The organism is Exiguobacterium sp. s102 (assembly GCF_018618635.1).
Taxonomy (GTDB): domain Bacteria; phylum Bacillota; class Bacilli; order Exiguobacteriales; family Exiguobacteriaceae; genus Exiguobacterium_A; species Exiguobacterium_A oxidotolerans.
The window spans coordinates 1-56,992 of the sequence record NZ_JACSML010000005.1 but is presented as its reverse complement, the minus strand read 5'-3'; the positions used below and the strand labels follow the sequence as shown (position 1 = coordinate 56,992).

Annotated in this window: 60 protein-coding genes and 2 pseudogenes (1 of these 62 cut by a window edge); 18 read left to right on the top strand and 44 right to left on the bottom strand. The window is 46.8% G+C overall.

The genetic code is table 11. The annotated features are described in order from the left end of the window. Positions 1-155, bottom strand: partial view of a peptide-methionine (R)-S-oxide reductase MsrB gene (msrB, locus tag KNQ02_RS12450; RefSeq protein ID WP_214770416.1) — the 5' end (the start) only. Its footprint begins 946 nt before the window's first position; the window shows 155 of its 1,101 coding nt (coding positions 1-155); its start codon is at positions 153-155; the stop codon falls past the left edge of the window. A 184-nt stretch (positions 156-339) separates the two neighbouring features. On the opposite strand from msrB, the gene KNQ02_RS12445 reads away from it, so the two are divergent. Then, a complete protein-coding gene (locus KNQ02_RS12445; RefSeq protein WP_088836183.1) occupies positions 340-723 on the top strand; it encodes a DUF302 domain-containing protein in 384 nt (127 codons plus the stop codon). Positions 724-782: 59 nt separating this feature from the next. On the opposite strand, the gene KNQ02_RS12440 is transcribed toward KNQ02_RS12445, so the two are convergent. The 9 genes from KNQ02_RS12440 to KNQ02_RS12400 form a co-directional block, all read right to left on the bottom strand. Then, complete coding sequence (locus KNQ02_RS12440) at positions 783-1,559, bottom strand: sulfite exporter TauE/SafE family protein (protein ID WP_029332504.1); 777 nt, start codon at positions 1,557-1,559, stop codon at positions 783-785. A 53-nt stretch (positions 1,560-1,612) separates the two neighbouring features. Beyond that, positions 1,613-1,840, bottom strand: a complete 228-nt coding sequence (locus KNQ02_RS12435; protein WP_029332503.1) for a sulfurtransferase TusA family protein — start codon at positions 1,838-1,840, stop codon at positions 1,613-1,615. A 50-nt stretch (positions 1,841-1,890) separates the two neighbouring features. Further along, positions 1,891-3,027, bottom strand: coding sequence for an MBL fold metallo-hydrolase (locus KNQ02_RS12430; protein WP_214767259.1), 1,137 nt, complete (start codon positions 3,025-3,027; stop codon positions 1,891-1,893). A 31-nt stretch (positions 3,028-3,058) separates the two neighbouring features. Then, entirely contained in the window at positions 3,059-3,625 is a 567-nt protein-coding gene (locus KNQ02_RS12425; protein WP_088836181.1) for a sulfurtransferase TusA family protein, read from the bottom strand. 48 nt (positions 3,626-3,673) lie between these two features. Further along, complete coding sequence (locus tag KNQ02_RS12420; RefSeq protein ID WP_088836180.1) at positions 3,674-3,970, bottom strand: rhodanese-like domain-containing protein; 297 nt, start codon at positions 3,968-3,970, stop codon at positions 3,674-3,676. Positions 3,971-3,996: 26 nt separating this feature from the next. Further along, positions 3,997-4,302: a rhodanese-like domain-containing protein gene (locus KNQ02_RS12415; RefSeq protein ID WP_214770531.1), complete on the bottom strand. Its 306-nt coding sequence runs from the start codon at positions 4,300-4,302 to the stop codon at positions 3,997-3,999. A gap of 78 nt (positions 4,303-4,380) precedes the next feature. Next, entirely contained in the window at positions 4,381-4,860 is a 480-nt protein-coding gene (locus KNQ02_RS12410) for a DsrE/DsrF/DrsH-like family protein (protein ID WP_088836179.1), read from the bottom strand. A gap of 57 nt (positions 4,861-4,917) precedes the next feature. Further along, entirely contained in the window at positions 4,918-5,181 is a 264-nt protein-coding gene (locus KNQ02_RS12405) for a metal-sensitive transcriptional regulator (protein ID WP_029332497.1), read from the bottom strand. 105 nt (positions 5,182-5,286) lie between these two features. After that, complete coding sequence (locus tag KNQ02_RS12400; RefSeq protein WP_214808726.1) at positions 5,287-6,144, bottom strand: LysR family transcriptional regulator; 858 nt, start codon at positions 6,142-6,144, stop codon at positions 5,287-5,289. A gap of 119 nt (positions 6,145-6,263) precedes the next feature. Here KNQ02_RS12400 and KNQ02_RS12395 point away from each other — a divergent pair, with 119 nt between their 5' ends. After that, positions 6,264-7,118 carry a sulfite exporter TauE/SafE family protein gene (locus tag KNQ02_RS12395; protein WP_214808724.1) on the top strand — a complete coding sequence of 285 codons (855 nt, stop codon included), beginning with the start codon at positions 6,264-6,266 and terminating at the stop codon, positions 7,116-7,118. Positions 7,119-7,196: 78 nt separating this feature from the next. Here the strand turns inward: KNQ02_RS12395 and KNQ02_RS12390 are convergent, their stop codons facing one another. After that, complete coding sequence (locus KNQ02_RS12390) at positions 7,197-8,054, bottom strand: YihY/virulence factor BrkB family protein (RefSeq protein ID WP_088836176.1); 858 nt, start codon at positions 8,052-8,054, stop codon at positions 7,197-7,199. 184 nt (positions 8,055-8,238) lie between these two features. On the opposite strand from KNQ02_RS12390, the gene KNQ02_RS12385 reads away from it, so the two are divergent. Both KNQ02_RS12385 and KNQ02_RS12380 read left to right on the top strand, forming a co-directional pair. After that, on the top strand, positions 8,239-9,321 hold the full coding sequence (locus KNQ02_RS12385; RefSeq protein WP_214808722.1) for a nitric oxide synthase oxygenase: 1,083 nt from the start codon (positions 8,239-8,241) through the stop codon (positions 9,319-9,321). Beyond that, complete coding sequence (locus KNQ02_RS12380) at positions 9,318-9,770, top strand: NUDIX hydrolase (RefSeq protein WP_353048421.1); 453 nt, start codon at positions 9,318-9,320, stop codon at positions 9,768-9,770. Before KNQ02_RS12385 ends, KNQ02_RS12380 begins: the two co-directional genes overlap by 4 nt. Positions 9,771-9,952: 182 nt before the next feature. On the opposite strand, the gene KNQ02_RS12375 is transcribed toward KNQ02_RS12380, so the two are convergent. The 9 genes and pseudogenes from KNQ02_RS12375 to KNQ02_RS12335 all read right to left on the bottom strand — a co-directional run bounded on the left by KNQ02_RS12375 (position 9,953) and on the right by KNQ02_RS12335 (position 20,992). Continuing rightward, positions 9,953-10,735, bottom strand: a complete 783-nt coding sequence (locus KNQ02_RS12375) for a GNAT family N-acetyltransferase (protein ID WP_214767269.1) — start codon at positions 10,733-10,735, stop codon at positions 9,953-9,955. Between the two features lie 110 nt (positions 10,736-10,845). Then, positions 10,846-11,912, bottom strand: a pseudogene (locus KNQ02_RS12370) (amino acid permease); the annotation flags it as partial. A gap of 39 nt (positions 11,913-11,951) precedes the next feature. Then, positions 11,952-13,757: a mechanosensitive ion channel gene (locus tag KNQ02_RS12365; RefSeq protein WP_214767271.1), complete on the bottom strand. Its 1,806-nt coding sequence runs from the start codon at positions 13,755-13,757 to the stop codon at positions 11,952-11,954. A 173-nt stretch (positions 13,758-13,930) separates the two neighbouring features. Then, the gene (locus tag KNQ02_RS12360; RefSeq protein ID WP_214808718.1) at positions 13,931-15,349 is read right to left on the bottom strand and encodes an MBL fold metallo-hydrolase; all 1,419 of its coding nucleotides are present in this window, start codon (positions 15,347-15,349) and stop codon (positions 13,931-13,933) included. 46 nt (positions 15,350-15,395) lie between these two features. Then, entirely contained in the window at positions 15,396-15,695 is a 300-nt protein-coding gene (locus tag KNQ02_RS12355) for a rhodanese-like domain-containing protein (protein ID WP_088836170.1), read from the bottom strand. Positions 15,696-15,843: 148 nt separating this feature from the next. Then, a complete protein-coding gene (locus KNQ02_RS12350) occupies positions 15,844-17,712 on the bottom strand; it encodes an ABC transporter ATP-binding protein (RefSeq protein ID WP_088836169.1) in 1,869 nt (622 codons plus the stop codon). Continuing rightward, on the bottom strand, positions 17,709-19,433 hold the full coding sequence (locus KNQ02_RS12345) for an ABC transporter ATP-binding protein (RefSeq protein WP_214808716.1): 1,725 nt from the start codon (positions 19,431-19,433) through the stop codon (positions 17,709-17,711). Before KNQ02_RS12345 ends, KNQ02_RS12350 begins: the two co-directional genes overlap by 4 nt. Continuing rightward, on the bottom strand, positions 19,426-19,914 hold the full coding sequence (locus KNQ02_RS12340) for a MarR family winged helix-turn-helix transcriptional regulator (protein WP_088836167.1): 489 nt from the start codon (positions 19,912-19,914) through the stop codon (positions 19,426-19,428). Before KNQ02_RS12340 ends, KNQ02_RS12345 begins: the two co-directional genes overlap by 8 nt. 208 nt (positions 19,915-20,122) lie before the next feature. Then, positions 20,123-20,992, bottom strand: a complete 870-nt coding sequence (locus KNQ02_RS12335) for a cation diffusion facilitator family transporter (protein ID WP_214808775.1) — start codon at positions 20,990-20,992, stop codon at positions 20,123-20,125. 306 nt (positions 20,993-21,298) lie between these two features. Here KNQ02_RS12335 and KNQ02_RS12330 point away from each other — a divergent pair, with 306 nt between their 5' ends. Beyond that, positions 21,299-21,622 carry a thioredoxin family protein gene (locus KNQ02_RS12330; protein ID WP_088836166.1) on the top strand — a complete coding sequence of 108 codons (324 nt, stop codon included), beginning with the start codon at positions 21,299-21,301 and terminating at the stop codon, positions 21,620-21,622. Between the two features lie 43 nt (positions 21,623-21,665). On the opposite strand, the gene KNQ02_RS12325 is transcribed toward KNQ02_RS12330, so the two are convergent. From KNQ02_RS12325 to KNQ02_RS12290, 8 genes are all read right to left on the bottom strand, one after another. Then, positions 21,666-21,965, bottom strand: a complete 300-nt coding sequence (locus KNQ02_RS12325) for an excalibur calcium-binding domain-containing protein (RefSeq protein ID WP_214808713.1) — start codon at positions 21,963-21,965, stop codon at positions 21,666-21,668. Positions 21,966-22,451: 486 nt separating this feature from the next. Further along, positions 22,452-22,925 (bottom strand): hypothetical protein, encoded by a 474-nt coding sequence (locus KNQ02_RS12320; RefSeq protein ID WP_088836164.1) that lies wholly within the window; start codon positions 22,923-22,925, stop codon positions 22,452-22,454. 127 nt (positions 22,926-23,052) lie between these two features. Next, positions 23,053-25,440, bottom strand: coding sequence for a carbohydrate binding domain-containing protein (locus KNQ02_RS12315; protein WP_214808710.1), 2,388 nt, complete (start codon positions 25,438-25,440; stop codon positions 23,053-23,055). Positions 25,441-25,504: 64 nt separating this feature from the next. Continuing rightward, positions 25,505-26,851: a GH1 family beta-glucosidase gene (locus KNQ02_RS12310; protein ID WP_088836162.1), complete on the bottom strand. Its 1,347-nt coding sequence runs from the start codon at positions 26,849-26,851 to the stop codon at positions 25,505-25,507. A gap of 26 nt (positions 26,852-26,877) precedes the next feature. Then, positions 26,878-27,798 (bottom strand): carbohydrate ABC transporter permease, encoded by a 921-nt coding sequence (locus KNQ02_RS12305; protein ID WP_214808707.1) that lies wholly within the window; start codon positions 27,796-27,798, stop codon positions 26,878-26,880. 3 nt (positions 27,799-27,801) lie between these two features. Further along, entirely contained in the window at positions 27,802-28,698 is an 897-nt protein-coding gene (locus KNQ02_RS12300) for a carbohydrate ABC transporter permease (RefSeq protein WP_088836160.1), read from the bottom strand. A gap of 60 nt (positions 28,699-28,758) precedes the next feature. Continuing rightward, the gene (locus KNQ02_RS12295; protein ID WP_214808704.1) at positions 28,759-30,066 is read right to left on the bottom strand and encodes an ABC transporter substrate-binding protein; all 1,308 of its coding nucleotides are present in this window, start codon (positions 30,064-30,066) and stop codon (positions 28,759-28,761) included. A gap of 204 nt (positions 30,067-30,270) precedes the next feature. Continuing rightward, positions 30,271-31,284 (bottom strand): LacI family DNA-binding transcriptional regulator, encoded by a 1,014-nt coding sequence (locus tag KNQ02_RS12290; protein ID WP_214808702.1) that lies wholly within the window; start codon positions 31,282-31,284, stop codon positions 30,271-30,273. A 221-nt stretch (positions 31,285-31,505) separates the two neighbouring features. Between KNQ02_RS12290 and KNQ02_RS12285 the strand changes: the two genes are divergently transcribed. After that, positions 31,506-31,934: a VOC family protein gene (locus KNQ02_RS12285; RefSeq protein WP_214808699.1), complete on the top strand. Its 429-nt coding sequence runs from the start codon at positions 31,506-31,508 to the stop codon at positions 31,932-31,934. Positions 31,935-31,989: 55 nt separating this feature from the next. Here the strand turns inward: KNQ02_RS12285 and KNQ02_RS12280 are convergent, their stop codons facing one another. Together KNQ02_RS12280 and KNQ02_RS12275 are read right to left on the bottom strand one after the other, a co-directional pair. Next, the gene (locus tag KNQ02_RS12280) at positions 31,990-32,490 is read right to left on the bottom strand and encodes a P-loop NTPase family protein (protein WP_214808696.1); all 501 of its coding nucleotides are present in this window, start codon (positions 32,488-32,490) and stop codon (positions 31,990-31,992) included. An 85-nt stretch (positions 32,491-32,575) separates the two neighbouring features. Continuing rightward, the gene (locus tag KNQ02_RS12275; protein WP_214808694.1) at positions 32,576-33,319 is read right to left on the bottom strand and encodes a hypothetical protein; all 744 of its coding nucleotides are present in this window, start codon (positions 33,317-33,319) and stop codon (positions 32,576-32,578) included. Between the two features lie 525 nt (positions 33,320-33,844). On the opposite strand from KNQ02_RS12275, the gene KNQ02_RS12270 reads away from it, so the two are divergent. The 4 genes from KNQ02_RS12270 (at position 33,845) to KNQ02_RS12255 (ending at position 39,443) form a co-directional block, all read left to right on the top strand. Then, entirely contained in the window at positions 33,845-34,000 is a 156-nt protein-coding gene (locus tag KNQ02_RS12270; protein ID WP_214808691.1) for a type II toxin-antitoxin system RelE family toxin, read from the top strand. Positions 34,001-34,125: 125 nt separating this feature from the next. Then, positions 34,126-36,480, top strand: a complete 2,355-nt coding sequence (gene hsdR, locus KNQ02_RS12265; protein WP_251135079.1) for an EcoAI/FtnUII family type I restriction enzme subunit R — start codon at positions 34,126-34,128, stop codon at positions 36,478-36,480. A gap of 12 nt (positions 36,481-36,492) precedes the next feature. After that, positions 36,493-37,962, top strand: coding sequence for a class I SAM-dependent DNA methyltransferase (locus KNQ02_RS12260; RefSeq protein WP_214808688.1), 1,470 nt, complete (start codon positions 36,493-36,495; stop codon positions 37,960-37,962). Continuing rightward, positions 37,959-39,443 carry a restriction endonuclease subunit S gene (locus tag KNQ02_RS12255; protein WP_214808685.1) on the top strand — a complete coding sequence of 495 codons (1,485 nt, stop codon included), beginning with the start codon at positions 37,959-37,961 and terminating at the stop codon, positions 39,441-39,443. Before KNQ02_RS12260 ends, KNQ02_RS12255 begins: the two co-directional genes overlap by 4 nt. A 679-nt stretch (positions 39,444-40,122) precedes the next feature. On the opposite strand, the gene KNQ02_RS12250 is transcribed toward KNQ02_RS12255, so the two are convergent. Together KNQ02_RS12250 and KNQ02_RS12245 are read right to left on the bottom strand one after the other, a co-directional pair. Beyond that, a complete protein-coding gene (locus tag KNQ02_RS12250; protein ID WP_214808682.1) occupies positions 40,123-42,450 on the bottom strand; it encodes a DEAD/DEAH box helicase family protein in 2,328 nt (775 codons plus the stop codon). Beyond that, positions 42,447-42,770, bottom strand: coding sequence for a nucleoside triphosphate pyrophosphohydrolase (locus KNQ02_RS12245; RefSeq protein WP_214808679.1), 324 nt, complete (start codon positions 42,768-42,770; stop codon positions 42,447-42,449). Before KNQ02_RS12245 ends, KNQ02_RS12250 begins: the two co-directional genes overlap by 4 nt. Before the next feature lie 112 nt (positions 42,771-42,882). Here KNQ02_RS12245 and KNQ02_RS12240 point away from each other — a divergent pair, with 112 nt between their 5' ends. Continuing rightward, positions 42,883-43,272 (top strand): RidA family protein, encoded by a 390-nt coding sequence (locus KNQ02_RS12240; RefSeq protein WP_214770368.1) that lies wholly within the window; start codon positions 42,883-42,885, stop codon positions 43,270-43,272. Between the two features lie 34 nt (positions 43,273-43,306). Here the strand turns inward: KNQ02_RS12240 and KNQ02_RS12235 are convergent, their stop codons facing one another. From KNQ02_RS12235 to KNQ02_RS15650, 3 genes are read right to left on the bottom strand one after another with little or no spacing between them, the layout of a single operon-like run. Continuing rightward, positions 43,307-43,573, bottom strand: a complete 267-nt coding sequence (locus tag KNQ02_RS12235) for a hypothetical protein (protein ID WP_214808678.1) — start codon at positions 43,571-43,573, stop codon at positions 43,307-43,309. 15 nt (positions 43,574-43,588) lie between these two features. Then, positions 43,589-43,972: a hypothetical protein gene (locus KNQ02_RS12230; protein WP_214767321.1), complete on the bottom strand. Its 384-nt coding sequence runs from the start codon at positions 43,970-43,972 to the stop codon at positions 43,589-43,591. Beyond that, positions 43,969-44,187: a hypothetical protein gene (locus KNQ02_RS15650; protein ID WP_251135078.1), complete on the bottom strand. Its 219-nt coding sequence runs from the start codon at positions 44,185-44,187 to the stop codon at positions 43,969-43,971. Before KNQ02_RS15650 ends, KNQ02_RS12230 begins: the two co-directional genes overlap by 4 nt. 302 nt (positions 44,188-44,489) lie before the next feature. Here KNQ02_RS15650 and KNQ02_RS12220 point away from each other — a divergent pair, with 302 nt between their 5' ends. The 3 genes from KNQ02_RS12220 to KNQ02_RS12210 all read left to right on the top strand — a co-directional run bounded on the left by KNQ02_RS12220 (position 44,490) and on the right by KNQ02_RS12210 (position 46,912). Further along, positions 44,490-45,203 (top strand): Type 1 glutamine amidotransferase-like domain-containing protein, encoded by a 714-nt coding sequence (locus tag KNQ02_RS12220; protein WP_214808675.1) that lies wholly within the window; start codon positions 44,490-44,492, stop codon positions 45,201-45,203. Continuing rightward, positions 45,146-45,556: an NUDIX hydrolase gene (locus tag KNQ02_RS12215; protein WP_214808672.1), complete on the top strand. Its 411-nt coding sequence runs from the start codon at positions 45,146-45,148 to the stop codon at positions 45,554-45,556. Before KNQ02_RS12220 ends, KNQ02_RS12215 begins: the two co-directional genes overlap by 58 nt. 252 nt (positions 45,557-45,808) lie before the next feature. Then, the gene (locus tag KNQ02_RS12210) at positions 45,809-46,912 is read left to right on the top strand and encodes a DNA/RNA non-specific endonuclease (RefSeq protein WP_214808669.1); all 1,104 of its coding nucleotides are present in this window, start codon (positions 45,809-45,811) and stop codon (positions 46,910-46,912) included. A gap of 37 nt (positions 46,913-46,949) precedes the next feature. Here KNQ02_RS12210 and KNQ02_RS12205 read toward each other — a convergent pair whose 3' ends face one another. Further along, positions 46,950-48,041: a GGDEF domain-containing protein gene (locus tag KNQ02_RS12205; protein ID WP_214808666.1), complete on the bottom strand. Its 1,092-nt coding sequence runs from the start codon at positions 48,039-48,041 to the stop codon at positions 46,950-46,952. Positions 48,042-48,207: 166 nt separating this feature from the next. Here KNQ02_RS12205 and KNQ02_RS12200 point away from each other — a divergent pair, with 166 nt between their 5' ends. Beyond that, on the top strand, positions 48,208-48,387 hold the full coding sequence (locus KNQ02_RS12200) for a hypothetical protein (protein ID WP_251135081.1): 180 nt from the start codon (positions 48,208-48,210) through the stop codon (positions 48,385-48,387). A 66-nt stretch (positions 48,388-48,453) separates the two neighbouring features. On the opposite strand, the gene KNQ02_RS12195 is transcribed toward KNQ02_RS12200, so the two are convergent. Next, complete coding sequence (locus KNQ02_RS12195; protein WP_214808660.1) at positions 48,454-48,981, bottom strand: NUMOD4 domain-containing protein; 528 nt, start codon at positions 48,979-48,981, stop codon at positions 48,454-48,456. 137 nt (positions 48,982-49,118) lie between these two features. On the opposite strand from KNQ02_RS12195, the gene KNQ02_RS12190 reads away from it, so the two are divergent. Then, positions 49,119-49,700, top strand: coding sequence for a DEAD/DEAH box helicase family protein (locus KNQ02_RS12190; RefSeq protein ID WP_214808656.1), 582 nt, complete (start codon positions 49,119-49,121; stop codon positions 49,698-49,700). 22 nt (positions 49,701-49,722) lie between these two features. Further along, positions 49,723-50,019 carry a hypothetical protein gene (locus tag KNQ02_RS12185; protein WP_251132069.1) on the top strand — a complete coding sequence of 99 codons (297 nt, stop codon included), beginning with the start codon at positions 49,723-49,725 and terminating at the stop codon, positions 50,017-50,019. Between the two features lie 53 nt (positions 50,020-50,072). Here KNQ02_RS12185 and KNQ02_RS12180 read toward each other — a convergent pair whose 3' ends face one another. The 7 genes from KNQ02_RS12180 to KNQ02_RS12150 all read right to left on the bottom strand — a co-directional run bounded on the left by KNQ02_RS12180 (position 50,073) and on the right by KNQ02_RS12150 (position 56,489). Then, positions 50,073-50,402: a hypothetical protein gene (locus tag KNQ02_RS12180; protein WP_088836140.1), complete on the bottom strand. Its 330-nt coding sequence runs from the start codon at positions 50,400-50,402 to the stop codon at positions 50,073-50,075. A 2-nt stretch (positions 50,403-50,404) separates the two neighbouring features. Further along, complete coding sequence (locus KNQ02_RS12175; protein ID WP_088838399.1) at positions 50,405-51,448, bottom strand: DNA alkylation repair protein; 1,044 nt, start codon at positions 51,446-51,448, stop codon at positions 50,405-50,407. Next, positions 51,435-52,493, bottom strand: a complete 1,059-nt coding sequence (locus KNQ02_RS12170; protein ID WP_214767331.1) for a bifunctional transcriptional activator/DNA repair enzyme AdaA — start codon at positions 52,491-52,493, stop codon at positions 51,435-51,437. Before KNQ02_RS12170 ends, KNQ02_RS12175 begins: the two co-directional genes overlap by 14 nt. Positions 52,494-52,665: 172 nt before the next feature. After that, positions 52,666-52,917, bottom strand: a complete 252-nt coding sequence (locus KNQ02_RS12165; protein ID WP_214808653.1) for a hypothetical protein — start codon at positions 52,915-52,917, stop codon at positions 52,666-52,668. A gap of 253 nt (positions 52,918-53,170) precedes the next feature. Continuing rightward, entirely contained in the window at positions 53,171-54,541 is a 1,371-nt protein-coding gene (locus KNQ02_RS12160) for a copper amine oxidase (RefSeq protein WP_088836137.1), read from the bottom strand. A 125-nt stretch (positions 54,542-54,666) separates the two neighbouring features. After that, positions 54,667-55,119, bottom strand: coding sequence for a hypothetical protein (locus KNQ02_RS12155; protein WP_088836136.1), 453 nt, complete (start codon positions 55,117-55,119; stop codon positions 54,667-54,669). After that, complete coding sequence (locus tag KNQ02_RS12150; protein ID WP_239456801.1) at positions 55,116-56,489, bottom strand: PepSY-associated TM helix domain-containing protein; 1,374 nt, start codon at positions 56,487-56,489, stop codon at positions 55,116-55,118. The genes KNQ02_RS12155 and KNQ02_RS12150 overlap by 4 nt, the downstream gene beginning before the upstream one ends. Positions 56,490-56,810: 321 nt before the next feature. On the opposite strand from KNQ02_RS12150, the pseudogene KNQ02_RS12145 reads away from it, so the two are divergent. Further along, a pseudogene (locus tag KNQ02_RS12145) lies at positions 56,811-56,992 on the top strand (copper amine oxidase); the annotation flags it as partial.

Sequence of the window (56,992 nt, the reverse complement as noted above, 5' to 3'; positions counted from 1 at the left end):
CAGCCCCCTGCTAAAATCGCCGTCTCCTCTTTCGCATAGGTCAGTTCTTTACTTCCGCTCGACTTCGCCTGTTGCTGCTGGAAAACAAAATACCCGCCAATCATGATGGCAAGTAATGCAACGACGGATAGAATCGTCAACATTCGCTTCTTCATCTCCCTTCGCCTCCTTTTTAAAGCATACGTTCCGGGTGAATGGTTAGATGTCTTTTTTCTAATGTACCTTGATTTCACATAGTTTGTCGTTGACCGTGCCTCAAAATTGCACATCTGATGCTGAATGATTATTTAATGAAAAAGTAGGGAATAGCTTTAAGACTAAACACCAGGAGGGGTATCGATGTTTGATTATACAGTTACGACTGAACACTCAACAGAAAAAACCATCACACGTTTGAAAGAGGAGCTCCAAAAAGTTTCATTTGGTGTCCTTTGGGAATTCGATTTAGCAGGAAAATTAGATGAAAAGGGACTCGACTTTGAAGGCGAGTATCATATTCTCGAAGTCTGTAACCCGAAAGAAGCACACCGCGTCCTGTCAGCTGAACGACGTGCGGGTTACTTCCTACCTTGTAAACTGGCTGTCTTTACGGAGAATGGACAAACGAAAATCGGCATGCCACGTCCGACAGCACTGATTGCGCTCGTTGAAGATGAACAATTAAAACAGGTCGCAAAAGAAGTCGAAGATCAATTGCTTCACGTCATCGACGCAAGCAAATAAGTACGTAAAAAAACGAGTCGGTTTCGTCTTTTGACGATACCGGCTCGTTTTTTGTCTGCTTATAAAATATCAAGCCAAATCTTGATTGCTGTCGCGAGAATCAAGACGGCAAGGGTCACTTGCAGGATTTTAGTATTCATCTTTTTCCCGGCGATTGCTCCGAGTGGCGCCGCAATCAGACTGGCAACAACCATGATCGCTGCAGGACCCCAATCGACTTGCCCCGTCGTGATTTTACCGACGGTCGCGCCAATCGAAGAAATGAACGTAATCGCGAGGGACGAAGCGATCGTCATCCGTGTTGGAATTTTTAAGATGACAAGCATGATTGGAACAAGTAAGAAAGCTCCGGCAGCACCGACGATTCCAGCACCAATCCCGACGATGAAGGCAGCACTTGCTGCGATACCTTTATTGAACTTCACTTGATCGAGCGGAATGTCATCGAGCCCTTTTTTCGGAACGAACATCATGACAGCAGCTGTTAACGCTAATATGCCGTAGACGAGATTGATTGTATCTTCCGCTAAGACGTTCGAGCCATATGCGCCGATGAAGCTCCCAATCAAAATCGCTCCACCCATGTTGATGATTAACGATTTGTTCAGGTAACCACCTTTACGATACGCCCAGACCCCGCCAATCGTCGCAAAAAATACTTGAATGGCACTGATTCCTGCGACCTCATGAGCAGAGAACGCCGCAAATCCGAGCAACGGTGGAATATAAAGTAACATCGGATACTTGATGATCGATCCGCCAATTCCTAACATCCCGGAGATGTACGAACCGACGAAACCGATTAAGAAGATGGTAATAATAAAACCGATTTCCATGTGGATCACTCCTTTAAAAAAAGGGGACTGTCAGCAGCCCCCTTAAACTTGAATTACCCTTTTTGAATCCAGAATTTCAATACACTCGCTTCTTCTTCGTGTTTAACGAGCTCATGACCGCCTGAGTTTGCCCAAGCTTGTAAATCATTTTTAGCACCTTTATCCGTTGCATGTACTTCTAAAATTTGTCCTGATTCAAGTCCTGCGATTGCTTTTTTTGTTTTGACGATCGGCATTGGACATGCAAGTCCTTTTGCGTCGAGTACGAGTTCTGATTTCATTGATGAATTCCTCCTAATAGTTGCTTGCTTTAGTTTAGTTTTCGAGCTGATTAACGAACGGCACACCGGTTCGGACCGACTTCCATCTCACGTTGTGTTTCGAGATCTGGTGTCTTCTTACCCATGTTCGTTTCGCGGATTTCTTGATACGCATTTGGTTGCGGCGGCAAGTTCTCTGTCACCATCTTACGGAAGACACTTTCGTCTTCGATGTTCAAACCGTGATTGTTCGCAAGGAGAACATTCAGTTTCTCCGCGACACTGCCATCTGCGTTCAACTCTTCAATCAACATGAAGTGTGCCGGAAGCACGATCAAGTCGTTCGAAAGTTCACGGTACGTCTTGTAAAGCGAGTTTCGTAAGTCACCGACCCAGTCGTCCGCAAGACCTGCGAGGTCAGGGCGACCAATCGAATCGATGAACAGGATATCACCCGTTAAGAGATACCGGTTATCGACGACGAATGATGTCGAACCAATCGTATGTCCCGGGGAATAAAGGGCAAGGACGTCGATTTGTGTATCCCCCACTTGCACATGGCTGCCATCTTCAAGTGCCGCATATTCGAATGTCACATCTGTCGCATCTTTTGGTGGTAACCAATAGGTCGCACCCGTTTTTTCAGCAATTTCACGACCACCTGAAATATGATCGGCATGTAAGTGTGTATCAAACACATGTGTGATTTTGACATGACGTGCTGCTGCATAATCAAGATAGACATCTGTCATCCGTGTTGCATCTACGAGGACCGCTTCGCCCTCCGAGATGATCATGTAAGACAAACATCCTTTTCCGATTCGGACGAACTGAACGACTTCACCACGATCTTGACCCGTCTCATTCAATGTTCCGAGTGAAATCGGTTCGAGGTGCTCGCTCCATGCCTTCATGCCACCTGCTAAATAAGAAACAGTCCGTCCTGCTTCCTCTAACAAATCAGCGACGAAGATAGAAGAACCTTCTTTTGCACAGACGACGAGAACGTCTTGATCCGTCGGCAGTTGATCGAGAATGTCTTCGACACCATCGAGTAAATCAAAGTATGGAACGTTCAAATAATTGAAGTTTTCACCTTCAATTTTCCAGTCCGCGAATGCATCTTCGTTCCGGACGTCTAAGATAAAGAATGGTTGACGGTTAATAACTTTTTGTGTGACTTCTTGAGTCGTCATTGCATGTGCCATCTGTTGTTGTTCCTCCTAAGCGGTTTAGTAATTAAACAGTCGTTGCCGTATCAAACGTCCACTGGCTCATGCCCGGTACGACATTTTGAACCGTGAATCCTTTTGCATCCAGTTGTTGTGATGCGAGATCACTCCGGCTGCCTGTCCGGCAAACGACGTAAATCGTTTTGGTTTTATCGAGTTCATCACTGCGTGTGTCGAGCTCACCGAGCGGAATGTTGATCGCGTTCGGGATATGTGAAAAGGCATATTCTGCTGTTTCACGTACATCGAGAACGAGCACGTCGTCGTTTGAGCGCACTGCTTCAAGTGTCTCGTTATTCACTACTTGTGTGAAAGCAGGAGCTTCCTGATCGTTTCCGGAAGACTTCCGGACGTAATGACGTAACACGTCCCCTTCTTCAATCGTTCCAAGGTACTGATTGCCGGTACTGTTCGCCCAAGCACGTAAATCAGCGGTTGACCCTTTATCGGTTGCCTGCACTTCGATGACTTGACCCGGTTCGAGTGTCTTGATTGATTTTTTCGTACGGACGATCGGCATCGGACAAGCGAGTCCACGTGCGTCAAGTACAACGTCTGTTTTAATTGTCTGCAAAAGTATTCGCTCCTTTTACCTCTAGGGGTATATTTAAGATTAAAATTTTTACTCTGTTTTTCCTTCGTAGGACATCATGCCGCCATCCATGTTGATGACATTGTAGCCTTGTCCTTCGAGATATGTTGTCGCGCGACCGCTGCGTGCACCAGAACGACAAACCATGACGTACTCTTTTTTCTTATCGAGTTCATTCATTTTAAATTCAACGAGACCAAGCGGAATATGATTCGCTCCAGGAATCTTGCCTTCTTTCACTTCGTCGACTTCACGTACGTCGATGATGTTTAAGTGTTCCCCGTTTTCAAGCTTTTCCTGTACTTCTTTAGCGGTTAGTCGTTTCATTTACTTCATCCTCCTTTAGTTTACGTTCAGCGCCACGCATTCATGCCGCCTGATACTTCCGTTACGTTCGGATAACCTGCTTTTTTGAGTTGCTTGACAGCCTGTTTACTTCGCATCCCGCTTTGACAGATCACGATAACTTCCTTGTCTTTCGGAATTTTGTCGAGTTGTGCCGGTAACGTTTGGAGCGGAATGTTTTTGAACCCTTTAATGTGGTTTCCTTTAAATTCGCCCGGTGTCCGGACGTCCAAGTAAAACCGATTACGCTCATTTAATTTACTTTTTAGTTCAGTTGTTGAGATTTTCGCGACACCTTTCGTCGGTACAAACATGCGGTAAGCAAGAAACGCGACGATCAGTAGAAAAACAACGGTTAAGATATCCACTTTGTGATGCCTCCATTCTCTAAGTTAGATGAAGAGATTGACGTTTCCGTTTTCTGCGTCTGCGAGGTATGCTGCAACACCTGCGTATTCAATCCCATCATGCAATTCTTCTTGTTTCAGACCAAGCAAGTCCATTGTCATCGTACAAGCGACAAGCTTCACGTCTTGTTCTTTTGCAAGTTCAATCAAATCCGGAAGTGGCATTGCGTTGTGTTTTTTCATGACGTTTTTGATCATTTTTTGACCGGCACCACCGAAGTTCATTTTCGAAAGTGGCATTTTATCTGCACCGCGTGGCATGAATTTACCAAACATTTTTTCGAGGAACGTTTTATCCGGTTGGATCGGTTCATCTTTACGCATCGCGTTTAATCCCCAGAACGTATGGAAAATCGTGACTTCGTGATCATACGCTGCTGCTCCATTTGCGATGATATATGCTGCCATCACCTTATCGTAATCTCCACTGAACAATACAATCGTTGTTTTTTTAACATCTGACATTTAACTAATTCCTCCGTCTACTTTTACCCATAGGGGTATAAATTATTCTAAAAAATTTTACCGGCTTTTTAAAAGCAATTGAACGGCTTCTGCAACAGCCTGTTCATGATTTTCTTCTGTCTCATCATTTTTGACACAACCGATGAGGTTTTCACTCACAACCAGTCCGATGACACGATCAATCGCGCTACGTGTCGCACTGAGCTGTGTGACGACATCCTTACAAGAAGCATCCTCTTTCATCATACGGACGATGCCATGTAGTTGTCCCTCAATCCGGTTCATTCGATGAATGATTCGATCTTCATATAATTTTTCCATTTGAAGACCACTCTCCTTTTTCGTGTGACGTTCGTCATACCTCGTTGGTACATTTCATACTTTAATACCTATGGGGGTATAAGTCAACGGAAAAGTTTTCTTTTTTTAATTCTGTTTGAATTCTTCCACTACCATCGCCATCCACTTCTCGGAAAGCCGCGTCGGTTGTCCCTTTAACGTCACGAATTGAAAAGTCCGCTTGTGAACCGGATCTTCGTTGTGAAGCCGGTAGTTTGCTGAATCGAGCATCTCTCCCGCCAACCGCTCGGAAATCATCGAAATACCCGTTCCATTTTCAATCAACTGTTTGACGAGACGATTCGAATGGACCGTAATGATACGTTGCGGAACGATATCATTCGTCGCTAACCAGGATTCGAGTGCTGCTCGCCCGGCAGACCCCTCCTCACGGTAAATGAATGTCGCCTCACTGAGGTCAAGTTCTCGTCGACCAATCACCCGGAGGCGATCGAATGTAAACGGCGTTACCTCAATTTGTGGTGCTTCGACAACTCCTTCGACTAGACCTAAATCAATTTCGTAATGAAGCACAGCTTGTTCGACTTGTTCCTGATTCATCAATTTCGCATCAATCACGACTTCCGGATACAGATTTACAAAACGATGGATCATTTTTTCGAGCATCGTTTCATAAATCGTATGTGTCGCAGCAATCTTCAAATGACCGCGGACAAGTCCTTCGAGTTCATCCATCTCTTGATCGAGTCGCTCCACTTGATGCAGGATTTCTTTCGCGTGGCGATAAACCAATTGTCCGGCTTCTGATATTTCAATCGTCTTATTAAAGGAATGCCGGTGAATCAACGCTTGTCCAAAATGCGTTTCTAACCGTTTTAAATGCAGACTGACCGTTGGTTGTGAAATATAGAGTTGTTCTGCTGTCTTCGTAAAGTGTTTCGTTTCGACTAATGAAATAAACGTTCTTAGTTCGTGGAGACGCATTCTTTTCCCTCCTCATTAACTTTTATAATCATTTAGATCAGTATAATCTATTTTCGTAATCAATCATCACGCTGTACAGTAAAGATAGATTAAGTACAAAAGAAAGAAGGGTTTACTGCATGGAATTCATCCTGTTTATACTTTTAGGGTCAACAATTGGTATCTTATCCGGCTTTTTCGGAATCGGCGGAGGGATTATTTTAACTCCTCTCTTATTAATTCTCGGTTATCCACCCAGTACCGCGATCGTCCTCAGTCTGTTATTGACACTCGGTTCGACCGTGACCGGGACGGTATCCCATATGCGTCTGAAAAATTTTCATGTCCGTGATGCGTTAGCCGTCGGATTATCCGGGATCGTCGGTTCTGCCGTCATCACGCCGGTCGTCTTTTGGCTCGAACAACGGACTGGAGCCGATGCCATGATTTCTGCCCTCTACATCGTCTTGTTGACGTGGTTTGCGATTCAGTTCTTAAAACCACCGAAACGAAAACCAGTCGAAGGACATATCACACAAGCGAATCTTTATAAATTGATCGTCATCGGATTTGCTGCCGGGATTCTCTCCTCCCTCATGGGGGTCAGTGGTGGCTTCCTGCTTACGCCACTCTTGATGGGATGGGTCCGTTTCCCACTCAAACAAGCCATCGGCACGAGCATCGCCTCGGCGACACTGATCGTCCTCGGCGGTGTCACCAGTTATCTTGCTTCCGGTACCGAAGCTCCGCTTTATCTCGGCATTGCTTTAATCGTCGGTGCGTTTATCGGCTCTCCGATTGGTGCTTCTTTACTCCATCTGTTCGAAGATCGTTTCGTCCGAAAGAGTCTTGGCATCTTTTACGCCGTCGTCGCCGTCAGTGTCGTCTTGAAAGTCTTAGAGCAGGAAACAGGATCGCTCATCTTGCTCGGCATCTTTACGATTGGGCTATTGCTTCTATTTTTCTATCAAAAAGTAAGAAGTAGACATTCCTAGGACATGAGTCTTTTTGAATCGCGTCCACAGCGAAAACAATCTTCATAACCCTTTACGTGCAAACTAAAGAAACTGCCCTCAGCGGACAGTTTCTTTTTTGATTTTTTCAGGCTTCATGATCTTCGCCTCTTTTTTCTGCCGCATCCGTTCTGCGTTCATCAATCCACCGAGCATCAAAACAACGGAGGATAAATAAAACCAGGTCATCAAGACGATGATTCCTGCGAGCTGACCGTAGAGACGATTGTAACTCCCAAACTCCGCATAGTATGAGAAGACTTCCGATACGACCTGCCAGGCAATCGTCGTAAATAATGCCCCCGGGAGTACTTGACGAATCGTCAAACGGACACTCGGTAAAATGCGATACAACAATACAAAGAACACAAATAGAAACAAGGAACCGAGCCCCCAGCGGAATACAAACCAAATGGACGAATAGTCTGCTGCAACATCCGCGATGAGTGCAAAATGATTGATGAAGCGTCGGGCCAATTTCTCGGCGACCGGAACAAGCAGCGAAAACGGCAAGATGAACATCATCCCAATCGTAAATCCGAAGTCTTGTAATAAGCCCCGCCAAAACGGCACTTTCCTTGTCACCTCGAGGGCATCATTGAGGGACCGGACGAGCGACTGGACAGACATCGAGGCGAGCCAAAAGGCTGCGACGAAGCTAATCGAAGCAAGTTTTAATCCCCCTTCGTCAAAAATCCCTACGACATTTCGGCGAATTAAATCATAGGTTTCTGCTGGTGCGAAAGGACGAATCAAATCAAGGACTTCACCGGAAGTGAATGGTAAAAAAGATACTAATCCGACAACGAATAATAAGAATGGAAATAAGGACAACATCAAATAATAGGCCAGCTGTGCCGACTTATCGAAAAAAGCTTCGCCAAAAAAGCGAATAAAAACCGGTTTGACTAAAGACATGCCAAGTTCCTCACTTTCGATTGATTCTCTTATCTATCCCCCTTCCCTCTCCCACTTAATCTGTGAACGTCTTTTGAACGTATCAAAAAACGGGCAATTGCTATGAGTTGGCGCTTCCTCCATTCACCTTGTACACTAGAATAAGAAACTCTGTCGCTTTGGATGAAGAAAGGACTCAAACGCCGTGCAACATTTACTAGACGAAGCAGAACGCTTCTTGACGACTTATATAGAAGAGACACCACACACAAAAAATCGTTTGAACGACGTGCGCGATGAAATTTTACGAACGGGAAGCTATACACAAACAACGGACGAAGTGACGTTCGGAGCGAAACTTGCTTGGCGTAACAGCAACCGGTGCATCGGACGGCTCTTTTGGGATCAACTGCACGTCATCGATGCCCGTGCGGCGACAACGATCGAAGCGATTCGAGACGCGTTGTTCCACCACATTCGCCACGCCACCAATGAGGGACGGATCCGTTCGACAATCACGATTTTCCATCCGCAACGTGTCCGCGTCCTCAATCATCAACTGATTCGTTACGCCGGCTACGAAACGGCCGACGGCGTACTTGGTGATCCTGCATCCACCGCTTTCACGAAACAATGTCAGGCACTTGGGTGGACGGGACAAGGGACCGCCTTTGATATTTTACCGCTGTTGGTTGAACTCGATGGACAGGTAACACTCCATGAGATTCCACAAGAACTGATTCTTGAAGTTACGATCATCCATCCCGACTATGATTTGTTCGCAGGACGCGACATCAAGTGGTACGCCGTCCCGATGATTTCCGATATGCGTCTTGAAATCGGCGGCATTTCGTACCCATGTGCTCCGTTCAATGGCTGGTATATGGGAACTGAAATTGGAGCCCGTAACCTTGCTGACGCGGACCGTTATAATCTCTTACCGCTTGTCGCTGAACAACTTGGTCTGAACACGTCCCGTGAGCGCGCCTTATGGAAAGACCGGGCCCTCGTCGAACTCAATGTCGCCGTCCTCGAATCCTTCGAGCGGTCCGGAGTGACGATTGTCGATCATCATACGGCGGCCAAACAATTCGCCCGGTTCGAAAAAAATGAAGCCGCTTGCGGTCGCGACGTCACTGGGGAATGGTCGTGGCTCGTTCCACCGATGAGCGGAGCAGCGACACATGTCTTCCATAAAGATTATGACAATGCGTTACAGCGACCGAACTTTTTCCCGAAACAGACGCAAGCCACGGGATGTCCGTTCCACCAGGAGGTGCCGTGGTGAATTACGTCAAATCCATCCGTGATTTAGTCGGACCCACTCCACTGATTTTAGTCGGTGCCGTCGTCCTCGTCATTAAGGAAGGTCAGATTTTACTCGAACAACGAGATGAAGAACAAGCACGTTTCGGTCTTCCGGGTGGTCTCATGGAATGGGAAGAATCGACGGAAGAGACGGCCCGACGCGAATTATTCGAAGAAACCGGACTCGTCGCAAAGACGCTCAAGCTGCTCGGTGTCTACTCCGGTAAAAATTACGTCACGACACTCGCGAACGGGGATGTCTTTCAAAGTGTCACCCTCGCATACGTTGCGTCCGATACTTCCGGCACACTCCGTGTCAGTGATGAAAGTGTTGCATTGACGTATGTGTCCCTGACGGACTTACCGGATAACATCGTCGGTTCGCATCTTCTGATGATTCAAGATTATATAGCAAGTATTTCTTCATAAATTCATTCTTAGAGACGAGGCATTTTCCAATGATGAACAAAATTATGCTTATCATGCTGGGTGGCACTGGAATCTTATTCGTAATTTTCGCCATCCTCGTCATGATCAGCTTATGGACATGACAAATAGCCATTCGTTCTAAAGTAGTGCTTGCTACTTCCGAACGATGGCTATTTTTTTCGTTAACGAATGGCTTTACTCATGACGAATTGTTTTAAATCACGTTGCGCCCATCCTTCTGCACGCAATGTTTCCCAGACGAGTGGATTCGTCGACTGCAATTGATACGTCATTCCACTCAAACGTCGGGTCGCTTCCGTTGCGATGCGCGCGACCTCCGATTCTTCCGTCACAATGGCAAAAATCGAGTCGTTTGAAGCAGCGATGAATGCTCCATCCAGTTCATAATAGGTGGCCTTTCTATATTTCATCACGCCCGGATCTTGTTGCCAAATGTATTCGCCTTGTTGGGCGTATCTCCGTTCAAATGCCACTTCATCAATCTCAACGAGTGGATTCACCTGGTTCGGTTCATCGCGCTGAAAATAACCGAGTTCATGGTCTTGGCGGTAGCCAAGCTGGTGATACAAATCAATTGCAGGTGTATTACCTTGGATGACTTCAAGCATTAATCGATCGACTTCCAGCTCTTTCGCATAACTTAGTTGAGCCTCGTATAATGCTTTTGCGATGCCGAGACGGCGATATTGCGGATCTACGCCAAGCCCGCCACACCGCATGACTTGCTCTTTTTTAATTTTCTTGAGGCCGTTCAGCCATAATCCGACAGGTCGTTCTCCATGAAAGGCGACAAACGAGTGTTCCAATTGATTGGCATCTCGCGTCAAAATCCGTTCCTGAAACACTTCAAATGACAAACCGAGCGGAATCATGTAATCACTGAACCCTTCTTGCATCGCGTTGTAGGCAGATTCTAAATCAGGATTTCTTTTAATATGAATCATATGTAGTCCCTCCTCTTCTCTCTTCAATCGTTCGACTTTTTACAAGATGTTTCCTGCACTTGTTTCCAACAAAAAAATCACCCCCGATGAAATCGAGAGTGATCATGTACTTAATTTAATTTCGAACGGCTTCTTCCGTAACCGAAGTAGACAAGCAAACCAATCGCTGTCCAGATGAAGAACGCAATCCACGTAAAGGTTTGGAGATTCAACATTAACATGATACACGCGAGGACCGATAAAATCGGGAGAACCGGGACGAACGGGACTTTGAACGCCCGTTTTAAGTCCGGACGCGTCCGACGCAAGATGATGACGGCGATTAACGCGAACGCAGCGAGTGTCCCGATGTTAATCAATTCCGCCAACGTACCGAGCGGGACGAATCCAGCAATCAAACCAGAAGCGGTACCGAGAATCCAAGTCGCCTTGACCGGTGTATGCGATTTTTCATTGACGTCCGAGAAAACTTTCGGTAATAATCCATCACGACTCATCGCAAACAACAGACGGACGAGACCAAATGTCATGACAAGAATAACTGTCGTCATCCCGACGATGGCTCCAATCCGGCAACCCAGTTTTGACCTGCGACTTTTAACGCAAGCGAAACCGGACTATCGACACCTTCAAATTGTTTGAACGGGACGATTCCGACCATAATTGCAGAGACGACGATGAACAAGATGACGACGGCGACTTTAACGAGTACCATCACGTTATTGACACGTTTTGTTTCCTTGATTCCAAGTGACAACAAGAACGTAATGACCATCAAAATTAAGAATGCCGGTAAGTTAAAGAACGTTTCACTGCCAGGTACGGCGCCCGGTGCCGCACGGAGCGCCGTCGGAAGTTCAATGCCGAATTCCGATAACAACGACTGGAAGTAACCTGACCACCCTGTCGCGACGGCACTCGAAGCCAGACCGTATTCTAAAATTAAACACCACCTGATGATCCAGGCAACGAGTTCGCCAATCGTAGCGTAGGTGTATGTATATACACTACCCGAGACAGGAATCATCGAGGAAAATTCGGCATAACAGAGGGCGGCTAACGCACAAACGATGGCTGAAATAATGAATGAGACCGGTAATGCTGGACCTGCGTATAAGGCGCCTGTTCCTATTAAAACGAAAATACCTGTACCAATGATGGCACCGATTCCGAGTAAAAAACTCCTTCGCATACTAGCGAAGGAGTTACACGTTACTTACGGACGATCGTTTGGATGATCAAGATTTGGTCCACGATTTCCATCTGGGTCAATCGGATAATCATCCTGTTGTGCCAAATCATTTTCAGGAAGCGCACCTTTTGGCTTACCGTGCGTCGGTTTCTCATCAGTCGATTCCGTCGAACGGGAAGCACGTGGGGCACGGTCTGGCGTGACATCATCTGCTGCTTTCGAAGCTGCACCTTTAGCCGCTTCTTTCAGGCTTGGCTTAGGAGCTGATGGAGTTCGGTCCGAAGCAAGACTCGACGTATCAAGCTCTGTCTCTTCTGCTTTCTTCTCGAGACGATCAAGGTAGCGCGAAGCATTATCGCGACCACCTAAACCAAAGGCGAGGCCGAAGGCAAGGGCGGCTGCTCCGAGAATCAAGATGAAGGCCGAGTTGACGATCGTCGCTGCGACCCCAAGTTGATCGAGTGCCATGAAGATCGCGAGGGCTAAAATCGCATAACGTGCAACATTCGATAGGACTTTAAGATCAGAACTGCCGAACAAACTATCCATCGCGCGTTTGACCAAGTTACTGACGATAATCCCGATTGCGAGAATGACAATCGCCGTCAAGACACTCGGAAGGAAGGCAAGGACAGCTCGTCCAAGATCGACCATGAAGTTCAGACCAATCAGGTTAAAGGCTTCGACGACGAACAGGACGACGATGATAATCTCAACGAGAGCACCGACGAGTGAAGAAGGTGACATCGACGTATTGTTAGCATCCCAGTTTCCAATTTTCAAGTGACGTGTCAAATTGTTAAAACCGAGTCGGACGAGAAGGTCGGTGACGAATTTTTTTACGAATCGTCCAACATAGACACCGACGAGAATCAAGACGACGCCGATTACAATGTTCGGAATCATTCCGAGGACATCGTTTAGCATGTTGATTGCTGGTGCACTGATTCCTTCGATGTTCAGTTGATCAAGTGCTGAAATCGTGATCGGAATCAAAATCAAGATGAAGACGACTGTCCCGAGAATTGACGAGACCGATTTTGAATCTTTTTGATTGTCTGTCCCGATGTTAAAACGGGAAGCAAATTTATCCGTCCCAATCGCATGAAGGAAGTTCGTCACGATATCGCGGACAATTTTTGCGACCAAGAACCCAACTAGCAAAATAGCTGCTGCTGCGATTAGTCGTGGGATGAAGCTTAAGAACGAGGATAACAGTTGACTGAACGGTTCCGAAACACTGTCAATGTTGAGGGCATCAAGTACACCTGGTAGGAAAATCAATAAAACCAAGTAGAAGACGATATCCCCGGCAATTTTCGGATAGTTCGATAGATCGGCTTGTCCTTGTAACATCTTGTTTGAACGAACCTTTTCGTTCGCCATCAACTTTGTTCCACCTTTGACGATGACCATCCGTAAGACGACGGCAATAATATAGGCGAACAGTAGAACGAGTGCAGCTTTTAAGATGTTCGGAATTGCCGCAAGCAGCGTGCTCATTGTGTCTGCGAGTGGTGCTGCAATGATGCCAAGATTAAGAATGTTGAACACTAAAATTAGTACAAAAACCATTAAGACCCAAAAAATAACTGTTCCAACGACTTTTTCTGGTGTCCATTTCTTTTTCTTCGTTGTCGCTTCAGCTGACTTTTCTGGCATCAACTTCTTGACGACACCTGACTTTTCTAGTGCCTTTTGAATGCCGTTCGCAATTAATTTTGCGATCAGCCAACCAATTAGGAACACAAGTAGTGCACCTAATATGTTACCAAGAACACCGAACATTCCGTTCAGGTTTAGCGAAGTATCGTTCCACATATTGTTCATCCTGTCACACTCCTTTTTTAAAAAATGGATTATCGGCATACCTTTACATCTATCATTTCCCCCTGTTGTGAATGAAGTAAACACGCTTTCAGTCAAATTGACAGACAATTCAAGAAACACTAAAAAACGGATGACCCTCGCGAGAATCATCCGTTTCGACATTGTTTATTTGATTAACGTGACGTTGCCTTTCCGGCGACGGTCTGATCGTGTAAGACGTCTTCAATCGCTGCATACCCGCCATCGATGTTAATGACATTCTTCACACCGAGTGATTGGAGGACGCTGACCGCCATCCGTGACCGGACCCCTGACGCACAGTGGACGGCGATCGGTTGGTCGCTCGGAAGCTCTTCATGACGTGACGCAAGTTTTCCGAGTAAAATCCGGTGAGCCTGTTCATAATGGCTCTCCTCCCACTCTGTTTTATTTCGGACGTCAAGGACGTAGACGTCACCGGCTTCAGCTGCTGCGATGGCTTTGTCTGCTGTCCAGTCCGGATAACTTTCTGTTAACTGACTCGCTGTCAGTTTTTCGACATCAATCAATGTCACGAAACGATCCAGTCCGATCGATTGTAAATCCGTTTGAATCGTTTCCAGTTGATCCGTTGCTGCGAGAATCGCGATATCCTGATTGAAATCGACTAACCAGCCTGCCCAGGCGACGAATTTCGAATTGTAGGGAATGTTGATTGTCCCCGGTACATGTCCGGCACCAAATGTTTTTCCGTCTCGTGTATCGACGACTTGCATCGTCTTGACGAGTTCTTCCACCGTGTTCGCTTCAGCAAGGCGTGGACGATCAACTTCTGTCGTCACGACAATGCCTTCTTTGTTGACTTTTTTCATCATCGCAAAGTAGTTCGGTGGTTCTGGTTGATCCGTTGTTAATTCTTTAACAAATGCCGCTTCATCCTCCATCCGGAGTGCCCAGTTCGTCACTTTTTCGTAGCCGACCGTCGATGTCGGAACAGCACCGAGGGCTTTCCCGCACGCGCTTCCTGCACCGTGTCCCGGCCAGACTTGTGTGAAGTCAGGCAGTTGTTTGAAGCGTTTCAAGGACTGGAACATTTGCTTCGCACCGAGGGCTGTCGTTCCTTGAATACCGGCTGCTTCTTCCAGTAAATCCGGACGTCCGATATCGCCGACGAAAACGAAGTCACCTGTGAAAATCCCCATCGGAACTGTCTGATCACGATCGTATAAGACAAACGAGATGTGTTCCGGCGTATGACCTGGTGTATGCATGACTTCAAGCGTCACATTCCCGACTTTGAACGTCTCCCCGTCTTTGACGAGACGGGCATCAATCTCTGAAGCAAAACCATACTTCCAAGAAGCATCGCCTTCGTTTGATAGATAAGCTATCGTTCCGAGACGCTTCGCGAATTCGCGTGTCCCAGAGACGAAATCGGCATGAATGTGTGTTTCCGCCGTCGCCGAAATTCGAAGCCCTTCTTTTTCCGCTTCTTTGAGATACGGTTCGATGTTTCGTGCCGGATCGATAACGATCGCTTCCCCTGTCTTCTGGCACCCTACCATATATGAAGCTTGTGCTAATTTTTCATCATAGAAATAGCGTAATAACATAACGATTCCTCCTTTAGTTGAATGGTCGTACCCGATTGATCGTTGCTTAGCGTGTGACGTTTCCTTCCCAGCTCATCATTCCGCCGTCGACGTTCGTGACGTCGAAGCCTGCTTGTTCCAAATACATCGAAGCATTCATACTCCGTCCACCCGATAAACAAATGACGTGGAGCGGTTGAGAGGCATCCAGTTCAGCCGTGCGTTCCGTCAATTCAGATAATGGAACATTTTTAGCCTGTTCGATATGACCGCCTGCGTATTCATCCGTTTCGCGGACATCAATCAACTGGATTGATGCATCCGTTTGAAGTGTTTGTTCAAGTTCAGTCGTCGACATGTTTTTCATGAAGTTTCTCTCCTTTTGTTGCCCGTTCGGCAAAATGATTTCTGCTCATAATATACCCCCTGCGGTATTAAAAATCAAGGGAAAGGATTATTCCGACAAAAAAAGCAGCCCCTCTCCTCGAGGAACTGCTTCATTTCTTACGATCCTGTCATACGACTTCTTTTTCGGAAAACTGGCTGTTGTAGAGGTCCGCATAGAAACCATCTGCTTTTAGCAACGCTTCATGCGTTCCTTGTTCAATGACACGCCCTTGATCCATGACGAGGATTAAGTCCGCATCTTTAATCGTCGACAGGCGGTGGGCGATGACGAAACTCGTCCGTCCGTCCATCAAGCGTTGCATCGCCTGCTGGATGAAGATTTCCGTCCGCGTATCGACGCTCGACGTCGCTTCATCCAAAATCATGATCGGTGGATCGGCGAGAACCGCACGGGCAATCGTCAACAATTGTTTTTGCCCTTGTGAGATGTTCGAGGCCTCTTCGTTCAAGACCGTCTCATACCCGTCCGGTAACGTCCGGATGAAGTGATCGGCATGGGCTGCTTTCGCCGCATCGATGATGTCTTCTTCCGATGCTCCGACTTTCCCGTACGCGAGATTATCGCGGATCGTCCCGTTAAAGAGCCACGTATCCTGTAAGACCATCCCGAAGGTCGTCCGTAGGTCTTCCCGGGAGATGTCACGGGTATCGATTCCGTCAATCCGGATCGCACCACCGTTTAATTCATAGAAACGCATCAACAGGTTGATTAAGGTCGTTTTCCCAGCACCGGTCGGACCGACGATCGCGACGGTTTGTCCCGGCCGGACATCGATGTTCATGTCTTCAATCAAGAGGTCTTTTCCGTAACCGAAGTCAACATGTTCAAACGCGACGGCACCTTTCGCACGCGCGAGATGATGCGTTGTCACTTCTTTGATTTCCTCTTCTTCATCTAACAATTCAAAAACACGTTCTGCTGCTGCGACCGTCGACTGGACGATATTTGCGATGTTCGCCGTCTGCGTGATCGGTTGTGTGAATTGTCGGGTATACGTGATGAAGGCTTGAATGTCCCCAATCGAGATACTGCGTTGCGTCACTAAAATCCCGCCGACGACACTGATCAAGACATAACTGATGTTCCCGATGAACATCATCATCGGCATGATGATGCCGGAAATGAACTGCGCTTTTCGTCCGGCATCATAAAGCTGTTCATTGACGTCGTCAAACTCTGCGACGGCTTTCCGTTCGTGACCGAACGCCTTGACGACCGGATGTCCCGTATACATCTCTTCGACGTGGCCATTCAGCTGACCAAGCGTCCGTTGTTGATCAGCAAAATACTTCTGTGACCGTTTTAAAATCGGACGGATCGCAAAAATCGATAACGGTAACGTCACGAGTGAAATCAGCGTCAAGAGCGGACTGATCGTCAGCATCATGATTAAGATCCCGACGATCGTGACGATTGACGTAATGAACGATGTGACACTTTGTTGGAGCGTACTCCCAATCGTATCGATATCGTTCGTCACCCGGCTGAGCGTTTCCCCGTTCGGTCGTCCGTCATAATACTTCAGCGGTAACCGCTCAAGTTTCTGATTGACGTCCTCCCGTAAGTCATACACCGTTTTTTGGGCGACGCTCGACATGATGTATTGCTGAATGTAACTAAATATACTACTGATGACGTAAAGTCCTGCGAGCAGTAACAAAATCTGACCAATCTTCGTAAAGTCGATTTCAGCGCCCGGCACCCCTTGGAACTTCGCATACGCCCCTTCGAACAGTTCCGTAATCGCTGTCCCCATGATTTTTGGTCCTGCGATCATAAAGACCGTACTGAGAATCGCGGCGACAAACACAGCAATCAGTGCCGTCCGCCGTGGTTTTAAATAGGCGAGTAACCGACGGAACGTCGCTTTGAAGTCTTTCGGTTTCTCCCCCATCATCATCATGTTTCCACCGCCGGGACCGCCACCCGGTCCACCCGGAGGTCCGCCGGCAGGTCGTTTCGTTGTCTGACTCATGCGATTTCCTCCTCTGACAGTTGGGATTTGACGATTTCTTGATAGACATCGTTTGTTGCGTACAGTTCGTCGTGCGTGCCGATTCCTGCGACGCGCCCTTCTTCAAGAACGATGATTTGATCCGCATCCATGACCGTACTGACACGTTGGGCGACAATCAGAACGGTCGCTTGACGCGTTTCTTCTTTTAATGCTTTTCGGAGTGTTGCGTCCGTCTTGAAGTCGAGGGCGGAGAAGCTGTCATCGAACACATAAAGGTCGGGTTTCCGGACGAGCGCCCGGGCAATCGAAAGCCGTTGTTTTTGGCCACCGGAAACGTTTGATCCGCCTTGTTCAATCACGGAATCGTACCGGTCCGGCATCCGTTCGATGAAGTCGGTCGCTTGGGCGACACGCGCTGCATGTTCGATTTCTTCTAATGATGCATCCTGTTTCCCGAAACGGATGTTGTCCGCAATCGACCCCGTGAACAATAGGGCTTTTTGTGGCACGAAGCCGATTTTCGAACGTAATTCCTCTTGGGGGACGTCACGACTGTCGACGCCGTTGACTTGGATGCTGCCACTCGTTACGTCGTAAAAACGGGGAATCAAATTGACGAGCGTCGATTTCCCGGCACCGGTCCCGCCGATGACAGCGGTGATTTCACCAGGACGTGCTTTGAAGCTGATATCCGACAGCACCGGCGCTTCTGCTCCCGGATAGCTGAACGTCACGTGATCGAAGACGAGCGTGCCCGGCTCACGGTCTGCTGAAGCGCTTCCTTCATCGACCATCGTCGGTGTCATCTCGAGGACTTCATTAATCCGTTTCGCCGAGACCGCAGCACGGGGAATCATGACGAACATGACGGATGCCATGACGAGGGCGAACATAATTTGCATGACGTATTGGATGAACGCCATCAGGTCACCGATTTGCATGCCGCCGTTATTAATCCGGATCCCACCGAACCAAATGACGCCGACGACCGTCAAGTTCATCACGAGCATCATTGTCGGCATCAAAAATGCCATGATCTTATTGACCTTAATCGAGACGTCCGTCAGATCCGCATTGGCTTGCGTCAAACGGACTTTTTCTTCTTTCTCCCGGTTGAAGGCACGAATGACACGGATGCCTGTCAAATTCTCGCGTAAGACGAGATTTAACCGGTCGAGTCGTTTTTGGACTTGTCCGAACAGCGGCACCCCTTTCCATAAAATCAACAAAATCGAGACAACGAGGACGGGCATCGCGGCAACGATGACGAGTGATAGTTTGGCATCCTTCGAGACCGCCATGATCAGACCACCAATGAACATGATTGGTGCACTGACGACCATCCGCAACATCATGATGACGACTTGTTGGACTTGTGTGATGTCGTTCGTCGTCCGTGTGATCAGCGACGCCGTTCCGACCTGGTCGAACTCTTGCAGTGAAAAACGTTCGACGTGGTTAAAGACTTTCCGGCGAATGTCACGCCCAAGTCCCATCGCCGCTTTTGATGAATAATAACTTGCGGCAATTGCAGCTGTCGCACCGAGTGCCGTGATGCCCAGCATGACCGCACCAATTTTCCAAATGTAGCCTGTATCCCCGACGACAACGCCTTTATCGATGATGTCTGCCATCAAAGTCGGTAAATACAAATCGGACATCGACTGGGCGAAGACGAGGACCAATACGGCGAGGACCGCCAATTTATAGACTTTTAGATTTTTGAGTAACTTAATCACGTGTACAACCTCCGTTTCCTGGCGGGAGAATCTCTTTCATGCCACGGGCAATGATGTCATGGGTCGCAAGCATCTGCTCGAAGGCTTCCGGATCAATCGTTTCCAAAATTTTCTCGAGGCGTTGTTGCATCCCGGTTTCTTGTTGTTTCATCTCTTGAACGAAACGTTCTCCTTGTTCACTGAGCGACAAAATCACTTCGCGCCGATTTTGTTCGTTCGTCTCGCGAACAATCCAGCCGGACTGCACCAGTCCTTCGATCGATTGACTGAGCGTACTTTTCGGTAAGTGGGTCTGTGCTGCCAAATCTTTTTGGGTAATCGGTCCGCGCGGTGCAATCGTCATTAAACTATGAAATTGCGGCATACTGAGTCCATTTTCCTGTGCCGTCTGATGGGCAAAACGCATCAAGTGGCGCTGGATGTTCCAAAACGATTTCATCATCGTTGCCGATCGTAAATTTTCCTGCTGTTCTGTTTCCATGGATTCAACTCCTTTGTTCAATTTCGAATCGTTCCATTTGGAATGATTATCTATGTAAACTAAATTACGCCGATTCATTCGTAAAGTCAACTAAATAACAATGTGAAAATGCACATAATATTTTTAGCAAATTCAAAGAGTGACCACAGATTATGAATACACAAAAAAACGACCATTTCTCTACCTAGAAATGGTCGTTCTCTATAGTTCACTCCGGCTCCACATGGACATGAATGTCGTAGACGCCATATTCGTCCGTCAACGTATCTTCGACTCGTGTTGCGATATCATGGGCTTGGTGGATGTTGAGTGTCGAATTGACGAGAATCACGACATCGACGACTTCATTATTGCCATAGTTCCGTCCTTTGATTGACTTGATTCCTTTGACACCTTCGAGGTCAAAAATCACGTCCTCATACATCTTCAGCTTTTGTTCATCAAAGCCGTCCGTCAGTTCGTGGGAAGCTTCCGAGAAAATATCCCATGCCGTTTTACAGATTAAGAAACCGACGATGATCGCCGTCACGATATCAAGCCACGGCATCCCGAACTGGGAACCGATGATTCCGATTGACGCTCCGATACTGACCCAGGCATCCGACCGATTGTCTTTCGCCGTTGCCATGACAGCCTTGCTGTCAATTTCTTCAGACAGTTTGCGGTTATACCGATAGACAAAATACATGACGACTGCCGAACCGATTCCGACATAGGCAGCTACGATATCTGGAGATTCTTGTTTTCCTTCAAATAAGCTTGAAATCGTATCAATCAACACTTGGAGACCGACTGCCATCATAATGAAAGAAGCGACCATCGACGCAATCGTCTCACTTTTCCAGTGACCGTATTTATGATTGTCATCTGCCGGACGACGGGAAATTCGTAATCCGATTAACACAGCAATCGATGCGATGATATCCGTCGTATTGTTCAAACCATCTGCCCGTAAAGCGGCAGAATCCGCTGAATAGCCGACAAGCAATTTAATTACGGATAATAGGATATAGGCTGCAATGCTAATCATCGCACCGCGTTCGCCCCGTTTTAGATTATCGAATTTTTGTTCGTCCATCATTCCGCCCGCCCCCACTTACTCGCTTAATTCCGAAAACTTATCGTAGCAGTTCAATACAAGTGGGTCTAGAGAAATCATTTTGTTTATAACTAGATAATTAATAAATGACCAACTTTGTTTTCTATAGGCAAAATAGATCAAGCCCTAGTAATCCAACATTCTTGAACAGAAAAACCGCTTACATCTCTTGAACAACCAACTTTTTTGCGGAAATTTATTGAACAAAAAAAGCATAATCCGTGCATCTTCTTACCAGAGTCAGTAGACTAAAGACAAACAATCATACTATAGGGGGATTTACACATGAGTAACTACATCAAGAGTGAAGACACGTTTAAAGAACTAATCGCAAGCGAAACACCGGTCATCATCAAGTTCGAAGCCGACTGGTGCCCGGACTGCAAACGGATGGACTACTTCATGCCGGACGTCGAGTCACAATTTAAAGAACTTCCAATCTATACGATCGATAAAGATGAGTTCCCGGAAATCGCATCCGATAATGTCGTCATGGGAATTCCAAGTTTACTCGTTTTCCAAAACAGCGAGAAGCTTGGTCACTTGCATAGCGCCAACGCAAAAACACCAGGAGAAGTGACAGACTTCCTCAAAAAGAACTTCAACTAAACGCATGAAGCCCCACTTTCCATTCAGGAGAGCGGGGCTTTTTTTAGCGTTCGCAGGCGATGCCGTCTTTGTCACGGTCTTTTGACTTATTGAGATTATACGTCGCTAAGCTTACATGTTGGGCGTACTTTGTTTTCTTATAAATGGCTTTCCCATTTTTATCGTAACCCGTTCGGTTTTTCAAACCCTTTTTCTTCGAGACGCCACCTTTATACGTTTTTTGCATCTCCGTACAGTTTTTAAATGCCTTCGCCTTAGTCGCTGCGTCACTTTGACCAAATGTAGCGCCAAGTAATGAAATACTAAGTACACCTGTCATGACAATCTTTAATGCTTTTTTCATCAGGTTACCTCCGTTTCTAAAAAACCAAATCTTAGTGATAATTTGATTATAATAGATTTCTTTAGAAATAGTTTCCTATTTTTAAAATTTAGAGATATGACTTATCTGACAGTTTAAAAGACAAAAAAAGACCCGCTTCATTATGAAGCGGGCCCTAGCGTGTAGACAAACGCTTATTAAGTGTGAACATGCCGATTTGAGACAGATTGTGCTCAACTGTCTGCATGCCCGGCTTTCCGTCACGGTATTACCTAAAAAGCGTCACGTCTCGTTGACTCCTACGGGAAAAAGTGCGTTTTTAACGCGACTTGCCAGAGGCAGGCAAGACCCTGCTCGTTGTCCGTGAGGATCAAGGAGCAACGGCTTGCGCCTCGCCCGAGGAAAGCAACGAAAAAAGAGACGCTTTCTCTCCCGATAGTACATCGTACGTTGTCTACAGTCTGAGACCCGTTTCATAATGAAGCGGGCCCTACTTGTAATTACCATTCAGTAACGCAACCGTTCAATCTTGATTTTCTTATACCGTAGGCTTAAACCGAAGGCAATCAAGAGATAGAGGAAACCAATTAAAAATGAAAAATCACCATACGGAATTGCAGTAAAGGCATTCCAACCAAACATCGGCACGACAAACAGAACATACAGTGGATATTGGATTCCTGACATCATGTCAAACCACGTCTGATCCCAAAGGTGATTCTCAAACAATGTAATCAAATAGACGACCATCCCGCCGATGAAACCAAAACGAAGGTAGTTAAACAGAAAACGGATGAGCGATGTGTTTTTAAGGATGAGGATTGATCCCATCAAGAAAGCAAACCAGCCAATCGACGTAAGAATTTGTACTATACCAATCGAACCATCCGGATAAATTCCGGCTGGCCAGCCGTTCAACATAATCGAAACGAGTAATAGCGTACAAAAAAGTACGAGATAAGACTTTGTTCCCTTCGGCATTTTCAAATTCCTCCATTACTTTTGATATGAACTAGTATTCGACGTCCCTCTCGTCAAACCTTCCATAAAAAGTAAAAATATTCAATTACATAACAAACGAGCCCTAACAGGTCAGGGCTCGTCCGGTTTATTTTACTTCCAGCTTCACATCATCAATCATCACGTCATGCGCCGCAAACGGAGAGCCTGCCGCTTTTCCCAGCAAGAACTTCAGACCAGCTGTATCGTCTTGTCCGAGCGTAAAGTCAAACTGATACGTTTTTGCTTCCGTCCCGAGTTCGACGACCTGACTGAAGTAACGCGTATACGCCGCATTTTCGACCGTCACTTCGAGCGGCCGTGCAACCGTCGACGATGCCTTAAATGTCAACTGGTACGTCTGTCCTTTGACGAGCGCTAAGTTCCCTTGTTCCAGTAAGACGCTCCATGGCTCCTGTCCTTCTGAAGCAATCGCGATTTTTGCAGCTTCATTCACCGTCGAGACGACCGCTTGTGCATCATAATGAACGTATGAACTCCAGAAGTTCAGCCCTTCCGTGAACGAGCCGTTTTTTAACGGCGACTTATCGATCTCGATCGGCGTCGTGTCAAAGAGTTCAACATCATCGATGGCCACTTCCCCTTTCTCTGATCCAAGAATGAACTGGAGACGACTTTTTAGATCGGTCGCTTCTGTCATCGTAAACGGTACTTCAAACGTCTCCATCTTACCGCTCGGCGCAATCCGTTGTTCCGGCAGGTAAGCCGTCGTTTCTGTCGCATCCGTCAACTGAACATTTATCTTGTTCACCCGTTTTGCTGCTGCTTTGAAACGCAGCACATATTGATGGTCTTTTACGAGTTGTACGCCTTGTTGCGACAGTGTCGCGTTTTGTCCTTTTTTCGTATTCGTTTTGAATGTGAAGTCACGTGTTACCGGGTCGACCGATCCCGTCCCCTTCGTTTTCCCGGCATCAAACTGCCAATACGTCAAACGATCCATCGCCCCTTGGTCAAACGTCCCGTTGTAGATTTGATTGCCGTCCGGTAAAGCCGGTTTTGTTGCCGCTTCATCGATTTCACCGCGTGGAATCTGTTCGACACGGACGTTGCCGATTTTGACGCCCGCTTGCGCGAGACCTAAATTGAATTCAAGTCGTGCCGCAAGATCCGTTTCACCCGTCATGTCGAACGTAAACGTGTAAGGCTTGATGGTCGTCGTTAAATCGATTGATTCTTCATTCGAGTATTTCGTATAACCGCGTTCAGCACCACCACCGACTTTGACCACCATCTTCCGCGCCTGGTCGCTACTCGCGTCGAAGCTGACTTGATAACGGCCACCTTGTGCGAGCGAAACGTTTTGAATCAATTGGTGCGAGTACGTCTGTGCCCCAGGCTTTGTGATCATCATGTCAGCAAAACGTGTTCCGTCCTGCTCCGTCACGTCGACTGATCCCGTGCCGCCAAAGTCAGGCAACGTCACATAGTTCCAGTAGGTCGGATCAAGTGTCTGCGCGCCGTCCGTAATCGTCTTAATCGCTTTTTCGTACGCTTGGTCATAGACGAGGTTTCCGTCTTCAAGCGGTTGCTTCGCCCCGTCCGGTAACGTCACGTCTTCATAGACCGGCTCGACCGGTTCCCGGTAGGCGCGGTTCTTCAGGTCATAGACCCGGACATAATCGACTTCCATCTCAGCCGGGAACTTCGTCGTCGCGTCGACTTCCCCGTCGAACCAGCCGCCGACAGCGAGGTTCATCACGAGATAGAAATTTTGGTCGAACGGTGCCGGATAACTGTAGTTCGTCGCCGTATTTTTTCCTTTGCTGTACCAATCGTTTTGTGTCTGATAGAGGTTTCCGTCGACGTACCAACGGAGTTCACCCGGCTCCCACTCAACGGCATATGTATGCCACTGGTCAATCCGCTCACCGTCCGGGAAATGATAATCCTTACCGGTATATTTATTATTCGGCCAGTTTTCGCCGTAATGAATTGTCCCCGCGACCTTTTCAGGCTGACTGCCCCAGGATTCCATCACATCGATTTCACCGGACGATGCCCAGGCACCATACTTGTCCTGCTCCGGCAACATCCAAAACGCTGGCCACAGTCCTTTACCGGTCGGCAGCTTCGCTTTGATTTCATAACGGCCGTACGTCTTGCTGAACAGTCCTTTTGTCTTCAATTTTGCCGAAGTGTAGTCATAACTTCCGAAGGCGTCCGTCGTCTTTTCCTGTTTTGCGCGGATGACGAGTTTTCCGTCACGGATGAAGGCATTGTCTTTTTTGTCGGTATAATATTGTTTTTCGTTATTTCCCCACCCGGATGAAACGCCGTTGCCGTCCGCATCGACGATCCAGTTTCCCGTGTCGTAGTTCCATTTCGTCCGGTCAAGTTGTTGTTTCGTAAACTCGTCCGACCAGACCATTTTCCATTTCGTTTTGTCCTGTTTGTCTGCTTTTTCAGCATGCCCTGTCCCGGCATAAGTTAAGACTAAGCCTGTCCCAAGGGCGACTGCGAGCCATTTCTTCATCTGTAATCCTCCTTTGACAAAAAACAGGCAAGACCGATGTAATTCGACCTTGCCTGCGACTGAGTTACGCTTCCTGTGAGAGTGTTGCTTTATGTGTCTGGATGACATCGGCATACCAATGCGCGCTGTCCTTCCATGTCCGTTCCTGTGTTTCGAAATCGACATAGATGATGCCGAATCGTTTGTCGTATCCGAAGCTCCACTCGAAGTTATCGAGCAGCGACCAAAGGTAGTAGCCTTCGATGTTCATTCCCTCGTCGTTCAAGTCGGAGACCGCTTGCAAGTGTTGCGCAACATAGTCGATCCGGTTTTGGTCATGGACACGACCATCGACGAGTTGATCGTCGAACGCTGCCCCGTTCTCCGTGATGAAGATCGGGAGTGACGTATATTCCGCGCGAAGGCGACGAATCAAGTCCTTGAACTCGTTTGGTGCGATGTCCCAGCCCATGCCCGTCTTATCGTAGTCCGAGTACGCATCTTTGTGCAGGAAGTCATTCGCGGCACTGAACTCAACTAAGTTGCGGCTGTAGAAGTTGATCCCGAAGAAGTCACAGCCGACCGAAATCGTTGCCATGTCGCCTTCTTGGATGAAGTCGTACGTATGGACGTATTTCGAGAACAGGTTCATCATGTCGACCGGATACTGTCCCTTGAAGATTGGGTCGAGGAACCAGCGATTCGCGTACCCGTCGGCGTTGTTCATCGCCAACTGATCATTGACGGAATCCGTCTTCGCGTACTTCGGTGCGAGATTCAATGTGATGCCGATCGGTGTCGCCGAGTTGAACTCCCCTTTGAGCAGTTCGACCGCTTTTCCGTGTGACAACAGCATGTGGTGAACGGCACGGACGGCTTCGTTCATGTCCGTGTGACCGGGTGCATGGTGTCCGAGGTGGTAGCTGAGGAAACCGGCACACCACGGTTCATTGTGCGTGATCCACGAATCGACGATGTCGTCGAGTTCTTCGAAGCAGACACGGGCGAAGTCGAGGAACCAGTCGACCGAGTCACGGTTGACCCAGCCCCCTTCGTCGTATGCCCACATCGGTAAATCCCAGTGGTAGAGCGTGACGGCCGGTTTGATCCCTTCTTCGCGTAAGCGTGTCGCGAGTGTCCGGTAAAACGCCATGCCTTCCGGGTTGTAGTGACCTTTCGCCGGGAAGATCCGTGGCCAGGCAATCGAGAAGCGGTACGTATCGACGCCTAACTGTTTGATGTGCTGGATGTCTTCTTCAAACCGGTGGTAATGGTCGCAGGCGACATCGCCATTGTGTTTTTCAAAAACTTTTCCGTCCGTATCGCAGAACGTATCCCAAATTGATGGTGTCCGTCCCCCCTCGTCGTGTGCGCCCTCGATTTGATACGAAGACGTAGCCGTTCCGAAGACGAAGTTTGATGCAAATTTCATACGCGTACTCCCCTTTAACTAACAGATTATTCTTTGACGGCACCAGCTGAGATGCTGCTGACGATGTATTTTGATAGGAACAAGAAAGCGATCATGATTGGGACGACAGAAATCGCGATCCCGAGATAAAGTGCCCCTAAGTTTTCTGCGACTTGTGAACCTTTCAAGAAGCCCATCAAGACCGGTAACGTGTATTTTTCTGGTGAGAACAATAGGACGAGCGGCATGATGTAGTTGTTCCACGAACCGATGAACGTAAAGATCGACATCGTCGCGATCGCCGGCATCATCATTGGCAAGGCGATCGTATGGAAGATACGCCATTCGCTTGCACCATCCATTCGCGCCGCCTCAATCAAACTTGGGTGCATGACGGTCTGTAAATACTGACGGACGAAGAAGACCGTGAATGGACTGGCAATCGCCGGAACGATCAGCGGGATGAAGCTGTCGAGAATACCTAAATTCTTACTGAGTTCGTAGAACCCGATCAATCCGAGTTGTCCCGGAATCATCATCATGACGAGCATGAAGACGAACAGGACGTTTTTTCCTTTGAACTGATAAAAAGCAAATCCGAACGCTGTCATCGCTGAGAAGTAACCCGACAAGACAGTGACGAGGACGGCGATGATCAGACTGTTCTTGAAGCCGGACCAGATGTTGACGTAGGAGCTTAACGCCGCATAGTTCTCAGCGAGCGAGTTCCCGGGAATCAAGGAGAAACCGGACAGGACTTCTTCGTTCGACCGGGTCGCGTTGATGATCATCATTAAAAATGGAATGATACAGGCGATGGTCAAGGCAATCAGGCTGACATAGATCAGGCTCTTGCCGAACCAGGCTTTTTTCTGTTTCGGTGGTGCCAACTTCAGCGGACGTTCTGAACGCTCCGGTTGTTCCTCCGTTTGCGGGACGATCCGCCGTGCTTCTGCATTTCGTTCCATCGGTCAGGCTCCTTTCGGTGAACGTTCTTTTCGGAACATCCCTTTGAAGACGATGATTGAAAAGACGAGCGTGATAGCAAACAATCCATAGGCGACGGCAGCAGCGTAGCCATAGTTGTTGTACTTAAAGGCTTGATTGTAGAGATAGAGGACCATCGTGTTCAAGGCACCATCCGGCGCACCGACACCGTCCGTAATCAACATCGGGAGATCAAACAGTTGGAGTCCGCCGATCAGTGACGTGATCATGATGTACAGTAAAATCGGTTTTAACAGCGGCAACGTGATCCGCGAGAAGATTTGCCAGCGTGTCGCACCATCAATCAAGGCCGCTTCGAAATAATCTTTCGAGATGCCGGATACACCGGCCATGACGACGATGAACGAGTGACCAAGCCACATCCAGGTCAGGATGAGTGAAACGGAAATCTGGGCTGTGACCGGTTGTGTCAACCAGTTGATCGGGTCGGAAATGATTCCGACTTTCATCAACATCATGTTGAGTGATCCGTGTTGCCAGTCGAGTAAAATCCCGAACAACAAGGCAACCGAGCTAATCGTGATTAAGTTCGGTAAGTAGAACGTCGCCCGGAAGAAAGCAAGTCCTTTTAACTTGAGTTGTAAGTCTGAGAACAGTAAGGCGAGCATCAACGCTCCACCAATTTGCAGGATGAAGTTCAGTCCCCAAATCTTGATCGTATTGAAGAAGGCTTCAATGAAGTACGTATCTCCGAGCAAACGCGTATAGTTCGCGAGTCCGACGAGTTGTTCGCCTTCTGCGCCTGTATAGTTCGTGAAGCTGTAATAGAACGTCAACGCGACCGGATAGATGCTGAAGATTAAGAAGACGATCCAAAACGGTGCGATGAACAGATAACCATGGCGATCGAGTTTTTTCACAGGTCAAACCCCTTTCTTAAACAAGAAGAGGTAGGGCGAGGTCCGCCCCACCCAGTCTCCTTATTCCGGTACTTTGACGTCCGGATACGCATTTTTGACTTTTTTGTAGAATTCAGCAAGTGCTTCGTCTTTTGATTTTTTGCCTTGGACGTATTCCATGACTGACGCACCGTATAATGTATCGAGCTGTTGGTCGTACTTCGTCACGATACCCGGTGTGATTTGATCCGCTTGATCGAGGAAGAACTCATAGTTGTTCTGTCCGCCGAGGAACTCATCTTTGAAGTCGGTTTTGATTTTGTCGGTAACTGGTGTATACGCAAGGACGTCACCTGTTTCTTTCGCCCAATCCGTCAAGAACTCTTCGTCTTGCGTCATCATTTTGACGAAATCATACGCAAGTTTTTGTTTCTTCGAATCTTTATAGACACCTAACCATGTACCGCCCCAGAAGTATGGGCTCGGTCCGCTTGTGACTGCCCAGTCACCGGCTGATTTCTTCGCATTTTCTTTTAAGACACTGTGTAAGCCCCATGTTGGAAGGACGTACGAGAAGATTTCTGTTTCGGTTTCTTTACCGTTTTCTTTGACTTTGACCGGCTTATCCATCCCGGCGAACCATGATGGTGACCACTCTGGCGCAAGTGCTGTGTATTGTTTTGTCCGTAATTCTTTTGCGTAATCCATGTAGTTCTTCTTGTCTTCTGTCAAGACGAGCTCTTGCTTATCGTTGACCCAGGCCTGCGGATCATTACCTTGTGCGAACCAACGGATTGAACCTTCATCCGGGAACATTTTGTAGCCTTTGCCTTTCATTTTCTCAGCGACATCGAAGACGCCGTCCATCGAGTTCATCATCGCACCGATTTCTTTTGGATCATCTGTGCCGAGGACCTTTTTGGCGATGCTGCGTTTGTAATAGATACCACCCGGTGTTGTTTGCCATGACAGCGCACGGACGTTACCGTCTTTGTCTTTCCCCATGTCATAGACGTACGGAATGTAGTCATCTTTGACTTCGTCTGCGTTAAACGGTTTTTCAGATAGGTTCGCCCAGTAACCGGCGTCGACCCATTGTTTCAAGAAGGCGATCTCACCTGTGAAGATATCCGGTGCACCGACGCCGCTCTCAAGTGCCGGTTTTAATTTCGTTGGGTAATCCGCGATCGGAACGATCGTCAATTCGACTTTGACATCATTGTTCTCTTCGAACTTTTTGATTGGTTCTTTTAACTCATCCGTGAACGACCAGATTTTTAGAACTTCTTTCCCGCCGCTCGTTTTTTCTTCGCTGCTACCTGAACATCCAGCAAGGACGCTTGCTGTTAACGCACCGACTGTTAAAACGCTCACTAATTGCTTCTTCATCTCATCTCATCCTTTTGTTAAGTATTCCGCTTATAAGTAAGCGGTTTCAATTCATTATTCAAAAATATCGAAAGCGCTTTCGAAAAAGCTTTAAAGAAAATTCCCGAAAGCCCTTTCGGAAAAAATGATAAAAAATGATTTCGAAATCGCTCTCGCTTTTCCTCACTGACAACGAGCGAGAGCGATTCCGAAACAACCATTGTGTTATTCAGGTACTGAACCTGTCGATTGACGAACCATTAAGTTGACCGGTATGACGTCACGTGTCGTGACCCGTTTTTTGTTGACGATTTGTTCAATCAAGACTGATGCTGCATGCTGACCAATCGTTTCCGTATCTTGCCGGACCGTCGTCAGCTTTGGTGTAATGTACTGCGCCATGTAGATATCATCGTACCCAACGACTGAGATATCTTCTGGAATCCGTAACCCGGCTTCATGAATCGCCTCAATCGCCCCGATCGCCATTTCATCCCCGGCAACGAAGACCGCTGTCGGTCGTTCAGGTAGTGCCAGCAACTCGTTCATCGCCCGCTTACCCTCTTCCCCGGAAAAGAATCCGCCGTTGACGAGATAACCGCCCGGAATCGGCAAATCAAGTTGTTCCATCGCTTGCTTGTAGCCTTCAATCCGCGCTCTTCCGGCATCTGTCGACGTATCCCCCGCAATGTGGGCAATCAACCGATGACCGAGTTCGTGCAAATGATTGACGGCGAGTGTGCCACCGGTGATGTTATCCGAATAGACGACACTACAATCGGCACTGTCCATGTCGACAACGACGATCGGAATCGTACTTTGAATCAACTCCTGGACGTGCTGATCCATCTGATCGGAACAGATGACGACGATGCCGTCGACTGCCCGGTGTCGGAAATGCTCGAGGTAACTCATATCGCGATTGCGTAAGTTCCGCGATGCGAAGATGAGATCATACCCTTGTTGTTCTGTTGCTTTTCGGAAACTCTCAATGATCGCGTTGAAGAACGGGTGCATCATTCCGACGCCATGTGCTTCCGAGAACATGACACCGATCGTCCACGAACGTTTCGTCGAGAGCGACTGGGCGTGCGCGTTCGGTAAGTATCCCATCTCGGCTGCTGCCTGGACGATTTTTGCTTTCGTCTTTTCGCTGACATCCGAATAATTATTTAAGGCTTTTGAGACCGTCGTAATCGAAAAACCGGTCATCTTCGCTAAATCATAAATTGTTCCCATGCTACTCACTCCATTTCACCGAAAGCGCTTTCGATAAATTTAGTATACGAACTCTCTTTGGAAGTTGCAACCTATTTTTTTATAAATGTCAGAAAAAATGAAAGCGTTATCATTTATACCGAATTCAATGCAGAAAGAGTTCGATTTTTCTTTTAATGAGAACAAATGTTTGGTATACTTAAAAAAACACACTTCGCCTTTTTAAAGAGAGGAGCTTTCCCATGCCCATTAATCCGTATCTTGTCTTTAACGGCAACACGCGTGAGGCACTGACGTTCTATGCGCACGTTTTCGGTCAAGAACTACCGGAGATCATGGAGTTCGGACCCGGTCCCGGTCCTGACGGTCAGCCTTTTCCAGAAGAGATGCAGTCACTCGTCATGCATGCTCAATTGATTGTTCACGGCACCCGCTTAATGTTCTCAGACGCGATGCCGCATGATCCGGTCACGATCGGTCAGAACGTTACCTTGGCGCTCCACTTATCTGACGTGGATGTTCTACAGAAGACATTTGATCAACTCGCAAAAGACGGCAACGTCATCATGCCAATCCAAAAAACGTTTTGGAGTGAAGCGTACGGAATTGTCGAAGATACGTTTGGTGTGCAGTGGCAAGTCAATCATGTAGAGAGTGAAGTAGCGGTGTAACCTCACATTTTATATTTACTAAAAGGCGATTCCGTGACTTGGAATCGCCTTTTAGTTAGCTCTCGCTTAAAGAAGTCGAACGCACAGTTGACTGAATCAACTGCTTTAACCAGACTTGTCTTTCCTCTACTGAAAAATCTTCATTTCCGAATACCTCTACTCTGAACGGAAGCATTTCTAATAACTGACGCTCCAGTACTTGCCGCGCCTGTAAGATTGCAATCGTCCCTTCCACTCCTGATAACGAGCGATTCACACCATATGCTTGCTCAATGTAATAGGATACAAATCCGTCCGCCCATTCTGTCGGACGCTCTTTTAACGCTTTTCGGAAGCTTCGTTCTACATCCGGTTGATTGACATAGACGAGAACTGGTTGCAATGGCGCGATAATCGTCGCTAAGCGTTCAATATACGTTCGCAACGTCGCTTCCGGTTGATCGTATTTGATGAGCCCCATCGTCAATGGATTTTGCAAGAAGCAGCATTTAAAAACATACGTCATATCCGTCGTTAACGCTTGAGCGACAAATTCTTCCCACTTCTTAAATATCAATGACTGATGTAACTCAAAACGTAGTTATTACACACCCCTAATAAATTGCAAAAAATCGATTGGATTTTTTAACAAACGATCTATTTTATTTTAAGTAGACCTCTACTATAATATTTCCAGTAACAGAAATAGCACCACCAACGATGGCACCTACTAAACCAATGATTAAGGGATACCAGAATGTTTTTTTAAACTCTTTTTTTTCTTTTACCTTTTGTTTTTCAGCCTGTATTTCCCTATCTCTTTCTTCCGTTAAAATCTCATAATTAAGAGAGCTCAACATAGCTGCCTTTAAACCCTCATATGATCTAAATACGTCTTTTCTTAAATATTCTTTTTCTCCATCACTCAGCTTAAAACTACTCGAAAGGTCCTGTCGGCTGGCAGAATTCTCATTTTTGCCTCTTGTAGCTGGAGTTTTTAGGTAATGAAACATTAATGTAACAAAAGTAGTACCAATAACAATGTCAATAGGATTATTAGATGGATTATTGACAGCAATTAAAGATAGACCCAAAAACTGGGGATCTAGTGTTGTTGAAATATGCCCCATTCCTTCAGAAACCTGTGAAACTTTTGAATAATATGTACCAGCAATTCTTCTTGAGACCCATACAGATTCTTCTGTATAAATACACACAGTCTCATTCGCTGGTATTCTTATCTTATCGTCTACTATTGCTGAATTATTATCTGAAATTCTCCAAGCATACTTACTAGCTGTTAAGTTTATTGAGCTCCCCTTAACATTTTCAAGTTTTAGTGGAAAAATCATTATATTTTCTCCATCTATCAACTCTTTGCGAATATCAACATCACTCAATACCACTTTCTCACTTCTCCTTCCAGATTTTTATACCTTTATTTACCATATCATAAAGAAATACACTAAAGGAAGCGCTTTCTTATAATACATCTATAAATCATTATAAAGCTTGTAATAAACACTTAAATCTAGTTTATAATCGATATACATAGAAGAGAGAATTTACTACTATAGTTTTTGGTTTCCTTGAGATAATATCTAACTTTCTCTTTGACAACTTGCCGAATAAAAGTAATGGAAATTGATGTTATAGATAAATTTTAAATATTTAGCATTTAGCAAGTAAACCGTCCAAAATTAATAGTTTTTTTTAATAAAATTTTATAACGTAGTCGAAATACAATATCAAATACTTCAGTAGAGACGTCGTGTCTTACAATCATTTTGTTCTTTTTTTGAACTAATAATAACCGACCGCATCAATTCTCTTTTTATCCATTTTCTATTGTTTTTTTAGATCGAATAATAATAGTCACTAAAATATTTTTCGCCATAAGTTTAAGTATAGAACTGAAATTCAACTTAAAAATGGTTCTGCCTCGTCATGGTAAAAGACTCGTCTTGAACAGATCGGGTGAATGGCGGTATCGCATCGGTGATTATCGTCTGATTGCTGACATCCAGGACGAAAAAATCGTGATATTGATTCTTGAGATCGGGCATCGTCGGGACATTTATAAGTGATGAACTAGATAAAAGAATAATTTCTTTATTACATAACCCTTTAGACAAATTTTACAAAGATAATATCAGTAATTTGATGTAAAATATTTGTATAAATACCTATATACCTAAGGAGGAATACAAAAATGAAGTCTAAAGGTGCTATGACGGAAGAAGACATTAAAAATAAATATATTACGCCTGCTGTTGTTGGAGCTGGTTGGGATATGCAAACTCAAATCTATTTTGAACATTATTTTACGGATGGACGTGTAATCGTTCGTGGAAACTTGACGGCAAGAGCGGAAGGTAAACGTGCTGATTATTTATTGATGCATAAAAGTAATTATCCCTTAGCGATTATCGAAGCTAAAGATAATAACCATCCTGTAGGTGGGGGTATGCAACAAGCAATCGACTACGCAGAAATTCTAGATATCCCTTATGCCTATAGTTCGAATGGTGATGCCTTTGTTGAACATAATCGTTTAACTGGCGAAGAACGAACGATTGCCTTGTCTGAATTTCCTTCTCATGATGCACTTTGGTCGCGTTACCAACAGGATGCAGGTTTGAGTACTGAACAAAAAGAGCTTATCGACGAGCCTTACTACTTTCAACTTGGTGACAAAACACCTAGGTACTATCAACGGGTTGCAATCAATCGTACGTTAGACGCAGTCGCTCAAGGAAAAAATCGTATCATGCTAGTTATGGCAACAGGAACTGGTAAAACGTACACTGCTTTTCAAATTATTTATCGCCTTTGGAAAGCTGGTATCAAGAAACGTATTCTATTTTTAGCCGATCGGAACATTTTAGTCGATCAGACAATGATCAATGATTTTAAACCTTTTGAAAAGGTGATGACGAAGGTAGAAAACAGAGTTCTTGACAGTTCTTATGAAGTCTACACAGCACTTTATCAACAATTAGCTGGGGAGGACGGAACTGAACCCTTCCGACAATTCCAGCCTGACTTTTTTGATTTAGTGATCATTGATGAGGCTCATCGCGGATCTGCAAAGGAAGAGAGTCGCTGGCGTAAAGTTCTAGACTACTTTAATGGTACAGATACGACACATATCGGCTTGACTGCCACACCAAAAGAAACAAAAGATACGTCAAATACAACGTACTTTGGCGAACCACTCTATACCTATAGTTTAAAACAAGGAATTGATGATGGATTCCTTGCCCCTTATAAAGTTATTCGAGTTGGATTAGACCGAGATTTAGAGGGTTATCGTCCTGAAAAAGGAAAAGTCGATATGTTTGGGAATGAAATTGAGGATCGCGAATACAACAGTACTGATTTTGATCGTAATTTGATTATTGATGGTCGAACCGAAGAAGTCGCTAAACGTATTACAGAATTTCTAAAAAAGCATGACCGCTATATGAAAACAATTGTGTTCTGTGCAAACATTGATCACGCAGAACGGATGCGCAGCGCGTTAGTCAATCTTAATGCTGATTTAGTACGAGAGAACTCAAAGTACATCATGCGTATCACAGGTGATACACCAGAAGGAAAAGCACAGCTCGACAACTTCATTGATCGTTCGAGCCAATATCCGACTATTGTCACGACATCGAAATTGCTGACTACAGGAGTCGATGCGAAAACATGCCGCCTTATCGTACTCGATTCAAATATCAACTCGATGACTGAATTTAAGCAAATTATTGGTCGAGGGACCCGTCTGGATCCTGAGTTTGGAAAAGAATACTTTACTATCATGGACTTCCGTAATGTCAGTCGCTTATTTGCCGATCCAGCGTTCGATGGCGATCCTGTTGTCGTTTACGAGGTACCTACAGATAGTGAGCTACCAGACGAAACCAATGAACCGGAAGGAACATCAGAAACGGACACGACTACCTTTAAGCTCCCGGGCGAACAAAGTGATGAGGACGATTATCATACAGCACCTAAAAAATACCGAGTCAACGATGTCGATGTCCGAATTGCTAATGAACGTGTCTATTATTATGATGTTGGTGGAAAACTGATCACCGAGAATTTAATTGATTATACGAAACGTAATATTCGTAATGAATATGCTACATTGGAAGAGTTTTTACGGAAATGGAAAAGTGCTGAACAAAAGCAATCTTTGCTTGATGAACTAAAAAGACATGGTGTCTTGTTAGAAGCTTTGTTTGATCACGAACCGCACTTGAAGGGACTCGACGAGTTTGACTTAATTTGTCACCTTGCATATGATCAAAAACCACTGACAAAAGCTGAACGTGCTAACAACGTTAAAAAACGTGGCTATATCTATCAGTATCAAGATGTCGCACGCGAAATTCTCGAATTATTATTAGAAAAGTATCAAAAAGAGGGAGTCCAAGAGATTGATGGTACGAACGTTTTAGAGCTTCCTGAGTTTCAGCGCTTCGGTAGTTCACTCAAGATCGTCAAAGCCTTTGGTGGAAAGAAAGAGTATTTAAGTGCATTAAAACAATTAAAAGATGAAATTTATATTTCCTAGGAGTTGTAATTCATGTCAATCACATCGTTTGTAAAGAATATGCAAAACATCATGCGTAACGACGCCGGAATTTCTGGTGACGCACAACGTCTCGAACAAATCGTCTGGATTTTGTTCCTTAAAGTCTATGCGGCGAAGGAGGAACAATGGGAGTTGCATGACGATCACTATACTTCCATCATTCCAGAAGAATGCCGTTGGGAAAATTGGGCTGTCGATAAAAAAGACGGTAAATCTTTAACTGGAGAAGGTCTTCTCGATTTTGTGAACGGTACTCTTTTCCCTACTCTTAAAACGCTTCCGGTAGACGAATTGACACCGGTAAGTAAATCCATCGTCAAATTTGCTTTTGAAGATGCGAATAACTATATGAAAAATGGAGTACTTTTACGCCAAGTTGTGAATGTCATTGATGAGATTGATTTTACTGACTATAAAGAACGCCATGCTTTCAATGAAATTTATGAGCAAATTTTAAAGGATCTTCAAGCACAGCGCGCATCGGGAGAGTTCTATTCTCCCCGTGCGACGACCGACTTCATGGTACAAGTCACAAATCCAAAGCTAGGCGAGCGTGTCGCAGACTTTGCTTGTGGGACAGGTGGCTTCTTAACTTCATCGTTAAACCACTTAATTCAACAAGTCACAACAAATGAAGAACGAGAGCTCTACAATGCTTCAGTTTTTGGTATTGAAAAAAAAGCGTTTCCTTATTTACTCGCAATTACGAATTTATTGCTTCATGACATTGATAATCCAATAATTGTACATGGGAATTCTTTAGAGAAAAATGTACGTGATTACTCCGAACGTGAAAAATTTGAAGTGATTTTGATGAATCCTCCTTATGGTGGTTCCGAAATTGATGGAATAAAAATGAATTTCCCTCTCGAATTACGGAGTAGCGAAACAGCTGACTTATTTATGTCTGTCATTATGTATCGCTTAAAAAAGGATGGTCGTGCTGGCGTCATTTTACCAGACGGTTTCTTATTTGGGGAAGATGGGTCGAAACTTGCGATCAAAGAAAAATTGATTAAAGAGTTTAATTTGCATACGATTATCCGGTTACCACATAGCGTATTCGCACCGTATACATCGATCCACACAAACATGTTGTTCTTCGATAAAACAAAACCGACAGAAGATGTTTGGTTTTACCGGTTAGACATGCCCGAAGGGTATAAAAACTTCTCGAAAACACGCCCAATCAAGTTAGAACATTTTGAACCTGCCTTAGAGTGGTGGAATAATCGTGTAGAAATCATTGATGGAAAAAACGAAAAAGCACGTAAGTTTACAGCGGAAGAAATTATCGCCCGGAATTATAATCTTGATTTATGTAAGTTTCCTCAAGACGAAGAAGTTATTTTAGAGCCTCGAGAACTGATGGAAAATTATATAGCAGAACGCTCGCGTCTAAATCATGAAATTGATAGCATTTTAAATGAAATTCAATCTATGTTAGGTGAAACAAAATGAATGCACAAAAATTAAAAAAATCTATTTTAAAGTACGCTTTTGAAGGGAATTTAGTTACTCAAATCCAAGACAGTGAGTCTTCGATAGACCTTCTTAATATTATCAATCAAGAAAAAAATGCATTGATACAACAAAAAAAACTAAAAGCTGAACAGTTAGATTTAACTGTTCTTGAAAAAGAAATACCCTATGATATTCCTGAGAAGTGGACATGGGTCAAATTAGGAGCCATAACCGAAAAAATTCATTATGGGTATACAGCTTCTTCCAATCCAAACAGTGGTGAATCAAAATTACTCAGAATTACTGACATACAAAATAATACCGTTGAATGGGAAGACGTACCTTATTGTGAAATATCTGAGAACAATATTTCAAAGTTTTGCTTAATTGAAGGGGACATTCTTATTGCTCGTACTGGTGGAACAATAGGTAAAAGCTATTTAATATCTGAAATACCTTTAGAAATACCTGCGGTATTCGCATCTTACCTAATCAGAGTCCAATCTAGCTCAAGTCTGTACAAAGAGTATATTTCTTATTATTTGCAGAGTGAATTGTACTGGGAGCAATTAAGAAACATGTCAGCAGGAACAGGACAGCCAAATGTAAATGCTCAAAATTTAAAAAAATTGCTATTACCTTTTCCTCCTTTAAATGAACAAATAAAAATTGTGAATAAAATCAAAGAATTATTTTCAAAAGTTGAATTCTATGATAGTTACTTTGTAGAGTTAGATACTTTAAACAAGCACTTCCCTAAAAAATTAGAAAAATCAATTCTCCAATACGCAATACAAGGCAAACTAGTCGAGCAAGATATTTCAGAGAAACCCGCTTCAGAATTATTGAAACAAATTTCAGAACAGAAGGAACAAATGGTTAAAGAAAAAGTCATTAAGAAAGAAAAACCGATGCCTCCTATAACTGAAGAAGAAATCCCTTTCGATATACCAGAAACGTGGCAATGGGTGAGATTAGGTGAAATCTGTGTCACTAACATCGGTGTCACTTACAAACCCGGATCTATAACTACAAAAGAGGATCTTAATTCAATACCTGTTTTAAGATCTTCGAATATCCAAAACAGTTTGATAGATTTAAAGGATTTAGTTTATGTGAATAGCAAAATTCGTAATAATCAATTCCTTCATCCAGGTGATATTTTGATGTGCGTTAGAAATGGGAGTCCGAAATTAGTTGGGAAAACAGCTATCGTAAATTGTTCTGGAATGGCGTTTGGAGCATTTATGTCTAAAGTTTCTTCTCCAATTAACGATTATCTTCAAATATTCTTTCAATCTAATATTTTTAAGGATCAACTTGTCAGTTCAAAAACCACTACAATCAATCAAATTACACAATCTGTTTTAAAAAATATACTAGTACCTATTCCTCCTTTAGAAGAGCAAAAGCGAATTATTTTTGCCACTAATAACATTTTAAACAAATTTAAAGAGAAGTCCCAAAGAGTTTTTTAAACGACCGTTAAACAGACATGTTCGCTATTTATTAACAAGATAATTAATATTGTCTTAATACAGCGTTTTTAATTTTTTAGTTCACTTGTATACTAACTCATCTTTTAATCAATGTTTGATAACTTCAGTTAATTACAAGAAAACATACAAAAATGAACAAGTATAAATCTTTTGAACTGTTATCGGTCAATAGACAGAAAAATCGCAACACTTTTAAACGGCTTGGTCCTTACATTCTAGCGGGATCAAGTCGTTTAATCGTTCTTAATGTTATTAGCAGTAGTTTTATGTTCAAACATATTCTTTTTCACCTTTACTGTAACAAAATCTTTTTTTGGTATCTTATATTTTCTATATTCACTATATTTTCCTATATATACATTTTGCCAATCATCATGAAATGCTCAGGTTTCAAGTTTCCTTAGTTATTTTTTGCTATCATCTCGAATTTTAAAGATATTAATGCTGCCTGAGTGATGAATCGAAATTTATTCTTTATTTACCTTCTTTGAGAGCTTGAAAAGAGTTACAACTTCTATATCATGTAAAAGTTATCTTATTATTTCATACACAATTATTAATATTTTACTAACGAATATTTTTCGAATAGAGGAGAGCCACTCTTAAGCTAGCTAGCTTTATTATCTCAATAAACTTAATCGATAAACTACAGCACTTCTTAAAATTTATTTTTCATTCCAAAATAAAGATTAAGTCTCAAAGACAAAATTTCATGTAAAAATTGATTTAATTCATTTATGTATCTTTCTACTATTTTTATAGTCAGCGTCTTACCATCAAATGTAAATGGCTTCCCCATCTTCGGAAACGGCATTTTCTTCAATAATCTTTCTACTTTCACTGCATCGAACGGTCCCTTTAACTCCGCCGTTTGCGCATCCTTCAACTCTCGATACTTTTCCGCATGTAAATACTCATAAAAGAACGGTGCAACTTCCGCTGCAGTGATTGGCTCCATCCAACGCTCTTCTCCCCGGTCAAGCATCGCTAACAGAACAACCATCTTATAACTCCGATTCATAATCGTCTTTTCGACCTGCTCGATCAATTCGCGATTTGCATCGTATGCCTCGATTTCTTCGTGTGATAACTGCCTATGCTCCTTCAAGAACCCAACGTAAGAACCCCATTCCTGTTTATAGCCTTGCGGAACTGCCGCATATTCTCCGATTTCAACATAGGATGGTCGACGACCGAGTTCGTATTTGATTTGCTCGTATTGCTCAATCAATCGTAACTTCCGCTGACTTGGTTGCCGGAGTCGATGAATCAATTCCAGTGCCCGCGTATCGAACTCAATCACACAGCCGGGTGGTGGCGTAATCGGCTCTATTTCGCCTCGCTTGAATGATTCTTTCATCTTCCCGAGCAGCTTCAGCTTCGTCTCGACGTTACGATAGTTCCCAATCAAATCGATGATGACGCAATGCGATTTATCTTGCGCTAAACGTAAGCCGCGTCCGATTTGTTGCGTATAGATGGCGACGGATTCAGTCGGTCGACAGAACAAGAGTGTATCGACTTTCGGAATATCGACACCTTCATTAAATAAATCGACGGTAAAGAGAACGTCAATCTCGCCTTGCTCGAATGCTCGCATATACTTTGCACGATTCGTCGTCTGCCCGGTCAATGCAAATGCCGTCGTTCCTTTTTCCCGGAATACTTGCGCCAGATATTCTGCCTGCTTGATCGACGAACAAAAGCCGATTGTCTTCGTTTGCCGACATTTCTCCCATGAATGATAGATATTATCCGCGACCTCTCGATCAAGTTGTCGATGCTCGAGCTGCGACGCATCATACGTCCGACCGATTCGTCGAATCTGGGAATAGTCGATCGTGTCATGAATACCGTAATAATGAAACGGCGTCAAAAAGCCTTCAGCAATCGCTGCCGTGAAATGCATCTGGAACGCAACGTTATGGTGACAGATCGCATAGACATCCGCACCGTCCATCCGGTCTGGTGTCGCCGTCAGACCAAGAAGGAAACGGGGCGTGAAATGATCGATGACCTTCCGATAACTCGTCGCTGCCGCGTGATGGAACTCGTCGACAATGATGAGATCAAACTGGTCCGTTGCAAAGCGATCCAAGTGACGTTTTTGCGCCAGCGTCTGGACGGAAGCGAAGACGATCTCCGTCGTCTCCGTGACGGTCCGGTCACTGCCGATATAAAAGCCGGTCTGCCACGCCGGATTGACTTTTTTAAACGAACGCTCCGCTTGCAGTAACAGTTCTTTTTGATGCGCCAGGAATAGGACTCGTGTAAAGTCTCCCGCAAAGAACGCACTGAGGTAGGTCTTCCCTAATCCAGTCGCAAGCACTGCCAACGCCCGTGTCCGTCCTTCTTCCATCGTTTCCCGTAACGCTTGCAGCGCTTCTTCCTGCACCCGGTGTGGCAAGATTTCTGGTGCAACGACGACCGTTCTTTCGTCATACTCGACTTCTGGTTCCGCGACATATTGACGTGCCGCGTACTCTTGACAATAGGTTTCTAAGACAACCGGATTCAGTTCTTCTGCCGATTCACTGAGATAAAGATCCATGAAGGCATCAATCGCATCATCAAGGATCTGTGGAGCGACAGCTTGCGGTAGATGAACGTTCCATTCGATACCGGACCGAAGCGCACTGTTCGAGATGTTCGACGAACCGACGATTGATAAGCCAGTCTCTGCGTTTCGAAACAGATACGCTTTCGGATGGAAAGAGCGTCCGCCTGACCGGTAAAAGCGAACTGACAACCCATCAAGCGCAAGCAATTGCGCCAATGCTTCTGGATCGGTGATGTGTAGATAGTCGCCAATCAACAGCCGAATCTCGGCTCCTCGTTGCAAGGCACGACGAAACGCTGGGACGAGTAAGGCGACGCCTGACTTCTGGGCAAAAGCTGCGACGATATAGACTTCCTCCGCCAAATCAATGGCTTCGACGAGTGAGTCATATAAGTGATGCGTCGTCAGCTTCGCTTCCGGGATCAATCTTCGACCTCAATCAGGTAAAGCCGTTCTTCAAAACCGCCGCGCTTTCGCTGTTTCGCCTGTCGGACGGCTTCCAGTTCCTCGACTGTCACGCCGTGCGTCTTCGCTAGTGCCTGAATCAGTTCGAGCAGGTCAGCCAGCTCCTCGACTGCATCTGCGTCCGTCACCGCAGCTTCATATTCCGCGACTTCCTCATGGAGCTTTCGTTTTGCTTCCGCTAAAAACTCTTCCGGCTCAAGCGTACGGAACGTCGCCTGCTTTCCGGTTTTCGCAATGATGGTTGGAATTTCGTCTCGGACTAACTTATGATAAAGAGGCATTTTGCTTCACTCCTTGTATGTAATAGTAACGTTGTCACAACTATCCTACAGTTAGACGTAAATCGCACGCCATATCCCTATTCACCACCCAAAATCATAGGAGGTTCTTTTCATGAACGCATTCAAAAAAATCAACACAGACCAGGCACCTGCTGCCATCGGTCCCTATTCGCAAGGTTTCATCGCCAATGGTACGTTCTATGCCTCCGGTCAGATTCCGATTGACCCGGCAACCGGTGAACTCGTTGCCGGCGGGATTGCCGAACAGACGGAACAGGTCATGAAAAACGTCGATGCAATCTTAAAAGAAGCCGGCCTGACACCGGACCGTGTCGTCAAGACGACGTGTTACTTAACGAGCATGGAGCACTTTGCGGCCTTCAATGAAGTTTATGCCGCGTACTTCGAACCGCATCACCATTTCCCGGCCCGTTCATGTATCGCTGTCAAAGAGTTGCCGAAGGGTGCTTTGGTCGAAGTCGAGATTTTAGGATTAGTCTAATGCATTGCAACACGTCACTGTTGGTGGCGTGTTTTCATTTTCGTAATTCCCAGCGCCCTGTCCCTTTGCCTGTCTCACTGTAGAACAAATCCTTCGTTCCTTCATATAACTCACACTCACTCGCATGAAAATAGATTAATTTTCGGATGCGGGCATCGAGTCCGGCTTCCGTCGAAAAACGTGACACATCTAAATCGTTTCGCTCTCGTACACGCTGGTAAAGCTCTGTCAACTCCAGTTGGCGTTCTGTCTTCAAGATTTCGATGATGGCTTTTAATAATGCTTCACTGCTTTCAGTCATCAGGGTCTCCTCCACTCATTCAGTTATCTGCTTTTTCATCCGTCTTTTTGCTTCCCGTGACATCGCGACGACCACCGCAATCAACTGCGGGATGAGCATCAACAAACTGACAAACAGAATCAGTTGTTCGGCTGTCAGCGGTTTAAAATACCCGTCCCAGCCGAAACCTTTCCTCTGTCCCGCAAAATAAACCGAGACGAAATAAGACACGAGATTGCCGACAACTACAAACAACAGATGACTAAAACGGTGTCCGACATAGGCGAGTGCCGTAAACACGACAAGTAACAACAAATAACCAAGTAATGTTCCCGTTTTGAAATCTTCCAATAATGCAAAATAAACGAACGGAACCGTGTAACCGATTAGGACAATCAGTCCGATCAGCCCTTTTTTCATCTCGTTTCCTCCCCTCTTTCTGTACATTGTCCATAGAGCCAGTCCCGCAGCACTTCCCACTCTTCTGGAAAGGCATTGCTGCCGTGAGATACCCGGTCTCCACCTGGACCACTCCAACTGATTTCCCAGTCCGTCCCGTCGAGAATCAGCCATTCCGTCTCATAAATCGGTTTCCAGTCGGTTACCTTTGCTTGCGTCAACCGTTGTTCAAGCACCGCTTGTTGCTTTGACGAGAGCCGCTGGATTTTAGGTTCTTCCCGCCCGTCCTCTTCGTATCACAATTTCCCGGTTTCCCCATTCCAGAAGAACGTTTGCCCTTGCCCCATCCCGGACTCCCGATAGCGAAATTGATTTATCTGTTTTTGGTTCATATCCAGCTCTCCTTGCTGTACTTTCCCTGGTATTCCCATTGTAATTCATTTTCCGTTTTCTACCTATCACAAAAAATAAACAGGTACCCTTTGTCGTATATTTCTAATACGATAAAAGAATACTTTTTTTGAAGGAGGTCTTTCCCATGACCAATCAACACCTCTTCTTATTCGGCGGTGGTCCACCGTTTACGGAAGGACTCGCCCGTCGTTTCGCGAGTGTTTGCGCATCGGCCGGTCCCATCGCTTTACTGTACGTCCCGCGCGAAGGTACGTCATGGATGTCCTACGCCCCCGTCTTGACCGGTCCGCTCGAAGCGCACGGGAAGACGGACTTTTTCCACTTCCCGCTCTCCGGGCATCCGACCTTGTCTCAGCTTGCGACGCTGAAACAAAGCGCCGGGATCATCATCTCGGGTGGGGAAACGGAATGTTATCAGGACTACATCCTCAATACACCGATCGGCGCCGTCATCCAAGAACGGTACCGCTCCGGTGTCCCGGTCGCCGGTTTTTCTGCCGGGGCATTACTCGCACCGGATGAGTGCCGGATTCCGGCAATCGATCAACGGGACGGTCGGGACTTAGTCCTTGAGGGGCTCGGCCTCTTACCGGACGCCGTCCTCTCCGTGCATTACGATACCTGGGATGAAGCCGCGAATTTACACCAGGCATTCACTACAACCGGAAGCCTATACGCTTACGGTTTACCGGAACGGACAGGGATTTACCTTAACAACAATCAACTCGTACGACAGGAAGGCCCCCTGCCTGTCGTGCTCAAGCGAACGGAGGAACACACATGCCGACCATCGTCACCGCCGTCAAAGGCATCATCCGGCAAGATCACCGAATCCTGATCGTCCAGCGTGCCGCTGCCGACTCGGGTGGCGGGACCTGGGAATGTCCGGGCGGGAAGATTGATTTCGGGGAGCAACCGGAAGCGAGTCTGATCCGTGAAATCCGAGAGGAAACGGGACTCTCAGTCACGGTCGACCGGATTGCGTATGCCTCCAGTTTCCTGACCCACTCCGACCGCCAAGTCATCTTACTCGTCTATTTCTGTACGGCGGAAACCAATGCTGTCAGCTTATCGGACGAACACGACGCCTATCTTTGGGCTGACGAAGCAATGATTCGGAAACAGATTGCGCCGAACATCTTAACGGACTTTGAGCGGTATCAGATATTTCCTCAGCTCATCTCGACTTGAAAACACGTCACGTGAAGTGGCGTGTTTTTTTGTTGTCCTGCCCACCAGGACAGATCGTCTTTTTCCTGAAATGCAACTTCCTTGATGCATCTCGTCACGAGGTTGACGTCGTCATTCCTTAAGTAAATTTACATATTTGTTTAATTGCACCCAAATATATATTAAGATTGTTATATATTGAAAATCAGCTTAGCGCCAGCTTCAGGGATGTTGAGAAAACAGACGGGTGTGCTTAAGTGAAAGGAGTGCGGCATGAAAAAACGAATGTACCTTGCATTACCGCTAGCGGCCCTGTTACTGACGGGATGTGTGAGCGACGAGGAGACGGTTTCTTCGACAGACACGAAGACGGAGGAACGTGCTCCAAAAGAAGAGACGCCGCAGACGAGCGACGTCAAAGAACCGACAGCGGACATCGTTAAAGAAGACGCGAAACAGGAGACGCCTCCTGCAGAGCCGGTTGCTAAAGAGACGACCGAAAAAAAATCAGATACGACAACGGATCAAAAAGAAACAGAAGACAAGCCCTCGGTCACGGCGTCCAGCAATGATCCGTTCACCGGATACAAACAGATTCAAGTCGATGGCGGCGACCAGTCCGGAGACCGTCAGGCGAACGTCGTCGTCGATATCGGGTTCGGGGACCGTGAATACTGGGCATTTACGAACAAGCATGGACAACTCGTCAAAGTCATCGCCAAAAAGATCACCTTACAAAATGATAAAACGGAAGACGTGACGTCAGCCGGTCGCTACTATCATGATGAAGCGAAGGTTCCGGGTGTCGAACACCGTGATCTTGATGAAGGACATGTCATCGCCGATTCGCTTGGCGGTGTCTCGAACGCCTACAACATCACGCCGCAGGACAGCACGCTCAATCGCCACGGCGATCAAGCGTACATGGAAGATACTATCCGTAAAGCCGGTGGTGCGACGAATTTCGAAGCGATCATCCGCTATGAAACGACGAAAACGCAAATTCCTTCGAGTTATCAGTACACGTACACAATCAAAGGCAACGTCATCGTCGACAAGTTCGATAACGTCAACCCGGATGGTGTCAACGCGTCGCTCGGTCTGACCGAGAGTCCGGAAAGTAAACCGAAGGCTGAACCAAAGGCAGCGCCAAAAGCAACACCAAAAGCTGAACCGAAGGCGAAAACACCTGCCGCTTCGACACCAAGCACGACGCCGGAAACAGGCGGTGACGTCTCAAGCGTCGATGCGAACGGAAACGGACAAGTCACAATCCAGGAAGCGAAGGATGCCGGTTTCAGCATGCCGATCCGGAGTGACCACTGGCTCTATCCGTACATGCGGGACAACGATAACGACGGCATGGTCGGTGAATGACAACACGAAAAGGCAGGCTCCGCGGAGCTGCCTTTTTTTAATTATGTGTCACATCATAACCGACGACTTTGTTGCGCCCCGTCTGTTTTGCCTGATACAGCGCCTGATCGGCTTTTTGGACGACTTCGAACGCCGTCTTGGCTTGATCGGACGATGCGACACCCATCGAAAGCGTGACATGGAAAGCCGGATACGGTTTGAAGATGAAGTGTTGATCGGCGCACGCCGTCCGGATCCGTTCCCCGAGTCGCTCCGCTTCACGGTGCGAGATATCCGGCAGGACGACGACGAATTCCTCGCCGCCATACCGGGTGACGAGTCCCGTTTCCGGACAAAACGTCGTCAACAGATGACTGAGTTGCCGTAAGACGACATCCCCGCCATCATGTCCGTATTCGTCATTGACCGACTTGAAGAAGTCGATATCGACAATCAGGACCGAGAAGGCATACCCGTGTTTGTCATAGTCGGCCAATGTCTCATCTAGTTTCCGCCGATTGGCGAGATTCGTCAGACTGTCCGTCAAGGCAAGCTCCTGCTGGGCTTGGACGAACTGGAAATGTTTCCGTAACTCCTGCAGGAAACGAAACGTCACGTACCCTCCGAGAAGATTGAAGATGATGTAGACGAATGACATCTCGAAAAACCGAATGAACGTATCCGTCAACAAGTACAGGGCCGGTAAGCTGTAGCCGATTCCGATGCTCAGTAGGACAAGGTAGTCTTTAAACGTCTGGGCAGCAAAGCGACGGTAAATACTTGCCGTGACGAGTAAAGCAAGACAAATCAGCGTCGCGAGAATCAAACCTTGGTAGACACCGGGTGGCGTGACGAGAAAACGGGCCCCGATGACGGCGACCGTCGTCAATGCGCCACTGACCCAGCCGCCGTAATAATACGCCGTGACGAGCGCGACGAGTCGTAAATCAATCTTCGCTCCATCGTAGGAGATACTGTTTAAGACGAGCAGTGCCCCGATCACGCTTGCAATCAATCCGACGGCAAGTCGGATCCGGATGGAGGAGTGCGGTGAAATGCGTTTGATGTTGCGCATCGGTAAGAAAGCGAACAGCAGGGACGTAATCAAAAGGGAAAAGTTTAATAGAAACTGGTTGAACTGACTCAACACGCCGATCGACATCCCTTCAAAAAAACAGCTTTTTCTGTCTATATCTTCTTTATCGTCTTACCGGAACCCTTTTTCTAGCCGTTTTGTAGGTTTTCCATTTTCTTAAAGGGGAATAATTATGACAGTCGCATCTGTTAATTCGTAAAAGGGGGAACTACTTGTGGACATGAACGAAGAAAAACGAAAAAGTAAAATGCCTTTCTTCATCGGGCTCGTCATCGTCATCTTTTTAATCGTCGCCGCTGCGTTAATCATCTACGTCACGTCTGAACCGAAAGAGGAAACGCAACAACTCCTCCAACTGACGGTGAGCCAAGTCACGCCGTACTTACCACTTGCCGGCTAACGAGACCTTACTTTTTTTCAACCAAAAGGGCAGACCGATTTTCTTCGGACTGCCCTTTCCTTTTGCCTACATGACATACCGCGCCTCTTTCTTATCGATGATATTGCGGACCCGGTTTTCAGTCACCCCGTACACGAGCGCAAGCTTTCGAATCGATGCTTCGCCCGCCCGGTAGCGCCGCCGGATCTCCCGAATCTGCCACGCCGACAATTCGACATGGTCCGTCAACAGCAGATCGAATTCAGCGAGCAAGGAAGCATAGGCTTGACTCGGCGAAGGCTTGACCGACAGATTATCGATGTGGTCGTTCAACCGGTCATGATCCGCCCGGACGAGACGTTCCTGGCAGGCAGTCGGGTCAAGAAACGCCCGGGCGACGAGTTCACCGACGTAAAACCGTTCACCACGCCCCTGCTGATACAGCGTCACTTTCCGGTAGCCGTCCTGATTGATTCGCGGACGCAGGACGACACCCGTGCGCCGCTGTTTGACGCCGCGGCTCGTCTCGACAATCCGGTCGAGCGAACGGACGTTGCCTGACGTCGAGACCTGATAACTTCCCTCATACCCCTGCACCATCTTCCAATGTTCCATATGAGCAATGACCTCCATTCGGTCCTAAAACGCCAACAGTTCTTACTCCCATTATACAACAAAGCGAACAAACGTTCTAATTTTAATGTTCCTTTTTTGTATGGTAATCTAACAAAAAAAGGAAACGGGGTCTTTTGATGAAATTTGTTTTATTGCTCGGTCCGCAGGCGGTCGGAAAAATGACGATCGGTCAGGAACTGGAACGGTTGACCGGGATGAAGTTGTTTCATAACCACCAGACAATCGATTTGTTGTTGCCCTATTTCGACTTTTCAAAGCCCGCCCATCACAGGCTGAAGGACTTGATCCGCCGGGAGATGTTCAAGGAGATGGCGGTCAGTGATCTCGAAGGTGTCCTCTTCACGTTCCTCTGCCTGTTCGGGGTCGAGGGCGGGGGAATCGAATTCATCGAGGAGACGGTCGCGTTGTTTGAAGAGGCGGGTTCCGACGTCTATATCGTCGAACTCGAAGCATCCGTCGCGACTCGTCTCACGCGGAATACGACGGAAAACCGCCTCACCCATAAGTTTACGAAACGGGATCTCGCCGCTTCCGAAAACGACTTGCTCGAGACGGCAGACGGCTACCGGACGTCCTCCCTGCCAGGAGAACTGCCGTACCCGAACTACTTCCGCCTGGATACGGAAGGACGCTCTGCCGCTGCAAGTGCCGAAGCAATCTGTGCCCGCTTCGGCTGGTCTTACACACCCGTCAGGTAACGTCATGAAAGGGGAATGCCGCTTGAAGTCGCACCGGAACGAATACCACTCTCTGATCCTGACTTTCATCCTCTTGATTGTCAGCATCCTGCTGTTCTTCGGGCTGAACGGACGGACGTTCCCGAATATGAGCCTTTGGGTCCCGATCAGTCTGTATTCGCTCGTCGGCGTCGGCTATGTGATGTCACTCCTGATTGCGCTCCGGTTGAAAAACACTGTCATCAAGACCTTCAGCCTGCTTGCCACTCTGATGCTGTTGCTCCCGCTCGTGATTTGGGTTTATCTCCTGCTGCTCGCGAACGGCATCTCGGAACCTTAAAAAAAGAGGACAAGCCGTTCGCAGTCTGCGACGCGGATTGTCCTCTTTTTCGTTTAGTGCGTCAAGGCTAACGAAAATCCGTCATCCGTTCTCTCAAATCCACTCTTCTCCCAAACGACGGCTTCCCCGCCTCTGCCCGTCACGGACGGTAACAATAATGTCCGTGCCAGATACGCCGTGATGACCCTCAAGGCTTCTTCAACGTAGCCGGCGGCGTCAGACGGATCGATTGCGTCATAGCTGAGTTGCTGACCGGCTAACTGCATCGTCGCAACCTGTTGGTGCTCGTCCCGCAGCTCCAATGTCCAAACACAGCCGTCTGTCGTATCCACCGCTTCGATGTGTAAGCGGGACGTCGTAAAATCAGGATGGCGTCCGTTCATCTTCATTCCTCCCCTGTCACGTCAAACGTTGCCGTTGCGTAAGCTTGCCCATTAATCAAGATGGTCACACGATGCGTCCCCGGATAGTGGACACGTGTCGTCAAGTTACGAAACGATTGCCTCTTCGTGAATGTCTCCCGCTCACGGACGAGCCGTTCACTGATTCGGAAGACCTTCCGACTCGTTTTCCGCTTTTTGAAATAGTCAATCGCATATTCAATCCGCAGGACTTGCGGTTCCGTCGTCGCGAGGCTAAACGTAAATGACAGCTCGCCCCCGATCGGCAGCGACGGTGTCACCGTCAAATCATCGACCGTGACCGTGCCGCGTGTCACGAGACCAAATGCCTTTAGGACGTCAGGGTGTCCTTGTTTCAGCAACGTCCGCGAAGCATGACGTAACACCCAGTCCGTCTGCGGATTGTTTCCGAGCTGATCGAGTCGTTCAATCACAAGTTCCGGGTGCGTCTTCGTGATGTCGTTCAAGTGATTGGCGACACTCTTGCGGACGTAAAGTGAGTCGTCGGTCAGCAACCGGTCGAGCAGCGGCAGGACGGGACGCGGATCGGCAATCAACGCCGGGATGGCCTGTCCCCATGGTAGGCGTGGTCGTGTCCCTTCCGATGCCAGGCGCCGGACATGTTCATCGTCCGACGTGCTCCAGAGCAGTGCCTGTTGTAAGTACCGGTCTTGGTCGCTCAGTAAAAATCGCCGGACAGCGAACTCCGCTGTCGAATACGGCGTCAGCCGTTCGAGTGCCAGCAACGACCGGTCCCAGTCGTCGCCGTAGAGCTCGATATAGTCGGGAAACACGATCCCGGCGAGTCCCGTGAACTCCGGGGCAAGCCGTTCGAGTGTTGTCGCCGCCCCATCAAATTCACGTGGCACATACGATCCAAGCGACGTCGAAATTCGGCGGACCCGTTGTTTGAAGGCGAGTTCCTCCCAGTCGGCTTGTTTGATGTCCTGCTGCAGCCGCGGCGCATCCAGCGCCCGACTCAGGCGGTCGAGCCAGTCGTCTGAAAAAACATCTTTAATCAGTGCCATGCAGCATCCAGTCCTTTCGTCGTTCGGTTTCGAGTAACGTCGCTTTCCGGGCGAGCCCGCCGGCATATCCGCCTAAGTCGCCATTCGCCCGAATGACGCGGTGACACGGGATGACGAGTGCCAGTTGATTGGCACCGTTCGCCCGGGCGACGGCACGAACGGCGAGTGGATTACCGATCCGGATGGCAAGTTCTTGATAGGAAATCGTCTCCCCGGATGGAATTTGCTCCAACTCGGCCCAGACGAGACGCTGGAATGGTGTCCCGTACAGTTTGCGCGGCGTCGCGAACTTGTTCAGCGTCCCGTCGAAATAGTCGGTCAGCTCCTGTCCGATTTGCTCAAAGATGATTGATTCCCCCGGGACGATGACGGCACGTGCCGCGAGACGAAGCCGTTCGATCTCCCGTTCCAGTCCTCGGCGATCGACGAATTCAAGCAAATGAAGGGCTGCGTCGTCCGCAATCGCGAGCATCGGACCGAGTGGCGTATCGAGCCATTTCGCCTGCAAGTAAGTCCCGTCCCAGCGTTTTGGTGTCGCACCCATGATTTTTGCGAAAGCATCCCGAAAGCCGCTGCTCGATTCGTAGCCACCCGCGAGCTGGGCCTCGATGACCGGTTTCCCGGTCCGGATTTCTTTCATCGCCAGTCCCATCCGACGTGAGCGGGCATACTCGACGAACGTCATCCCGAAGCGTTTTTTGAATTGGCGGCGCGCCGTTGACGCATCGAGTCCAAGTTCCCGGAAATCGCCCTCCTTAAATCGTTTTTCCGGTGTCGCTTCGACAGCGGCAACAAGACGGCTGATGATGTCACTCGCACCGGGGTGCGACAAGGGTTTACAGCGGAGACACGGGCGATATGAAGCGAGTAAGGCTTCTTTCGCCGTCTTGTAAAATTCACAATTCTCCCGTTTCGGTTTCCGGGCCGGACAGGACGGACGGCAAAAGATGCCTGTCGTCTTGACGCCGACGAAGAACCGCCCTTCATAGGTCGCATCCCGGCGGACGAGTGCCGCATAATACTCTTCTGTTTGATGGTCCTCCATGCGATCGCCTCCTTCTTTCCTTCAGTATACCGAGTTCTTCCGATGGGATGTCGCCGAAAATCAGGCATCGATGTGTTTGTTTTTGCGACGTGCCTGATCCGGACGCGTGTCCACTTCAAAAAAAATCCGCCTCTTCAGCCACAGATGGCTGAGAAACGGATCGTGCTTTCATTTAACGCTTTGGTTTACGTCGCAGGAGGAGGAACGTCACGAAGGCACTGAGCAATAGACTACTGACAATCCACGGTAAGATACGCGGGACGATACCTGGCTCGACTGCACGATCTTCGACCGGGATGATTTCGCTCGATGTCAATGGATCCTGCAACAGATGTTCAACTGCCACTGCATGCAGTTCTGGTGTCATGAGAGCTATGAAGACGACGAAGACGAGTACTACTACCACGCCGCTGGTTCGTTTCATTGTTCCTCCTCCTTTCCTGATTTTTATTTTCACGATCGTCTTCTAATAAAAATTCGTTTTTTAAAGAATGCCCGAGAGTAGGAATCGAATCTTGAATCCTTCAAAATCATTGAGTCTGCAATCTAATGCGACTGACTTAAACGTCAGTCTTTACAGAGACAAAGGTGACCGACGTTACATCCGCCACCCTCCTCTCGTCTAAAAGAACGCACGCGCTTCAGGCGACTTTTTTGAGTCATCTCCGTCAGACAGCTTATTGTTGTTCGCGACGACCGCGGATTGCAAAAAATCCTAGAAGTGAAGCGGCTGCAATTCCGAACAGTGACCATAAGATACCGGCTGACGATTGAGTTTCAGCGGCTCCGCCAAGACCTGTGTTCGGCATGCTTGCTGGCGTCCCTTGGAATTTATCCGGGAATTGATCGACGATTGCTGTCGCTGTTCCTTCACCGACTCCGTACATATGACCGTAAGCTTCACGGATTGCCGGGTACGTTTTATCGTAGTCTTTTTCATTGTAGCTGTTGAAGGCGAGTAACAATTGATCAACGTGCATCTTCAAGCCTTCTTCCAGGTCTTTTGACTTCAGGCGACCTTCCGTTGCTGCATCAAGGAAGGCCGCTTGTTCGACACGGTATTCGTCGAGCTCTTTGACGGCCATGTCACGTGCGTCTTCATCTTCCGCCCCCGTTGCTTTGACATAGTCGACGAAGTAGCCGATGTGGCTCGACCAGATTTTTTTGAATTCTTTCGCTGCATCACTACCGTAGACCGAGCCGATTGATGCTGTCAGGTCGTCCGTGTTTTCACTGAGTGCACCGGCTGCGGCATCAAAGTCTTTTGCTCCTTCAATCCCTTTTTGCATCGCAAGTATTGCGAGTGCCGCGTGTTCCGAGAAGTTGTGGTTCAGACCGGCACGTAAATCGGCTGCGGGTGTATCGACTTTCGTATTTTCAAATTTATCCGGGTATTGATCGACGATTGCTCCCGATAATCCTTCCCCGACCATGTACATATGCTCGATTGCTTTTCGCAAATTGCTGTACGTGGCGTCATAATCACCTGCAACGTAACTGTCGAACGACGTCAAGAGTTGGGTGACGTGGACTTTTAAGCCACCTTCGAGATCAGCTGCTTTCAATCGCCCTTCCGTTGCTTTATCCAAAAAGGCTGCCTGTTCGACGCGGTACGAATCGAGGTCATCGAGCGCTTTTTGTTTTGCTTCCTCATCTTCTGCCCCTGTTGCTTTCACGTAATCGACGAAGTAACCGATGTGACTTTTCCAAATTTCTTTAAAGGCTTCTCCGCCTTCATCCCCGTAAACTGATCCGACGGCTGCTGAGAGATCATCGGCATTTTGATTCAGTGCACCTGCTGCTTGATCAAAATCATCCGCCCCATCAATCCCTTTTTGCATTGCAACGACTGCGAGGTAGGCATGTTCCGATAAAAGCTGATCGAGTGTCGCCCGGAGGTCGGACGCTGGTGAGGAGACATCGAGAGACATGTTTCCGGAGCTGGCCATCTTGCTGTGATCTTCATGACCATGGGCACTGACGCCGGCTGCCGGAATCAACAATGCGGCACTGAGTGGAACTGCGAGAAACGACTTTTTCATTTTCATCTTGTAAACACCCCTTTATTTTTTTGGACTACACATAGATAACGTAAGAAGTTCACAAATAGTTTTGATTTTTAATATTTTTCCCAAAAAAATAAAGACTTCGGCAGCGAAGTCCTTATTTCCCATTAATGATGTCCATGATGATCCGTCTGTTCCCCTGCCGGTACGGCCTGTTTCAATAAGCTCTGTGCCGCCTCGAGCTCTTTTTCTGACACATCCCCCACTTGAACGAGTGCTTTTGGTGTGTAGACATGCGAACCGACATGGACCATACCATTGACGAGATAGACACCGGCTTTTTTAAAAGGAATACTGCTGACATAATGTCCCTGTTTCTGTTCTGCCATATACGTTTCTGTCTCGTCACTTCCTACTGGCGTAACTTGAACATGCACCTGATCGATGGCTTGCGGGTTCTCAATTTCAAGCGCGACCGTCGTGTTCGTGTCTGCTGCGATTTTCTCCGGTGCGTAAAGTCCGACTTTCATCGCAGGCGCAGCCGCTTTTGTCTCGAACTGACAGCCGGCCAGTAACACCATACTACTGGCGAATAAACCTGTTAATACGAATCGTTTCATGCTGCCGCCTCCTTATTTCCTTTACGTCGACGCGTGAAAATCAAGAAATCGAGTACGAGGATTGTCATGACCGACAGTGCCGCGAGTGGCATCGTCAAACTGATCACTACAATCAAACCGGCAACGATTTTTTGCACGCGTTGATCACTCGCCCGTTTTGGTGGCGCTAGTTTTCCTGCACCATTTCGGCGTTTCCACCATAGAACAAATGAGCTGGCGACGATGAAGATTAATCCTAGACACAGTGCTAATCCGACGAGTTGATTCAAGAAACCAAACAACCGTCCTTCATGAAACCCAATCCCAAGCGTAATGCCCTTCGCGAGGAGTCCGTAGTCTGCATAAGAGACATTGGATAAGACCGTTCCCGAATATTGATCGAGATTAATCGTCGCTTCTTTGGTCGGCGCACTTTGAAGAGAGGATAACGTATAGACCCCTGTTTCCCCTTGTGGAAGTGTAATTTGATACGGGCGTCCCATCCCTAACTGTTTTGCTTCAGCTGCGACTTCCGTCACAGACAGTGTCAACGGTCGGGCTGGTCCCGAACTCGGAACGACGTCGTTTTGTGTCGCCCAAGGAATATCCGTCGCAATGTCCTTCGTGACGATTTTTGACGCCATACTTTCATCCGGTCCGTACGCAAACTGTGGATAATTCGAATTGGCTTTCGTCGCAATCGTATTGATCCACTGACCTGCGACACCCGACCATGCGAGTCCGGAACCGATGATCACGAGTAATCCGATCGTTGACCAGACGGCAACTGAACCATGAAGCCCCTTCCAAAAATTACGTGCTCCGTTTTTCTGTCTGAAGGACGGGAAAAATACACGCTTGAAGCTCCCCGTTTTCCCTCGTGGCCAAAAGAGATACGTTCCTGTCACCAATAAAATGATTGCCCAGCTCGCTGCAAGTTCGACGAGAAGATTTCCGGCTTTCCCAGCAAACAATTCCCCATGAATTGTTTTAATAAAGCCGAGTGGTCCTGCCCCGAGTCGTTTCCCCGTCACTTCACCCGTGTATGGATCAACATAGACATATCCCGACTCCTCTTTGAACGTCACGCCAATCCGTGTCGTCCGGTCTTGTTGCTCAAACTGACCAAGCGAAGAAATACCCGCCTCTGGATATTTGTCCGCGACAGCTTTCATCTGATCTTCGAGCGGCAGACGTTGCCCTGTCTCTTCCGTGAAGATCATGTCACGGTACAACATATCCTCCAGTTGCGGTTTAAATAAGTAAATCGATCCTGTGACGGCAAGTATGATAAAAATCGGTGCAAAAATAATGCCTGCATAAAAATGCCACCGCCACATCGATTGGTACCAGCTCTGCTGCACGCGCGAAGCTTGATTCCGTTCTTTCATGATCATATCCCCCGTTCTTTCCTATATATGTCCCACATGTGAACACGTCTTTAATTATAAGCGGTTACATCAAGCCAACTTTTAACACACTATGGCGAATTCTTGCCAATCCAGTGTTGTTTCTGCGTAGTCCCTATGAAGAAAATGCACACATACTGGAGTCTTTTTTCATAGATTCCACAAATGACTTAAAAAAGATTTCACTTTTTTTTGCTTTTTTAAATCCAAACGAAATCCGGGTGCGTATGCTGTTCAGAACGATGAGGAAACGAATTACCAGATTGGTTAAAATAAAACCCAAATTTGAAAGGATGATTACAAATGAAACACACTAAAAAATTCGCAGCATCAGCAATGGCAGCAGCACTCGTATTACCAGGAACGGCGGCGTTTGCATCAGGCGGTTCAGACGACATGATGCATGAGGACAAAGCAAAAAACGTCACGGTCAAAACGAAAGCAGCAGATCTTCGTGCGACACTCGACCAATTGCTTTCTGAGCA

What these genes read in the sequence shown, in the direction of transcription:
- KNQ02_RS12330 (WP_088836166.1), top strand. Translation starts at nt 21,299, where the DNA reads ATGAGTAACTACATCAAGAGTGAAGACACGTTTAAAGAACTAATCGCA.
- KNQ02_RS12420 (WP_088836180.1), bottom strand. Translation starts at nt 3,970, where the DNA reads ATGAAACGACTAACCGCTAAAGAAGTACAGGAAAAGCTTGAAAACGGG.
- KNQ02_RS12165 (WP_214808653.1), bottom strand. Translation starts at nt 52,917, where the DNA reads ATGAAACGAACCAGCGGCGTGGTAGTAGTACTCGTCTTCGTCGTCTTC.
- KNQ02_RS12405 (WP_029332497.1), bottom strand. Translation starts at nt 5,181, where the DNA reads ATGGAAAAATTATATGAAGATCGAATCATTCATCGAATGAACCGGATT.
- KNQ02_RS12375 (WP_214767269.1), bottom strand. Translation starts at nt 10,735, where the DNA reads ATGATTCATATTAAAAGAAATCCTGATTTAGAATCTGCCTACAACGCG.
- KNQ02_RS12415 (WP_214770531.1), bottom strand. Translation starts at nt 4,302, where the DNA reads ATGTTTGTACCGACGAAAGGTGTCGCGAAAATCTCAACAACTGAACTA.
- KNQ02_RS12360 (WP_214808718.1), bottom strand. Translation starts at nt 15,349, where the DNA reads ATGTTATTACGCTATTTCTATGATGAAAAATTAGCACAAGCTTCATAT.
- KNQ02_RS12220 (WP_214808675.1), top strand. Translation starts at nt 44,490, where the DNA reads ATGACCAATCAACACCTCTTCTTATTCGGCGGTGGTCCACCGTTTACG.
- KNQ02_RS12245 (WP_214808679.1), bottom strand. Translation starts at nt 42,770, where the DNA reads ATGCCTCTTTATCATAAGTTAGTCCGAGACGAAATTCCAACCATCATT.
- KNQ02_RS12295 (WP_214808704.1), bottom strand. Translation starts at nt 30,066, where the DNA reads ATGAAGAAGCAATTAGTGAGCGTTTTAACAGTCGGTGCGTTAACAGCA.
- KNQ02_RS12445 (WP_088836183.1), top strand. Translation starts at nt 340, where the DNA reads ATGTTTGATTATACAGTTACGACTGAACACTCAACAGAAAAAACCATC.
- KNQ02_RS12285 (WP_214808699.1), top strand. Translation starts at nt 31,506, where the DNA reads ATGCCCATTAATCCGTATCTTGTCTTTAACGGCAACACGCGTGAGGCA.
- KNQ02_RS12255 (WP_214808685.1), top strand. Translation starts at nt 37,959, where the DNA reads ATGAATGCACAAAAATTAAAAAAATCTATTTTAAAGTACGCTTTTGAA.
- KNQ02_RS12410 (WP_088836179.1), bottom strand. Translation starts at nt 4,860, where the DNA reads ATGTCAGATGTTAAAAAAACAACGATTGTATTGTTCAGTGGAGATTAC.
- KNQ02_RS12150 (WP_239456801.1), bottom strand. Translation starts at nt 56,489, where the DNA reads ATGAAAGAACGGAATCAAGCTTCGCGCGTGCAGCAGAGCTGGTACCAA.
- KNQ02_RS12435 (WP_029332503.1), bottom strand. Translation starts at nt 1,840, where the DNA reads ATGAAATCAGAACTCGTACTCGACGCAAAAGGACTTGCATGTCCAATG.
- KNQ02_RS12240 (WP_214770368.1), top strand. Translation starts at nt 42,883, where the DNA reads ATGAACGCATTCAAAAAAATCAACACAGACCAGGCACCTGCTGCCATC.
- KNQ02_RS12180 (WP_088836140.1), bottom strand. Translation starts at nt 50,402, where the DNA reads ATGAACGGACGCCATCCTGATTTTACGACGTCCCGCTTACACATCGAA.
- KNQ02_RS12365 (WP_214767271.1), bottom strand. Translation starts at nt 13,757, where the DNA reads ATGAACAATATGTGGAACGATACTTCGCTAAACCTGAACGGAATGTTC.
- KNQ02_RS12320 (WP_088836164.1), bottom strand. Translation starts at nt 22,925, where the DNA reads ATGCCGAAGGGAACAAAGTCTTATCTCGTACTTTTTTGTACGCTATTA.
- KNQ02_RS12430 (WP_214767259.1), bottom strand. Translation starts at nt 3,027, where the DNA reads ATGGCACATGCAATGACGACTCAAGAAGTCACACAAAAAGTTATTAAC.
- KNQ02_RS12325 (WP_214808713.1), bottom strand. Translation starts at nt 21,965, where the DNA reads ATGAAAAAAGCATTAAAGATTGTCATGACAGGTGTACTTAGTATTTCA.
- KNQ02_RS12350 (WP_088836169.1), bottom strand. Translation starts at nt 17,712, where the DNA reads ATGAGTCAGACAACGAAACGACCTGCCGGCGGACCTCCGGGTGGACCG.
- KNQ02_RS12170 (WP_214767331.1), bottom strand. Translation starts at nt 52,493, where the DNA reads ATGGAGGACCATCAAACAGAAGAGTATTATGCGGCACTCGTCCGCCGG.
- KNQ02_RS12215 (WP_214808672.1), top strand. Translation starts at nt 45,146, where the DNA reads ATGCCGACCATCGTCACCGCCGTCAAAGGCATCATCCGGCAAGATCAC.
- KNQ02_RS12440 (WP_029332504.1), bottom strand. Translation starts at nt 1,559, where the DNA reads ATGGAAATCGGTTTTATTATTACCATCTTCTTAATCGGTTTCGTCGGT.
- KNQ02_RS12310 (WP_088836162.1), bottom strand. Translation starts at nt 26,851, where the DNA reads ATGAAATTTGCATCAAACTTCGTCTTCGGAACGGCTACGTCTTCGTAT.
- KNQ02_RS12195 (WP_214808660.1), bottom strand. Translation starts at nt 48,981, where the DNA reads ATGGAACATTGGAAGATGGTGCAGGGGTATGAGGGAAGTTATCAGGTC.
- KNQ02_RS12335 (WP_214808775.1), bottom strand. Translation starts at nt 20,992, where the DNA reads ATGGACGAACAAAAATTCGATAATCTAAAACGGGGCGAACGCGGTGCG.
- KNQ02_RS12175 (WP_088838399.1), bottom strand. Translation starts at nt 51,448, where the DNA reads ATGGCACTGATTAAAGATGTTTTTTCAGACGACTGGCTCGACCGCCTG.
- KNQ02_RS12190 (WP_214808656.1), top strand. Translation starts at nt 49,119, where the DNA reads ATGAAATTTGTTTTATTGCTCGGTCCGCAGGCGGTCGGAAAAATGACG.
- KNQ02_RS12160 (WP_088836137.1), bottom strand. Translation starts at nt 54,541, where the DNA reads ATGAAAATGAAAAAGTCGTTTCTCGCAGTTCCACTCAGTGCCGCATTG.
- KNQ02_RS12270 (WP_214808691.1), top strand. Translation starts at nt 33,845, where the DNA reads ATGGTTCTGCCTCGTCATGGTAAAAGACTCGTCTTGAACAGATCGGGT.
- KNQ02_RS12305 (WP_214808707.1), bottom strand. Translation starts at nt 27,798, where the DNA reads ATGGAACGAAATGCAGAAGCACGGCGGATCGTCCCGCAAACGGAGGAA.
- KNQ02_RS12400 (WP_214808726.1), bottom strand. Translation starts at nt 6,144, where the DNA reads ATGCGTCTCCACGAACTAAGAACGTTTATTTCATTAGTCGAAACGAAA.
- KNQ02_RS12230 (WP_214767321.1), bottom strand. Translation starts at nt 43,972, where the DNA reads ATGAAAAAAGGGCTGATCGGACTGATTGTCCTAATCGGTTACACGGTT.
- KNQ02_RS12200 (WP_251135081.1), top strand. Translation starts at nt 48,208, where the DNA reads ATGAACGAAGAAAAACGAAAAAGTAAAATGCCTTTCTTCATCGGGCTC.
- KNQ02_RS12155 (WP_088836136.1), bottom strand. Translation starts at nt 55,119, where the DNA reads ATGAAACGATTCGTATTAACAGGTTTATTCGCCAGTAGTATGGTGTTA.
- KNQ02_RS12260 (WP_214808688.1), top strand. Translation starts at nt 36,493, where the DNA reads ATGTCAATCACATCGTTTGTAAAGAATATGCAAAACATCATGCGTAAC.
- KNQ02_RS12290 (WP_214808702.1), bottom strand. Translation starts at nt 31,284, where the DNA reads ATGGGAACAATTTATGATTTAGCGAAGATGACCGGTTTTTCGATTACG.
- KNQ02_RS12340 (WP_088836167.1), bottom strand. Translation starts at nt 19,914, where the DNA reads ATGGAAACAGAACAGCAGGAAAATTTACGATCGGCAACGATGATGAAA.
- KNQ02_RS12210 (WP_214808669.1), top strand. Translation starts at nt 45,809, where the DNA reads ATGAAAAAACGAATGTACCTTGCATTACCGCTAGCGGCCCTGTTACTG.
- KNQ02_RS12355 (WP_088836170.1), bottom strand. Translation starts at nt 15,695, where the DNA reads ATGAAAAACATGTCGACGACTGAACTTGAACAAACACTTCAAACGGAT.
- KNQ02_RS12235 (WP_214808678.1), bottom strand. Translation starts at nt 43,573, where the DNA reads ATGACTGAAAGCAGTGAAGCATTATTAAAAGCCATCATCGAAATCTTG.
- KNQ02_RS12395 (WP_214808724.1), top strand. Translation starts at nt 6,264, where the DNA reads ATGGAATTCATCCTGTTTATACTTTTAGGGTCAACAATTGGTATCTTA.
- KNQ02_RS12315 (WP_214808710.1), bottom strand. Translation starts at nt 25,440, where the DNA reads ATGAAGAAATGGCTCGCAGTCGCCCTTGGGACAGGCTTAGTCTTAACT.
- hsdR (WP_251135079.1), top strand. Translation starts at nt 34,126, where the DNA reads ATGAAGTCTAAAGGTGCTATGACGGAAGAAGACATTAAAAATAAATAT.
- KNQ02_RS12390 (WP_088836176.1), bottom strand. Translation starts at nt 8,054, where the DNA reads ATGTCTTTAGTCAAACCGGTTTTTATTCGCTTTTTTGGCGAAGCTTTT.